64 protein-coding genes and 1 other annotated feature (2 of these 65 cut by a window edge) are annotated in these 56802 nt (G+C 44.8%); of the genes, 46 read left to right on the top strand and 18 right to left on the bottom strand.

The window, feature by feature from the left end; genetic code table 11:
• From CHX35_RS08515 to CHX35_RS08555, 9 genes are all read left to right on the top strand, one after another.
• Positions 1-170, top strand: the 3' portion of a protein-coding gene (locus tag CHX35_RS08515) for a DUF421 domain-containing protein (RefSeq protein ID WP_091836560.1). It extends 514 nt beyond the left edge of the window; the window shows 170 of its 684 coding nt (coding positions 515-684); its start codon lies beyond the left edge, outside the window; its stop codon occupies positions 168-170.
• An 86-nt stretch (positions 171-256) separates the two neighbouring features.
• Positions 257-700 (top strand): CBS domain-containing protein, encoded by a 444-nt coding sequence (locus CHX35_RS08520; protein ID WP_091836562.1) that lies wholly within the window; start codon positions 257-259, stop codon positions 698-700.
• 123 nt (positions 701-823) lie between these two features.
• The gene (locus CHX35_RS08525) at positions 824-1036 is read left to right on the top strand and encodes a hypothetical protein (protein ID WP_091836564.1); all 213 of its coding nucleotides are present in this window, start codon (positions 824-826) and stop codon (positions 1034-1036) included.
• Between the two features lie 136 nt (positions 1037-1172).
• Positions 1173-1667 (top strand): stage V sporulation protein AC, encoded by a 495-nt coding sequence (spoVAC, locus tag CHX35_RS08530; RefSeq protein ID WP_425435317.1) that lies wholly within the window; start codon positions 1173-1175, stop codon positions 1665-1667.
• 13 nt (positions 1668-1680) lie between these two features.
• A complete protein-coding gene (spoVAD, locus tag CHX35_RS08535) occupies positions 1681-2691 on the top strand; it encodes a stage V sporulation protein AD (RefSeq protein ID WP_091836565.1) in 1011 nt (336 codons plus the stop codon).
• A 23-nt stretch (positions 2692-2714) separates the two neighbouring features.
• Entirely contained in the window at positions 2715-3389 is a 675-nt protein-coding gene (locus CHX35_RS08540; RefSeq protein WP_176391983.1) for a GDSL-type esterase/lipase family protein, read from the top strand.
• Positions 3390-3459: 70 nt separating this feature from the next.
• Positions 3460-3732, top strand: a complete 273-nt coding sequence (locus CHX35_RS08545; protein WP_091836569.1) for a hypothetical protein — start codon at positions 3460-3462, stop codon at positions 3730-3732.
• A 67-nt stretch (positions 3733-3799) separates the two neighbouring features.
• Positions 3800-4041: a binding site (T-box leader), on the top strand.
• A gap of 66 nt (positions 4042-4107) precedes the next feature.
• Positions 4108-5121: a 3-deoxy-7-phosphoheptulonate synthase gene (aroF, locus tag CHX35_RS08550; RefSeq protein WP_091836570.1), complete on the top strand. Its 1014-nt coding sequence runs from the start codon at positions 4108-4110 to the stop codon at positions 5119-5121.
• Positions 5122-5195: 74 nt separating this feature from the next.
• Complete coding sequence (locus CHX35_RS08555; protein ID WP_091836572.1) at positions 5196-5912, top strand: DUF2642 domain-containing protein; 717 nt, start codon at positions 5196-5198, stop codon at positions 5910-5912.
• A gap of 53 nt (positions 5913-5965) precedes the next feature.
• Here CHX35_RS08555 and CHX35_RS08560 read toward each other — a convergent pair whose 3' ends face one another.
• The 3 genes from CHX35_RS08560 to CHX35_RS08570 form a co-directional block, all read right to left on the bottom strand.
• Positions 5966-6880, bottom strand: a complete 915-nt coding sequence (locus CHX35_RS08560) for a dTDP-4-dehydrorhamnose reductase family protein (protein ID WP_091836573.1) — start codon at positions 6878-6880, stop codon at positions 5966-5968.
• Positions 6880-7869: an SDR family NAD(P)-dependent oxidoreductase gene (locus CHX35_RS08565; RefSeq protein WP_091836575.1), complete on the bottom strand. Its 990-nt coding sequence runs from the start codon at positions 7867-7869 to the stop codon at positions 6880-6882. Before CHX35_RS08565 ends, CHX35_RS08560 begins: the two co-directional genes overlap by 1 nt.
• A gap of 287 nt (positions 7870-8156) precedes the next feature.
• On the bottom strand, positions 8157-9077 hold the full coding sequence (locus CHX35_RS08570) for a sulfotransferase family protein (RefSeq protein WP_091836576.1): 921 nt from the start codon (positions 9075-9077) through the stop codon (positions 8157-8159).
• A 237-nt stretch (positions 9078-9314) separates the two neighbouring features.
• Here CHX35_RS08570 and CHX35_RS08575 point away from each other — a divergent pair, with 237 nt between their 5' ends.
• The 4 genes from CHX35_RS08575 to CHX35_RS08590 are packed head-to-tail and all read left to right on the top strand — an operon-like array spanning position 9315 to position 13450.
• Positions 9315-10253 (top strand): CgeB family protein, encoded by a 939-nt coding sequence (locus CHX35_RS08575; protein ID WP_176391984.1) that lies wholly within the window; start codon positions 9315-9317, stop codon positions 10251-10253.
• Positions 10254-10285: 32 nt separating this feature from the next.
• Entirely contained in the window at positions 10286-11290 is a 1005-nt protein-coding gene (locus CHX35_RS08580) for a CgeB family protein (protein WP_091836579.1), read from the top strand.
• A 30-nt stretch (positions 11291-11320) separates the two neighbouring features.
• Positions 11321-12358, top strand: coding sequence for a CgeB family protein (locus tag CHX35_RS08585; protein WP_176391985.1), 1038 nt, complete (start codon positions 11321-11323; stop codon positions 12356-12358).
• Positions 12359-12373: 15 nt separating this feature from the next.
• Positions 12374-13450 carry a CgeB family protein gene (locus tag CHX35_RS08590; RefSeq protein ID WP_091836583.1) on the top strand — a complete coding sequence of 359 codons (1077 nt, stop codon included), beginning with the start codon at positions 12374-12376 and terminating at the stop codon, positions 13448-13450.
• 39 nt (positions 13451-13489) lie between these two features.
• Here the strand turns inward: CHX35_RS08590 and CHX35_RS08595 are convergent, their stop codons facing one another.
• From CHX35_RS08595 to wecB, 4 genes are all read right to left on the bottom strand, one after another.
• Positions 13490-14281 carry a PHP domain-containing protein gene (locus tag CHX35_RS08595; protein ID WP_091836585.1) on the bottom strand — a complete coding sequence of 264 codons (792 nt, stop codon included), beginning with the start codon at positions 14279-14281 and terminating at the stop codon, positions 13490-13492.
• Between the two features lie 97 nt (positions 14282-14378).
• Positions 14379-15191, bottom strand: coding sequence for a glycosyltransferase family 2 protein (locus tag CHX35_RS08600; protein ID WP_091836587.1), 813 nt, complete (start codon positions 15189-15191; stop codon positions 14379-14381).
• Positions 15192-15198: 7 nt separating this feature from the next.
• Positions 15199-16554, bottom strand: a complete 1356-nt coding sequence (locus tag CHX35_RS08605) for a glycosyltransferase family 4 protein (RefSeq protein WP_091836589.1) — start codon at positions 16552-16554, stop codon at positions 15199-15201.
• Positions 16547-17632: a non-hydrolyzing UDP-N-acetylglucosamine 2-epimerase gene (gene wecB, locus CHX35_RS08610; RefSeq protein WP_342743128.1), complete on the bottom strand. Its 1086-nt coding sequence runs from the start codon at positions 17630-17632 to the stop codon at positions 16547-16549. Before wecB ends, CHX35_RS08605 begins: the two co-directional genes overlap by 8 nt.
• 183 nt (positions 17633-17815) lie before the next feature.
• Between wecB and CHX35_RS08615 the strand changes: the two genes are divergently transcribed.
• The gene (locus tag CHX35_RS08615) at positions 17816-18838 is read left to right on the top strand and encodes a glycosyltransferase family 4 protein (RefSeq protein WP_091836593.1); all 1023 of its coding nucleotides are present in this window, start codon (positions 17816-17818) and stop codon (positions 18836-18838) included.
• A gap of 69 nt (positions 18839-18907) precedes the next feature.
• On the opposite strand, the gene CHX35_RS08620 is transcribed toward CHX35_RS08615, so the two are convergent.
• A complete protein-coding gene (locus tag CHX35_RS08620) occupies positions 18908-19519 on the bottom strand; it encodes a class I SAM-dependent methyltransferase (RefSeq protein WP_091836595.1) in 612 nt (203 codons plus the stop codon).
• 221 nt (positions 19520-19740) lie between these two features.
• Between CHX35_RS08620 and CHX35_RS08625 the strand changes: the two genes are divergently transcribed.
• From CHX35_RS08625 to CHX35_RS08675, 11 genes are all read left to right on the top strand, one after another.
• Entirely contained in the window at positions 19741-20193 is a 453-nt protein-coding gene (locus CHX35_RS08625) for a hypothetical protein (protein ID WP_091836597.1), read from the top strand.
• A 232-nt stretch (positions 20194-20425) separates the two neighbouring features.
• Positions 20426-20896 carry a hypothetical protein gene (locus CHX35_RS08630; protein WP_091836599.1) on the top strand — a complete coding sequence of 157 codons (471 nt, stop codon included), beginning with the start codon at positions 20426-20428 and terminating at the stop codon, positions 20894-20896.
• Between the two features lie 181 nt (positions 20897-21077).
• Positions 21078-21545 carry a hypothetical protein gene (locus CHX35_RS08635; RefSeq protein ID WP_091836602.1) on the top strand — a complete coding sequence of 156 codons (468 nt, stop codon included), beginning with the start codon at positions 21078-21080 and terminating at the stop codon, positions 21543-21545.
• Between the two features lie 317 nt (positions 21546-21862).
• Positions 21863-22333 carry a hypothetical protein gene (locus CHX35_RS08640; protein ID WP_091836603.1) on the top strand — a complete coding sequence of 157 codons (471 nt, stop codon included), beginning with the start codon at positions 21863-21865 and terminating at the stop codon, positions 22331-22333.
• 220 nt (positions 22334-22553) lie between these two features.
• Positions 22554-23024 carry a hypothetical protein gene (locus CHX35_RS08645; protein ID WP_091836605.1) on the top strand — a complete coding sequence of 157 codons (471 nt, stop codon included), beginning with the start codon at positions 22554-22556 and terminating at the stop codon, positions 23022-23024.
• A 214-nt stretch (positions 23025-23238) separates the two neighbouring features.
• A complete protein-coding gene (locus CHX35_RS08650) occupies positions 23239-23706 on the top strand; it encodes a hypothetical protein (protein ID WP_091836607.1) in 468 nt (155 codons plus the stop codon).
• A 220-nt stretch (positions 23707-23926) separates the two neighbouring features.
• Positions 23927-24394 carry a hypothetical protein gene (locus tag CHX35_RS08655; protein WP_091836609.1) on the top strand — a complete coding sequence of 156 codons (468 nt, stop codon included), beginning with the start codon at positions 23927-23929 and terminating at the stop codon, positions 24392-24394.
• Positions 24395-24612: 218 nt separating this feature from the next.
• Positions 24613-25086: a hypothetical protein gene (locus CHX35_RS08660; RefSeq protein ID WP_091836610.1), complete on the top strand. Its 474-nt coding sequence runs from the start codon at positions 24613-24615 to the stop codon at positions 25084-25086.
• 168 nt (positions 25087-25254) lie between these two features.
• On the top strand, positions 25255-26370 hold the full coding sequence (locus tag CHX35_RS08665; protein WP_091836612.1) for a glycosyltransferase family 2 protein: 1116 nt from the start codon (positions 25255-25257) through the stop codon (positions 26368-26370).
• Entirely contained in the window at positions 26367-28121 is a 1755-nt protein-coding gene (locus CHX35_RS08670; protein ID WP_091836614.1) for a glycosyltransferase, read from the top strand. The genes CHX35_RS08665 and CHX35_RS08670 overlap by 4 nt, the downstream gene beginning before the upstream one ends.
• Positions 28108-28779, top strand: a complete 672-nt coding sequence (locus CHX35_RS08675) for a glycosyltransferase family protein (RefSeq protein WP_091836616.1) — start codon at positions 28108-28110, stop codon at positions 28777-28779. The genes CHX35_RS08670 and CHX35_RS08675 overlap by 14 nt, the downstream gene beginning before the upstream one ends.
• 86 nt (positions 28780-28865) lie before the next feature.
• Here CHX35_RS08675 and CHX35_RS08680 read toward each other — a convergent pair whose 3' ends face one another.
• The 3 genes from CHX35_RS08680 to CHX35_RS17515 all read right to left on the bottom strand — a co-directional run bounded on the left by CHX35_RS08680 (position 28866) and on the right by CHX35_RS17515 (position 32640).
• Positions 28866-30254 (bottom strand): hemolysin family protein, encoded by a 1389-nt coding sequence (locus CHX35_RS08680; RefSeq protein WP_091836617.1) that lies wholly within the window; start codon positions 30252-30254, stop codon positions 28866-28868.
• Between the two features lie 195 nt (positions 30255-30449).
• Positions 30450-31823 (bottom strand): magnesium transporter, encoded by a 1374-nt coding sequence (gene mgtE / locus CHX35_RS08685; protein ID WP_091836619.1) that lies wholly within the window; start codon positions 31821-31823, stop codon positions 30450-30452.
• 346 nt (positions 31824-32169) lie between these two features.
• Entirely contained in the window at positions 32170-32640 is a 471-nt protein-coding gene (locus tag CHX35_RS17515) for a hypothetical protein (RefSeq protein WP_176391986.1), read from the bottom strand.
• Between the two features lie 194 nt (positions 32641-32834).
• On the opposite strand from CHX35_RS17515, the gene CHX35_RS17520 reads away from it, so the two are divergent.
• Entirely contained in the window at positions 32835-32984 is a 150-nt protein-coding gene (locus CHX35_RS17520; protein ID WP_176391987.1) for a hypothetical protein, read from the top strand.
• Between the two features lie 98 nt (positions 32985-33082).
• Here the strand turns inward: CHX35_RS17520 and CHX35_RS08695 are convergent, their stop codons facing one another.
• The gene (locus tag CHX35_RS08695) at positions 33083-33982 is read right to left on the bottom strand and encodes a protease complex subunit PrcB family protein (protein WP_091836623.1); all 900 of its coding nucleotides are present in this window, start codon (positions 33980-33982) and stop codon (positions 33083-33085) included.
• Between the two features lie 164 nt (positions 33983-34146).
• Between CHX35_RS08695 and CHX35_RS08700 the strand changes: the two genes are divergently transcribed.
• From CHX35_RS08700 to CHX35_RS08745, 10 genes are all read left to right on the top strand, one after another.
• Positions 34147-35829, top strand: coding sequence for a DNA repair helicase XPB (locus CHX35_RS08700; protein WP_245838709.1), 1683 nt, complete (start codon positions 34147-34149; stop codon positions 35827-35829).
• The gene (locus tag CHX35_RS08705) at positions 35817-37673 is read left to right on the top strand and encodes a helicase-associated domain-containing protein (RefSeq protein ID WP_091836625.1); all 1857 of its coding nucleotides are present in this window, start codon (positions 35817-35819) and stop codon (positions 37671-37673) included. Before CHX35_RS08700 ends, CHX35_RS08705 begins: the two co-directional genes overlap by 13 nt.
• Before the next feature lie 79 nt (positions 37674-37752).
• The gene (locus CHX35_RS08710) at positions 37753-38178 is read left to right on the top strand and encodes a YlbF/YmcA family competence regulator (protein ID WP_091836627.1); all 426 of its coding nucleotides are present in this window, start codon (positions 37753-37755) and stop codon (positions 38176-38178) included.
• 145 nt (positions 38179-38323) lie between these two features.
• Positions 38324-38584 carry a YlbG family protein gene (locus CHX35_RS08715; RefSeq protein ID WP_091836629.1) on the top strand — a complete coding sequence of 87 codons (261 nt, stop codon included), beginning with the start codon at positions 38324-38326 and terminating at the stop codon, positions 38582-38584.
• A gap of 132 nt (positions 38585-38716) precedes the next feature.
• Positions 38717-39943, top strand: a complete 1227-nt coding sequence (locus tag CHX35_RS08720) for an MFS transporter (RefSeq protein ID WP_091836631.1) — start codon at positions 38717-38719, stop codon at positions 39941-39943.
• Between the two features lie 147 nt (positions 39944-40090).
• Complete coding sequence (locus CHX35_RS17525) at positions 40091-40435, top strand: hypothetical protein (protein ID WP_176391988.1); 345 nt, start codon at positions 40091-40093, stop codon at positions 40433-40435.
• A 213-nt stretch (positions 40436-40648) separates the two neighbouring features.
• Complete coding sequence (locus CHX35_RS08730) at positions 40649-41299, top strand: zinc ribbon domain-containing protein (protein ID WP_091836632.1); 651 nt, start codon at positions 40649-40651, stop codon at positions 41297-41299.
• 29 nt (positions 41300-41328) lie between these two features.
• Positions 41329-41733, top strand: coding sequence for a YkvA family protein (locus CHX35_RS08735; protein WP_091836634.1), 405 nt, complete (start codon positions 41329-41331; stop codon positions 41731-41733).
• A gap of 317 nt (positions 41734-42050) precedes the next feature.
• Positions 42051-42851 (top strand): septum site-determining protein MinD, encoded by an 801-nt coding sequence (gene minD, locus CHX35_RS08740; RefSeq protein ID WP_091836636.1) that lies wholly within the window; start codon positions 42051-42053, stop codon positions 42849-42851.
• 22 nt (positions 42852-42873) lie between these two features.
• Positions 42874-43164: a cell division topological specificity factor MinE gene (locus CHX35_RS08745; protein WP_091836637.1), complete on the top strand. Its 291-nt coding sequence runs from the start codon at positions 42874-42876 to the stop codon at positions 43162-43164.
• Between the two features lie 22 nt (positions 43165-43186).
• Here the strand turns inward: CHX35_RS08745 and CHX35_RS08750 are convergent, their stop codons facing one another.
• Positions 43187-44005 carry a hypothetical protein gene (locus CHX35_RS08750; protein WP_091836639.1) on the bottom strand — a complete coding sequence of 273 codons (819 nt, stop codon included), beginning with the start codon at positions 44003-44005 and terminating at the stop codon, positions 43187-43189.
• Between the two features lie 367 nt (positions 44006-44372).
• Here CHX35_RS08750 and CHX35_RS08755 point away from each other — a divergent pair, with 367 nt between their 5' ends.
• The gene (locus CHX35_RS08755) at positions 44373-44816 is read left to right on the top strand and encodes a hypothetical protein (protein ID WP_091836641.1); all 444 of its coding nucleotides are present in this window, start codon (positions 44373-44375) and stop codon (positions 44814-44816) included.
• A gap of 78 nt (positions 44817-44894) precedes the next feature.
• On the opposite strand, the gene CHX35_RS08760 is transcribed toward CHX35_RS08755, so the two are convergent.
• Both CHX35_RS08760 and CHX35_RS17530 read right to left on the bottom strand, forming a co-directional pair.
• Positions 44895-45122, bottom strand: coding sequence for a hypothetical protein (locus CHX35_RS08760; protein WP_091836642.1), 228 nt, complete (start codon positions 45120-45122; stop codon positions 44895-44897).
• A 10-nt stretch (positions 45123-45132) separates the two neighbouring features.
• On the bottom strand, positions 45133-45288 hold the full coding sequence (locus CHX35_RS17530; protein ID WP_176391989.1) for a hypothetical protein: 156 nt from the start codon (positions 45286-45288) through the stop codon (positions 45133-45135).
• Positions 45289-45575: 287 nt separating this feature from the next.
• On the opposite strand from CHX35_RS17530, the gene CHX35_RS08765 reads away from it, so the two are divergent.
• The 7 genes from CHX35_RS08765 to CHX35_RS08795 all read left to right on the top strand — a co-directional run bounded on the left by CHX35_RS08765 (position 45576) and on the right by CHX35_RS08795 (position 51390).
• Positions 45576-45761, top strand: a complete 186-nt coding sequence (locus CHX35_RS08765; RefSeq protein WP_140413581.1) for a hypothetical protein — start codon at positions 45576-45578, stop codon at positions 45759-45761.
• A 143-nt stretch (positions 45762-45904) separates the two neighbouring features.
• Complete coding sequence (locus tag CHX35_RS08770) at positions 45905-46111, top strand: alpha/beta-type small acid-soluble spore protein (protein ID WP_091836645.1); 207 nt, start codon at positions 45905-45907, stop codon at positions 46109-46111.
• Positions 46112-46246: 135 nt separating this feature from the next.
• Complete coding sequence (locus CHX35_RS08775) at positions 46247-47836, top strand: acetate--CoA ligase (protein WP_091836647.1); 1590 nt, start codon at positions 46247-46249, stop codon at positions 47834-47836.
• Positions 47837-47919: 83 nt separating this feature from the next.
• Positions 47920-48441 (top strand): hypothetical protein, encoded by a 522-nt coding sequence (locus tag CHX35_RS08780; RefSeq protein ID WP_091836649.1) that lies wholly within the window; start codon positions 47920-47922, stop codon positions 48439-48441.
• A gap of 160 nt (positions 48442-48601) precedes the next feature.
• Positions 48602-50146, top strand: a complete 1545-nt coding sequence (gene zwf, locus CHX35_RS08785; RefSeq protein ID WP_091836651.1) for a glucose-6-phosphate dehydrogenase — start codon at positions 48602-48604, stop codon at positions 50144-50146.
• 30 nt (positions 50147-50176) lie between these two features.
• Positions 50177-50806, top strand: coding sequence for a cyclase family protein (locus tag CHX35_RS08790; protein WP_091836733.1), 630 nt, complete (start codon positions 50177-50179; stop codon positions 50804-50806).
• A gap of 212 nt (positions 50807-51018) precedes the next feature.
• The gene (locus tag CHX35_RS08795; RefSeq protein ID WP_091836653.1) at positions 51019-51390 is read left to right on the top strand and encodes a hypothetical protein; all 372 of its coding nucleotides are present in this window, start codon (positions 51019-51021) and stop codon (positions 51388-51390) included.
• A gap of 34 nt (positions 51391-51424) precedes the next feature.
• Here CHX35_RS08795 and CHX35_RS08800 read toward each other — a convergent pair whose 3' ends face one another.
• On the bottom strand, positions 51425-51919 hold the full coding sequence (locus tag CHX35_RS08800; protein ID WP_091836655.1) for a hypothetical protein: 495 nt from the start codon (positions 51917-51919) through the stop codon (positions 51425-51427).
• Positions 51920-52006: 87 nt separating this feature from the next.
• Here CHX35_RS08800 and CHX35_RS08805 point away from each other — a divergent pair, with 87 nt between their 5' ends.
• Positions 52007-53137 (top strand): S8 family peptidase, encoded by a 1131-nt coding sequence (locus CHX35_RS08805; protein ID WP_091836657.1) that lies wholly within the window; start codon positions 52007-52009, stop codon positions 53135-53137.
• Between the two features lie 57 nt (positions 53138-53194).
• Here CHX35_RS08805 and CHX35_RS08810 read toward each other — a convergent pair whose 3' ends face one another.
• Positions 53195-54490, bottom strand: a complete 1296-nt coding sequence (locus CHX35_RS08810; RefSeq protein WP_091836658.1) for a S8 family peptidase — start codon at positions 54488-54490, stop codon at positions 53195-53197.
• A 165-nt stretch (positions 54491-54655) separates the two neighbouring features.
• Between CHX35_RS08810 and CHX35_RS08815 the strand changes: the two genes are divergently transcribed.
• The gene (locus tag CHX35_RS08815) at positions 54656-56632 is read left to right on the top strand and encodes a peptidoglycan D,D-transpeptidase FtsI family protein (protein ID WP_091836660.1); all 1977 of its coding nucleotides are present in this window, start codon (positions 54656-54658) and stop codon (positions 56630-56632) included.
• A 75-nt stretch (positions 56633-56707) separates the two neighbouring features.
• On the opposite strand, the gene CHX35_RS17840 is transcribed toward CHX35_RS08815, so the two are convergent.
• Positions 56708-56802 carry the 3' portion of a hypothetical protein gene (locus tag CHX35_RS17840; protein ID WP_091836662.1) on the bottom strand. It continues 490 nt past the right edge of the window, so the window shows 95 of its 585 coding nt (coding positions 491-585); its start codon lies off the right edge, out of view; it ends in the stop codon at positions 56708-56710.

Genomic DNA, 56802 nt, shown 5'->3' on the forward strand with positions numbered 1-56802 from the left:
TTGTTGTGGATGGGCAAGTCATCTATGAAAATTTGCGACACCTTGGAAAGGACGGTAAATGGTTGATGAAGGAGTTGCGTAAAAATGCCTCGGTCGGTTCTTTACGCAATGTGTTTTATGCGGCGATGGAAACCAATGGGGAGCTTTATGTAGATAAGCGAGAGGATTGAGGGGGTCTTCATTTAAGTTTTTTCCAGAAGGCGTATAAAAAGTGAGGGAGATAAAAATCATAGAACGTGAAAAGGAGGGAGTATGTATGAGCCAATTACGTGATATCATGACCAGTCAAGTAGCATCTGTAACACCACAGGATTCGGTTCAGCAGGCAGCTAATTTGATGAGTCAACTTAATGTTGGTGTGATCCCTGTAGTAGAGAACGGAATGCTTAGAGGCGTGGTAACGGATCGGGATGTTGTTCTCCGTTCGGTAGCGAATAATAATGCTGCCGCGATGGTTGCTGACGTAATGACAGCCAATGTGATTACGGGTACCCCGGATATGTCCGTTGATGATGCTTCACGCCTCATGGCAGAGAACCAAGTTCGTCGACTGCCGGTTGTCGAAAACAATCAACTTGTAGGGATTGTAGCCCTTGGCGATTTAGCTGCCCGAGAAACGTTTTCAGGGCACGCTGGTGTCGCTCTCAGTAACATTTCAAGTAATATACCAGATCCTGAGCCTGGGGAACAACTTACTTAAAACCCTGTTTGAAAATACGGTTATGAAGCGTCTACCGCTTCATGACCGTATTTTTTGTGGGTAAAAGTTCCATTCAACAAAGGGAGATTAACCGGTCATAGTAAGAGCACAAGGAGGGATACGATGAGGAAAGGAAAAAAAATTGTGCTCTTAGGAGCAATCATGGCACTTATGGGAATGTGTCGTTTGTTTGTAGAAGAAAGGGCGATGGCAAAACATCGCTGTAAACAAGGAATGGGCTGGACAGTCTTTGGTTTTGGAATGGCATTTTTGTGGATGAGTGGATGGATGTTTTGCCGTAGAAAGTGGATGAAGATGGATCTAGAAGTCGATTAATACACGAAGGACCGGAGGGATGGAGGTCCTCCGGTTTTTTTTGCGGACGGGACGGTAGTATCCGGTTTTGGATGATTGAATAATCGACAAGGCAACTTCGAATTCTAAGAAAGGCGATGAATGATGGGAGGCAATCATGAAGATGACGGATACGGATCACAAGCAGAAAACCAACTCACAACAAGAGAAAGAACAGAAAGATTATCAAGAGTTTGCGGGCAAGTATCGCCCAAAGCCAAAGGTATTGATTAATTGCCTCAAAGCATTCCTTATCGGTGGGCTTATTTGTGATCTGGGTCAATTGGTGCAAATCATGTATATTAAATGGTTTGATTTTGCTCCGGACAGGGCTGGGGATCCTACTGTAGCTACATTAATTTTTTTATCCTGTCTCCTGACAGGCTTAGGTATTTACGACGAAATTGGTCAGTGGGCAGGCGCAGGATCAGCGGTTCCTGTTACAGGATTTGCAAATTCCATTTCTTCGGCGGCGTTAGAACACTACACCGAAGGATATGTACTCGGTGTAGGCGGCAATATGTTTAAGTTAGCCGGTTCGGTGATTGTATGGGGAACGGTTTCCGCTTTTGTTGTTGGCGTTATACGGACCTTAATCACCATGATGACCTAAGGAGGGAGAAGTTATGGCAAAAAAGCGTATTGGTCAGCAAACCTTCTCCTTCGAGAGTGGAGTGAGGGTGATTTCCTCCGCTGCGGTCGGGGGTCCAAAGGAAGGAGAGGGGATTTTACATTCTGAGTTGGACCGTATCTATCCAGATAACTATGCAGGACAAGAATCCTGGGAAAAAGCTGAACAGAAAATGATGGAAGATGCTGTGGAGATGGCCATCAAAAAGATTTCGTTATCCAATGATCAGATTGATATCTTTTTAGCGGGGGACCTTCTTAATCAAAATATTAGTGCCTCCTTCACCGCACGTACGCATCAAATTCCCTTAATGGGCATGTTTGGTGCTTGCTCTGCATCCATGTTGACCTTGACCACAGGAGCCATGATGGTAGAGGCAGGCTTTTGTGATATTGCCGTTGTGGCTGCAAGTAGCCATAATAGCACAGCAGAAAGGCAGTATCGGTATCCAACTGAATATGGAGGGCAAAAGCCAGATACAGCGCAATGGACGGTAACAGGTTCAGGAGCGGGTGTGTTAGGGACAAAAGGCTCAGGTCCCAGGGTGCGTTTTGCTACGATCGGTAAAGTTGTAGACATGGGTTTAAAAAATCCCTTTGATATGGGGTCTGCAATGGCACCTGCTGCGGTTGACACGATTGAGGCGCACTTAAACGATACAGGAAACCAACCCCATGATTATGATTTGATCGTCACTGGAGATTTAGCCAGTGTGGGTCACCCCATCGCAACGGATCTTCTCGCTGATCGAGGGTATAACATGGGGAAGAATTTTAGGGATTGTGGATTGATGATTTATCGAGAGGATCAACAAAGTTTTGCTGGGGGAAGCGGTTGTGCAAGTAGTGCGCTAGTGGTTTACAGTCACCTCATTGACGAAATGAAGCGAGGAAAACTTTCTCGTGTGATGGTTGTGGCGACAGGCGCATTAATGAACCCGGTTACGTATCAACAAGGGGAATCGATCCCCTGTGTGGCCCATGCTGTAACACTGGAGATGGATTGATCATCAGGAGAGGAGGAATGGCAATGAGTGAATCAAATAAGTCGATCACATACCTTGCGGTTGGTGATTCACTGACGGAGGGAGTTGGCGCGGAACGACCGGATCGTCATTTGGTAGCTCAGTTATTTAGCAATATACGAAAAACGGATCACTGTCGGGTGCAGAATATGGGGATTTCCGGTCTTACATCGAAGGATTTATATGAATTACTACGAACGGCGGCTCTTCTAAAAGCGATTCCTAGGGCTTCACATATCACCATTACAACGGGTGGATGTGATTTTATTGACTGGTTTGAACAAGGAGCAGGGTTGACAAGTTTAATTCATACCATTCGCGGTGTTCGGAGCCATGCAGAAAAAATACTAACACTAGTTCGGCGCCTTAATCCGGAAGCTTCGATGCACATGATGGGCTTTTATGTACCCGTACCCGCTTATGAACTAGGTTTTGCAGTGGCATCAAAGGCGCTTCAATCAATGAATGTTAGTTATACACAATTATGCCGTAAGTTTGATGTACACATGGTAAATCCCTTCGAAGCATTTTTACACCGTCATGATTATTTTGCAGATGAGGTTCACCCTAATCAGCTAGGCTATGATGCGTTAGCTCACTTATTTTTACAACCGTTGACCAGCCAGGAGATGGTAGAGGTTGTACCCGTGGATCCCTCTCCAGAAGGTTCAATGTGTTAATCCTTATGATTAATCACCTTTTAGGCATTCAAACCATACCTTGAAGTACGTTCAAAGGCAGGGGATGGTTATGCAGGGAAACCTTCGAGAGGGAGGGGCACCTTTTTTTCGTCCGGAGCCCCTACAAGAACGAATGGAAACCCATCAAATGATTACTAAAAAAGAGCAGGAGCTATACTCTGAAAATGTGCGACATCAATTATTGTTAGCCCAAGTTCAAACCGCACAAAAGTTATTATCTTGGCTAGATCAGAGTCATGGTGAAAAGGATTTTCGAGTAGAAAAAGGTCTGATGATTTGGGAAGGATTACAAGAAAGCATACGCATCGAAGGCACTTCATAAAAAAAGTATATTGACACATTCTCGAAATGTATGGTACGTTATCGTCAATACTTTCTCACTTATACGCTTAAACGCGTTGAAGGGGATCAGTAAGAAGGGTGGAACTTTCCGATACCAGAGAGTCGGTGTAGCTGGGAGCCGATATCGGTCCCTCTTCTGAAATACAACCTCGGAGCTGAGGGGTCTCTTCGGAACTCCCTCCGGCCGTCCACCGTTAACAGGATGTTGTATGCCCATATGGGGTATGCAACCCTAAGTGGAACCGTGAGGTTCAAAAAGGGTGGTACCGCGAGACTCCTCGTCCCTTATGGGCGGGGATTTTTTGTTTGGATTTTAACTATCATAATAAATGGCTTTGAAAGGAGGATGTGCAGGATGATCATTGTTTTAGAGCAAAATGCTACCAAAGAACAAACGGATCATATTGTAGAGGCATTGGAAGCGAAGGGGGTACAGGTCCACTATTCTAAAGGAGTCGACAAAACCATCCTTGGCTTGATTGGAAATAAACAAACGTTATTGCAGATACCTGTCCAGCGGTTTGCTGGAGTGGAAAAGGTGGTTCATGTGAGCGAGCCTTTTAAGCTGGCAAGTAGAAGCTTTCATCCTGAACCGAGTCGGATTTCTGTTCGAGGGATTGAGATTGGTAATGGGAGTCCGGTGATGATGGCTGGACCATGTTCTGTAGAAAGTCGGGAGCAAATTCTACAAAGTGCCCATGCTGTCAAAAAAGCGGGAGGTCATATCCTGCGTGGAGGAGCTTTTAAACCACGTTCCTCACCATACTCCTTTCAAGGATTAGGTGAAGAAGGATTAAAACTGTTAGCAGAAGCAAGGGAAGAGACAGGATTGCCAATTATTTCGGAAGTGATGGATCCTGAAAACCTGGATCTTGTTGCGGAATATGTGGATATTTTGCAGTTAGGTGCACGGAACATGCAAAATTTCCATTTATTAAAAAAGATTGGTCGGACAAATAAACCGGTGATGCTAAAACGCGGATTATCAGCGACGATTGAAGAGTGGCTAATGTCAGCTGAATATATTTTATCAGAAGGAAATCCCAATGTAATTTTATGTGAACGAGGGATACGGACATTTGAAACCCACACCCGAAACACCTTGGACTTATCCGCGGTTCCAATCATTAAACATTTATCCCACCTGCCAATTATTGTTGATCCAAGTCATGGAACGGGTGTGTGCCGATATGTGGCTCCCATGTCACGGGCGGCGATTGCAGCTGGAGCGGATGGATTAATGGTAGAGATTCATCCTAAACCGGAAGAGGCACTTTCAGATGGACCGCAGTCCCTTACTTTAGAAAACTTCCACGGGTTAATGGATGATTTAGCCTCCCTGCAAGTGATGGGATTCAGTAACCGATAATCGTCCCCAAAGTGGTTCCTAATGGTGGGCACCTGCATAGGCTAGAAGAGAGCCTACCAAATGGGGTGACAAATGTGACGACGAATGAATCGGATGTTGAGCAATCACAATTGCCAGCATCGTCCATTTCCTCCTCTTATCCAGGAGGAGGAAATGGACAGCTGAATGCTCCCGTGTTTCCTTATCAGGGATATCAACCTAAATTGCCTTGGACACAACCTGGGATGCAACCCAGAATACCATGGACACAACCTGGGATGATGCCTGGAATGCAGCCAGGGATGATGCCTGGAATGCAACCTGGGATGATGCCTGGAATGCAACCTGGGATGATGCCTGGAATGCAACCTGGGATGATGCCTGGAATGCAACCTGGGATGATGCCTGGAATGCAGCCTGGGATGATGCCCGGAATGCAGCCAGGGATGATGCCCGGAATGCAACCTGGGATGATGCCCGGAATGATGCCCATGGGATTCATGGATGAAATGCCTCCTATGGGTCCTGGATTGATGCCTCCATTTCCCCCTGAAGCAGGAAAAGAAGAGGGTGGACTTAAATCGCCCCTTGCTCGAATGTTTCGTGGACGTGGACGAAGGGGAAGAGGATTCCTCGCTCAGCACATGTCCCAAGTGATTGGTCAAGATGTACAAATAGAGACTTACGTTGGGAGCTTAGAAGGAGAAGTAATCTCTATCCATCCTGACCATATGATTGTAGAAAAAGATGATCGCAAAATTCATGTTCGCTGGGATGCGATTGTGTACGTCTCACCCATGGAAAAGAAATAAAACAAGCGGCTATAAAAGCTGCTTGTTTTTTTATGCTGGGCATAAGAGATGATCTATGGGTCAAGCTTCTTTTTAGGCGTGGGTATCGAAGGATGAGAAGGGGAGGTTCGCACCCAATCATATTGAGCGTAACGCGATGGAGGAGCCAGTTCCATCCATTCTCTCAAGTTGACTAACATGGTTTGATAATCAGGGGGCACATATGGAAAATCACAACGGGTATTTACGAGACTTTTGTTTGAGCATGGCGCATTATTCGGTTGAATAGGTGCTCGATTACCAGGAAAGATGTCTTGGATGGTGAGGAGAAGATCGTGCTTCGATATTTTTTTGCGCACACAAAGATGAACAAGACCGGATAATGGATGTTCAATTGCCCAATGAATACATTTGGCAAGTTCTAAGGTAGTGACACCATTCCACCATACATTGCGAAAACCCTGTACTGGCTTTCTCTGATTCATATACCAGTGAAAAAGGCCGATTCCTTTTCGTAATTCGGGACCAATAATCGAGGTGCGGATAAGGAGATGTCTGGGATCAATATTTTCTCCACGCTTTTTACTTTCTGGATAGACACCGCTAGCATCGCGTGTATCAGATTCTCGATAGTCACCAGAAGCGCCTGAAAAAACGCAATCGGTGCTAATATGGATCAGTTTAAAACCAAGGGCGATACCGTAGTTAGAGAGCAGTTGTGGTAGCTCTCCATTAATTTGGTCTGCCCATTGAGGGTGATTTTCAGCATCTTGATTGAGTAAACCGATTGCATTGATGACCAGGTCGGGTTTAAGTGTGAGTAGCAGTCCACTGAGCCGGTTGGTATCCAAGGCATCTAAAAAGAGCCGGCGGTGTGTTGATTTTTCAGATCGAGAAGTGGCCCAGATTTCATAGGAGGTGTGTTGGATCAAATAATCCTGGATCATGTGACCGGCCATACCATTTGCTCCGATCACCAGGATTTTCATTACATCAAACCACCCTTCTTTAAGAGTTTTTCAATTCCTTTATCATCCATCAAGTATTGATCCGAAGAGTAGCTACTAAATGTGGCTGCGGAAAAGTGGCTATATTGTTGACGCACTAGGGGAGAGGAGTGAGGCGAAAGAATAACATAATATTGCTCATTATATTGATAGGTGGATTGGCTTTCATAAGCAGAAACTAGGACTTCATGAATTTTTTCACCCGGTCGAATTCCAATCTCACGAATGGTGGGCTTGGGAACACCAAAATGCTTACCCATGACTCGGATAAGATCCAGAATGCGACAAGATTTCATCCGCATCACAAAAATTTCTCCACCTTTGGCAGCTTGAGCAGCTTCAATTAATAGGTCGATGGCTTCATTGACGGTGAGAAAAAAGCGCGTCATCTTTGCAGAAGTGAGTGGAATTTCTTGTCTGCGTTGTAGCAAGTCTTTAAAGAGAGGAACTACACTGCCATTGGTGCCAAAAACGTTACCTCCACGGATACAAACGAAGCGAGTATGAGGACTCCAATCGTTGGCACGGATGATTAATTTTTCACCAATGGCCTTGGTCATGCCATAAAAATTGACTGGATCACATGCTTTATCAGTGGAAACATCAACGACTTTTTTTACTTTGTGACGAATGGCTGCACGGATAATATTTTCTGTACCGACTACATTGGTCTTCAATGCTTCATCAGGTTGATCTTCGCAGATGGGAACATGTTTTAGTGCTGCTAAATGAAAAATGATATCGACACCTTTACAGGCTTCATATATTGCATCTTCATCTCTGACGTCGCCAATAATAAACTTCACTCGGTTTTCATTAACAGGTAATGAACGTTGCATTTTAACTTGTGAGAATTCATTCCGGGAAAATACACGGATTTCTTTGGCCGCTGTGTGAAGAAGTCGTTTGACAAGATGTTCTCCCCAGGAACCCGTACCTCCTGTGATTAACATGATTTGATTTGTATACATCGATAATCCTCCTATGCTAAAGGTTGTTCAAATGAGGGTTCCTAATGCTGTAAGCGTGAGAAGAATTGGTTAGACATATATGACGCATAAGTTGGTACAGTACATACAGCCAACCTTTTGGATTTCAGGGTAGTATTAAAGCTTCTATACTATATTCACAGGGTTGGAAAAAGACTAGGTAGGTAACGGGTGGAAGATAAAGAAAAGGCATCTGTCCTTTGAAGAATGGAGTAGTGTAGATAGCAAAGAGACGCCTGAAAGGATACAGACGTCAATAGAGGCGAAGATCATTTTCTCCTTTTTATTCTCTTTCTTTTGATTCTTCTTCGGACTGGAGATGGATAGCCCTTAATAAGCGGTTTCCCGCCGTAGTAGGCATCACAAAGACGTTTTACATTTTTGGCCATCCATGGGGAGTTCATTCGTTCGGGAAAGCGATTGATGATCAAGCACATTCGATAGAGTGTGAGTAATAGAGGCGCTACGTTTCCTTTTTTAATGAGATCATCGACAGAAGAGAAGGAGTGGCGTAGATCAGGTTGAATCAAACGACCCATGGTTTGTTTTAAGTGGAGGTCACTAGCGGGCCAAGGTAAGTCAAGTTTTTTCGCAATATGGTATAGAGTGCCATGTCCATTTGCGAGGAAACGATCATAGTGGATAAGCACACGACGAGTGCCTTGGGAATATTGTAAAGAATTGAGAGTGTGTAAAGCCCACATGTGTAGGGACTTCTTTACTGAAATATGATCCCTTTTTAAGAGAGAGGATGCTACATCGATCGGATTGCGTACGACCAGGACACAATGTAGATCAATGCCAAGCTCCTTAAGAATGGATTTCCATAGGGGAAGGAGAAGGCAGGTTCGAGGATCTTTCCACATCCAAAGGGTTTTACCAGCAAAATCACGAACGATGATATTTTTTAGACGGGCTTTATAAGGAAGCATCTCTTTGGTAATCCACCAACGAGGGGGAAGTGGGCGAGTTGTATCCCAGGAACTTTTTAGTTTCTTCATAATTTGCTTGTGAATCTGTACAATTTCGAGATGTTCCCAAAAGCCTGTGGGGTTTGTTTCATGAGGGGGCATTAGGAGATTAGGTGTTCCTACATAGGGACCTAATAAGTTAACAGCACGAGTCAGTAATGAAGTGCCACTTCGGTGCATTCCGAGAATACAGATCGCACGGGGTTTTTGTGATACCAAGGCGAAGTCCGACCTCCTTCCAACATCCTTGTTTACCATATGATTGGACAAAGAGGACAGTGCTTGCGCAAAAGTTGATTTTTTACTTGATTACTAATTTCGGGCGAACAGGAAATCCCCTATGGAAATACCATAGGGTGATAACTGACTTTATGGAGAAAGTGGGAAGTGACTGGAATGCGGCTGTTATTCGTTTACTCCGGTCTGCAGACAATGTCCCGATTGGGAGAAAATGTTGTGAGTGCTTTCGAGAAACTGCAAAAAAATATGAGGAATTTTAGTTTTCAGCCTCATTATACAACTTCGCACTCTTTACCCTCCTTAGCAGAAAAAATAAAACGGTTTCGTCCTCATATTGCCTTGGTTTTTTGTAAAGATGCTCACCCAATCACGGCACATATACGCAAGTGGGCCCCAACAATTCCAATTGGACTTTGGGTGGTTAATGATCCTTATCATCTAAAGGATTATGAATGGATGGTTTCATCCTATGATTTTATGCTTACCCAGGATTCTGGGTGTGTCCCCTACTATCGGAGGGTGAAGAAGAGGCCTTCCTTTCATGTTCCTCTGGCAGTGAATCCCGCCGATTATCGACCGATGAATGTACCCTTATCGTATCAGTCAGACATCTGTTTCATTGGCAGTGCATGGCCAGGAAGATTGCCCGTCATTGACCGTTTGCACCCGTTTTTACTGCAGAAGAAATTTATTATCATCGGTGATGGATGGGAGAAACTAAAGCATTATCAACAATTGAAGCGAGGAATCATCAGTAAAAAGATTCCTCCGGATGAAGTTGCCCGCTATTATAATGGAGCGAAAATTGTTTTGAATATCCATCGTACATCCGATGATCTGGGTCGAAATCCACGCAAGTTACCTGCCCGAACGCCTAATAATCGGACCTTTGATATCGCAGCTTGCGGCTCCTTTCAATTGGCTACCAAACGGGCTGATCTTGGCCGATTTTATCAAATGAACAAAGAGATGGTAGATTACTTGGGGATTGAGGATCTGAAACGGAAGATGATCTATTATCTTCAGCATGAACATCAACGAAAAGCCATTGCAAGAGGTGCGTATCGCCGCACCCTGAAGGAGCATACGTATGTTGCCCGTATGCGCAAGTTAGTGGGGATTTTACACGGATACTTGCAGAAGAGGAAAAGATAAATCCAACCTGATCACAAAGCAGGTGGTATCGATTGCGTTTATTATATATCGCTTCAGGGATCCCCTCCCTTGCTGATTTGGATCCGAATCTGATTAATGGTTTTCAGATGCTTACAAAACAACGTCCTGATTTTCAGGCTACGGTCTTCCAACCTAAAAAACAACCCATTCAACGGTTATTTCATCTCGTACGGAAGTTTCGACCGGATAGTCTTTTTTCTCTAAGGGGTCAACTACCTACTGCTGCCGTTTGGCGTTTACGTAATATGGGATACCCGATTGCGCTATATATTGTGGATGACCCTTATTCATATACCAATCATCTTAAAATGGCGAAACCTTACAGTTGCATTATCACCCAGGACGCAGGTGCCGTTCCTTATTATCAACGCCGTGGGATCCCTAGTCTTCATCTTCCGTTGGCGGTAAATCCTTCTAAATATCGACCCCAACTGATTAATGATCGTTACCGATCTGATATTTGTTTTGTAGGAAGTGCGACGGATGCACGAGTGGCCATGATTGATCGGATGGCGGGTCTCTTAGAACAACACCGTTTTCGCCTTATTGGTCGCTGGTGGGACCGTTTACGTCATTATAAAGATTGGAAGGATCGGATTATTAATCATCCGCTTCCTGCTGATGAAGTGGCCCGGTATTATAGTGGCGCCAAAATTGTTTGGAATTTTCACCGTGCTTCCGATGATGTAAATCGTAATCCACAGAAGATTCCCGCATGTACACCCAATAATAAAACCTTTGAAATTGCGGCATGTGGCGCTTTTCAGTTAATCTCTCATCGAAGAGACTTAGGGAAATACTACCGAATCAATCAGGAGATTGTCTCTTTTCGAGGTTTGGCAGAGCTGGAACGAAAAACTCGTTACTATCTTCAACATGACGCGATTCGGGAAGGAATGGCCCGTAAGGCGCGGATGAGAACGATGAAGGATCATACCTATCGTGTTCGTCTCACTGAATTTTTACGCGATTGGAAAGCAATTCAGCCACGTCTGCGACGCAGAGCTGCGCGATAGATCTTTTCATTAATGGAGAGGGAAGTGCTTATGCGCCTACTCTTTATTTCACGAGGGATTGGTTCTTTGGCCAATCTTAACCCCAATATGATTACAGCCCTCCGTCGGTTGGAGCGGGAGCTGCCTAGCTTTCAGCTCGTATCGCTTCCTACATTTGATAAAAAACAGTTGGATCGGGTGGTTCGTCGCCAACGACCGGATATCGCCTTAGTCATGCGAGGTTTTGCAGTGCCGTCTTCCCTCATTCATTATCTACGTGAGAAGAGAATCCCAGTTGGCGTTTGGTTGGCGGATGATCCCTATCATCTAACGGATAGTTTTCATATTGTCCGCCCATACCACTTTGCAATTACGCAAGAGGCAAGTTGCGCACCCGTTTATCGATCACGAGGAAAACCGTGTTATTTTCTACCCTTAGGGGTGAATCCCTCCATCTATCGCCCCATGACAGTGGAAAAGAAGTATGAAAGTGATATCTGCTTAATTGCGAATGCCTTTCCCGCCCGAATTCAGATTGTCGACCAATTAGCTCCTTATTTAAAAACGAAACGTCTTGTTCTCATCGGCAAGTGGTGGGATCGTTTAAGAAACTACGGATCGTTGCAACGGTTTGTCCAGCATACAGAGGTTCCACCAGCAGAGGTCGTTCGCTATTATAATGGAGCAAAGATTGTCCTAAATATCCATCGTTCATGCAATGATATTAAGAAGAATCCTAAAAATATCCCCGCGTATTCCCCCAATAACCGGACCTTTGATATCGCAGCTTGTCGTTCATTTCAATTGGTGAGTCACCGACGTGATCTCAATCAATTTTACCATGTTGGATCGGATATAATTTCATATCATACGCCTGTGGACTTGGTGAAGAAGCTAGATTTTTATCTTGACCATCCTGAAAAAAGAAGAGTCATGGCAGAAAGAGCCTTTCGGCATACGCTTCGAGAGCATACCTACGATGTAAGGGTCCGTCGCCTATATCGGATTCTACATCACTATCTCACCACGTATAAGCGTAAACCAAAGAGACGAGTGAAATACCGGTTAAAGAAGAAACGAAAAAAATGAAGGGGTGTAACCACCATGCGTTTTCTTTATATCGCTTCAGGGGGACACTCCTATTCCGATCTCGATCCAAATTTTATCCAGACCTTTCGCAAACTTGCAAGTGAGCTGGATTGGTTTCATTTTCAAGTGTATCAGCCCAATCAAGAGAGTCGCAGCCAATTGACACACTTGATCCGCTCCTTTCGCCCAGAGGTTATTATATCGCTACGGGGGGCATTAACCCCCCAGGAAGTGATGCATTTTCGCAAGATGGGGATCTATATGGGTCTGTGGATCGTCGATGATCCCTATCTTCTTAAATTGCATCAACGTCAAGTGGTACCCTATCATTTTATGGTGACCCAAGAGGCGAGTTGTGTCTCTTTCTATCGAAAGCGAAAAAAAGCATGCTTTTATTTGCCGTTAGGTGTAAATGAAAAAACCTATCGTCCGCTCCAAGTGGCTCCGCACTATCGCTCGGATATTTGCTTTGTAGGAAGTGCTTTACCCGCACGGATCAAAACGATCGATACAATCGCTAGTTTTCTGCAAGGGAAGAAATTCATTTTAGTAGGTCGCTGGTGGGAGCGTCTAAAAAACTATCATCGACTAAAACATGGCATTATTAATCAGACCATTCCCCCAACGGAAACCGCCAAGTATTATAATGGAGCCAATATTGTATTAAACATTCACCGTACCAAAAATGATGTGCGTGGGAATCCTTATGGAATGCCAGCAAATACACCCAATAATCGGACCTTTGATATTGCAGCTTGTCGTTCATTTCAGTTGGTGAGCCATCGTCGGGACTTACACCGATTTTTAAAAGTGGGCCACGAGGTTGTCTCGTATAAAGGGCTTGTGGAATTAAAACAAAAGGTTCACTACTATTTAAAGCATCCTGCCAAACGGGAACAAATTGCAATACGTGCCTATCGTCGAACCTTGCGTGATCATACCTACACCCGAAAAATGCGGGGCTTTCTGCATCAGTTAAGGATCCACATGCAAAAGGTTCGTACCACATCGGAGGAAGATGGCTTATTTGAAGATATAGAAAGTCCACAAGATGGAGATTTCCTCAATGAGGGGGAACCACTAAATCAATAAAAAAGGGAGCTGCCTGACGCAGCTCCCTTTTTTATTGATTTACGGGTGCATCTTTCCAAGTTGGTGTGGAGGGGCATGAAAATCGGAGCCACCTGTGACGAGAAGATTAAACTCCTTTGCTAGCGCTTGATAACGACCGGCATCATCAGAGGTATGAGACCGGTGCCATACCTCAATTCCATCAAAGGAATGGGACTGCAATAAAGTGTGTACAAGGGGATCGTCTCGAATGAGTCCAGGATGTGCGATGACTGCTTGACCGCCTGCTTGATGAATGAGTTGGATTGCTTCTTTGGGATGAAGCGTTCGCTTCGGTACAGCTGCGGGTCGATCATCGGCTAAGTAGCGGTCAAAGGCATCACGAAGATCATTCACGTATCCATGATGAACTAGGGCACGGCCAATATGCGGTCGACCAATGTTTCCTCCTTCTGCGAAGACAAGTATGTCGGACATGGTTAAATGGATATCCATTTCTTTAAGACGGTCGAGAATCGCCTGTGCTCGATTTTTTCGGCTGTTGCGGAAATGTAGGAGTGTTTTTTCAAGGTCATCACATTGATCAAGGTTATATCCAAGGATATCGATGGCCTGCCCTTCATAGCGCGTACTTAATTCCACACCAGGGATAATCGTTATCCCATGGAGTACTCCCGCTGCGGAAGCTTCTTTGATACCCAGCAGTGTATCATGATCCGTAATGGCGATGGTGGATAGTCCTGTTGTTTTCGCCAGTGCGACGATCTCTGCTGGGGGTAAGGTGCCATCGGAGGCAGTGGTATGAATATGCAGATCAAAGGTACCAGGAGATAGATTGTTTAAGATTTGCATGACGATCCTCCTTATCACTTTTTGTATGTTCTAGCATATCGAAAAGGTTGGATGGGTGCTAGTCTTTTAAAAGGCTGATGATCGCATGAAAGTCGGTTTACATGGTCTTATTGTCTTCCGAAGGAAGGGTAGCTTCTACTTGCATTTCGCCCTGGGAGATTTCATGGTGAGCGATCCCTCGTCGATTCCTTGCTTCCCGCAAGGCTCGTTGAAGTGCCCTTTGAAATCGAATTTTGCCTTCGGGAGATTCTAACTCGGTGGATACACTTTGAGGGGAGCGGTGACGATAGGCCATTAAGACAGGGGACAGGTATCGAATATCACAAATCTCGGACATGCGTAACCAATAATCATAGTCTTCTACAGGTGTTAAGCGATATTTTCCTACCTTTTGTGCAACGGCTTTGCGATAGAGGAAGGAGGCGCCGATAAAACAATGTTGTAGAAGGTGCCTTTTGTGTAATCGTTGCCGTTGACGAAGTTGTTGATAAAAGGCAGGGGAGTACATGGGTTTTCCCTTCGCATCGATGTAACGATAAGAACTATATACGAGGCCGACTTTGGCAGGCGCTTTGATCATTCCCTGTCGCAAAGTGCGAAGAAAGCTTGGATAGTAGATATTGTCACTAGAGACCCATGTTAGGTAACGGATTGATGGCATTTTGTTAAGGAAGGTAAACCCATCATTGAGCGCGCTAGCAATTCCTTGATTTTTCGCTTTGCGCAATATGGAAACACGTGGGTCTCTTTTGGCGAAGTGCTGAGCGATCTGTTGGGTAGGTCGATTGGCGCCATCCAATACGATGATCAAGCGGAAGTGTCGATAATTTTGCGAGAGAATGGATTGGAGTGCAAGCCGCAAATATGCAGGAACTTGGTTATAAATAGGCATGACGATGCCGATATCCATCGGATTTTCAACCCTTTCTCATCGTGAGGAGTGTTTTTATCATCGAGAACAGGCGTTGACGATAGAGCTGCATACCATAAGCCCTTTGAATCGTATGACGATTTCGTAATCCAACATGCGAGCGAAGGTTTGTACGTTGTAATAGAATCGTTGCTTTCTGAGAAAGGGAAGCGATATCTCCACGCTCAGCTAAAAAGCGTCCATTGTTTGTTTTTCGAAAAATTTCTTCTAGCCCACCGGAACGATAAGCGATGACAGGCTTACCAAATGCCATCCCTTCTAATGCAGTCAGACCAAATCCCTCATTGATTAGACTGGGAACGATGAGAAGGTCTAAGGCTGGATAGATTTGCCGAAGATCTTCAATGGGTGGAAGAAGGTGAAAACGAGAAACAAGGGGGGGTTTTACGATTTGACGACATTGTTTTTTAAACTGGGCGAGTCCCCCAGGCAGATTGGTACGAACGATGATATGAATAGGTAGCTGTTCCAAGGGGAGCTGAGAAGCGATCCGCATAAATTCGGAATAGCCTTTATTATGGGAGGCACGTAGGGAGACAAATCCGACGGCAAGGTCTTTCTCTGTCAGCCCTAAACGGGATCGTATCTGCCTGCGAAAGCGAGGCCATGTTTTGACCGCCTGTTCAGCTTTGTCATTCCATGCTGGAGGGATAAGGTAGGTGGGGAGTTTACGCTTTAGGTAGGGTCGAAATCCAAGGGTGTTGTCTGATATTCCTAGAACTGCTGTTGCATGATTCGCCATAAAACCAAGAAAGTTAGGGAGTGATTTGGAATGGGGGATGACTTCTTGTAACCACCATAATACAGGAATTCCTGCATGATGAGCAGCGAGTACAGGGACGGTGTTTACTGAAGTATTCACGATGGCTAATCGAGGGTTAATGGTACGAATCAGTTGGATGAGCTGTTTGACGGGTTGATGGCGGTGAAATTGTTCAAGGGCTCCATCAGGGTAGCCTTGTTTGGACAATACCTTACTGAAGGATTGATAACGGAGAAGCGTGACTTTACAACCAAGTGTGTGGGCGACTTTCGTTAGAGGGGAAGCACCTGGTGCGATTAAATGACATTCATAACGGGGAGCAAGTTCTTGCATCATCGTAAGTAAGGTCTTTTCTGAGCCGGATAAGGGGCCACCCTTCGCAAGATGTGCAAAAAAAAGGATGCTGGGTCGTTGAGCGTTGTGGGTAACACTTAATTTTTTGGGAACAAAGATACGTGGGTTTTTACCTTTTCGTAGGTGAGGGTCATGGATTGTTGGATGTGAAAATTCCTTTGAAACAGGGAAACCAGGGAGGATTTCAGGAAGACGAATCCAAGGGGGGGATATTCCATCAGACATGAGAGCAGCCTCCTAGAACCATGTTGACTACAATCTCCGATACATGATCGCTTGTGTATTCCACAGGAGGGGACCAATTTCGTTGACCTTCGGTCATCATCGTTACACTAAAATGAATTTGTTCAGGAGATAAGCCTGAAACAACGGCACCGCCACAGGTAATGGTTTCCGGGCGTTCAGTGCTGTTTCGAATGATGACTGCAGGAACCTTTAAGATACAGCTTTCTTCCTGTACGGTTCCACTATCGGTGATGACACAACGAGCATGCTTTTGCAAATGAATAAAGTCAAAAAAACCAAAGGGCGGTGAGAGGAGAATGCCAGGGTGTGTGGGGAGAATGCCAAATTGATTAATTTTATCCCGTGTCCGTGGATGTACACTGACAACTACAGGGATGTCCTCACTTTGAGCGACTCGTTGAAGCGCGTCCATTAAATGGGTTAGGCGTTCTTTTTGGTCTACATTTTCCGCACGGTGGGCAGTTACAAGAATATACTTTTTGCTTGTTAATCCAAGTGATTTTAAAATCGAACTTTGATTAATCTCCTGTGTATGGTGCTTAATCACTTCATAAATGGGATTCCCTGTCACCCATACACGTTGCGATGGGTATCCTTCTTTAAGAAGGGTTTCTCGACTTTGAGCAGTGTATGGCAAATTAAAGGTAGAGACGGAGTCGATGAGGCGCCGATTGATTTCTTCAGGCACACGGGGATCAAAGCATCGGTTACCTGCTTCCATATGATAAATGGGGATTCCCATACGTGCGGCTGGGATGGCACAAAGTGCACTATTGGTATCCCCTAGAACGAGGATACTATTGGGCTGTTCCCTCAAAAAAACCTTCTCTACTTCTTTAAACATCACCCCTACTTGGGCACCAAATGTTTGTCCGCCTGATGTAAAGTGATAATCAGGCGAGCGTAAACGTAATTGTTTGAAAAAAATATCACTCAGTGTGGGTGCATCGTTTTGTCCTGTGTGCACCAATACGTGCTGGGTAGCTAAGCGATCCAACTTCGGGATAATGCGACTTAGGCGAATGATCTCGGGACGTGTGCCAAGAATGGTAACCACTTTCAAAGAGGATCCCCCCTTTCTGCATCGATAAATACACTTATTCTATTGTATGGAAGGGTTTGCAGACAGGTTCAGGGTGTTATCCCGTGTGGAGAAAGATGGTTATTTGTTGATTTTAATCAGGTGATGGTAAATGAGGAGATCAAATGAGTTCCTTGGTGTTTATGATGAAGGAAATGGATGGAGAGGAATATGCAGATGAAAGTGATCATTCCAGCGATTGCCTTGGGATTGACGGGAGGATCCAAATCTCTAGCAAATATTGCGAATGCATTAGTGTCTCGAGGCCATCAGGTCGAGGTCGTGGTGGTTAAGGGGATGCCTGTCCATTACCCATTACATGGTTGTAAGGTGACGGTTGTTCCTCAATTTAAGAAGGAATGGATACCCAAGGGCGATCTTATTCTTACTAACTTTTATAAGACGTTTAAACCCTGTTTCGAGGCATGGCCACGCCAATGCGTTCGATTATGTCAAGGATTTGAACCGGATTGGGTGCAGGATCGGAATTTTGCCTTGTGGACGTATCGTCGTGGGGTACCGACCATCAGCATTTCAAAGTGGCTAGATAATAAGCTGTTTCAGGCGACTCGGAAAAGAGGATTAGTGGTTCCTCTCGGAGTGAATCGTACGATATTTCATCCTCGACCGGGTGGTCAAAAAAAATCGGCCATCAAACGCATTTTGTATATTGCCCGGGAACCAAAAGGCTACCATATGAAAGGGTTTGGCGACTTTGCGCGGGCGATTCAGCTATTTTCACGCATGTACAAAGGCGAGTTTATTGTTGATCTCATTTGCCCAGAGCGACCGCTGCAAATCCGAGGTGTAAGATCCCATGTAATTGGTCCGCAAAGTCCTGCTCAAATGGCAAATTTATATCGTAGATCCGATTTATATGTTTCAAGTTCAAAAAGTGAAGGATTTGGGTTACCCGTGTTAGAAGCCATGGCTTGTGGTGTTCCTGTGGTAACGACCAATTCAGGGGGAGTCATGCAGTTTTGCCGTGCCAATCATAATGCGATCGTAACGCCACCTGAGCATGCCCGTGCCCTTGCAAAGGGGATGTTGACGGTGATGACTCGCCCCCAAAAAGCCTTCCAATTATCCAAAGCAGGATTAAAAACAGCATCCAAATATAGTGATGCACATTTTCGTCAGCGGATTGTTACTGTGTTGGAGCGGTTAGCAAAACGGTTATAAGAAACTACATTAATGCAAGACAGGAAAAGAGCAGATCCCATACGGGTTCTGCTCTTTTATCGATGAAGATCATGAAAGATTAGCTAGCTTCCATAAGCCCAGAGATTTGTCAATAAACCTTCCGTGCCCTTCGGTACACCTCTCATTAATCAGGGCCAGGGGTGGAGGGAAGTGGAAAGGGGCGAGTTGGAGATTAATAGGACGCCAATGATGTCCTGTGGCTTGATCGGAATTTTGTTTGCGTTGGGGGAAGGTTGTGGTTAGGAGATAACGAGCGTTGCTTTTCTTAAAATTGGTAAGGGCACGCTTGATATGGACAAAGGAGAAATGAACGAAGCAGTCACGGCAAAAAATGAGGTCGACACGGGGGATGCGATTTCGCGTGATATCAAGAAGACGAAAGGAGCAATCTCGTGTGGTATAGCGTTGCTGATTTTGTCGAATCAGGCCTGGGACGATGTCTCCACCGATATAGTGGGGAACGTGAGAGGCGACTTCTTTCATCCAGTGAAAATCACCACAAGGGGCATCTAGCATGGAGTGAATATGGTACTGGCGGAGTATGCGCGGTAATAATCGAATAATGACACGTGTCTGGGCCAGGCTTGAACCGGTTCCCGATACGGAGTCGGGACCATTCCACCGATTCTTTTGGTAAATATCTGTAAAAATATCTTTCATGAGGGTAGGCACCTCTTTCATGAGGTCGAGCATGAGAGAAATTCAAGTTGTAATTATTCTATGGAAAGGTAGCGAATTGGTGTAGGGAACAGACTATCGGATACGACAAAAAAGAGACTATTAATCTATAATTCCACACTGGTTGATAATGTTTGCCCAATCATTTGGTAATATAATCCATATGATATAGTATCGCTAGATTGAAGGAGGTGAAAAAGTCCATGGGCAAATTTTTGGACATGCGAACCTCCCAAAATGCTAGTTTGACGGGGGGAATTACTGCCTCCCTTAGTACCCTCTCAACGTCTCCCAGCTTAATTGGTGTCATTGGTTTGCAAACGGGAAGTGTATCGCAACCTGTTGTTAAACTCGATGGGACCATGGGGGTTGCGGTAAATACTGTCAGTCCCTATACGGTAACGATCCTCTTCGCTCGGGGATCGACCTTCCCGACCAGTGGGACACGAATATATACAGCAGTCTATGGCATTCCAACCAGCGTAGCTATAACGAGTAATACGATCCTCAATCTCACAGCCGCAGACTTGTTAGCGCCGGCGGCTACGCAAACGGTATACACCATGCTTGCGTATGCATCAACGACGGCAACACGTAATGGCCCCGAATCCTTCCAAGGGATCGCGCAAAATGGTAGCTTACCAGCTGGTTCCTAACATTGAAAGAGTAGATAACACACAACATTTTTGTTGTGTGTTTTTTGTTGCTATGAAAATATGTGAAACTCCTATGAGATTGGTCCAAGCAAGGACAGCAAAATAGCATATCGTAAGATCAACCCTAGTCTCTAAAATGGGATTAGTTGTAACACGCATGTCAAAGATTGTTTCAAATGTTTGAGAGAGCATTCATATTAACGTGTTTAATAAAAGAGAAGGTGAAGAAAACATGGGTAAATTTTTAGATATGCGAACCTCACAAAATGCAAGTTTTACTGGGGGGATCAATGCGAGTCTGAGTACCTTATCGACATCCCCCAGCTTAATTGGAGTCATTGGTTTACAGACGGGAAGTGTATCCCAGCCCATTGTCAAACTGGATGGGACGATGGGGGTTGGGGTAAATATTCTCACTCCTTATACGGTAACCATCCTCTTCGCCCGGGGATCCACTTTTCCGACGAGTGGAACGCGAATTTATACAGCGGTATACGGAATACCGACAACCGTTGTAAACAATGTGGGTAACCCCTCAATCGGTGATATGATCCTGAATCTAACAGCGGCAGACTTATTAGCACCAGCGGCCACGCAAACGGTATACACGATGCTGGCTTATGCTTCAACGACAGCTACGCGTGTTGGACCCGAGTCCTTCCAAGGGATTGCACAAAATGGTAGCTTACCAGCAGGCTCCTAATGGACTACAAACACACAACGAGGTCGTTGTATAAAAAACTTCCCTTTCTATGAGATGGGTCCAAGCAAAGATCAGAGAATGACATATGGTAAAAGTAGATCGCTTCTCCAACAATGAGAGTGAGTTATTAATAATGTAGGATTGTTAATTCGATATAGATAGGGAGGTGAAGAAAGAAACCATGGGCAAATTTTTGGACATGCGAACCTCACAAAATGCAAGTTTTACCGGGGGAATCAGTGCTAGCTTAAGCACTTTTCCAACGTCCCCCAGCTTGATCGGTGTTATCGGTTTGCAAACGGGAAGTGTGTCGCAACCTGTTGTTAAACTCGATGGGACGATGGGGATTCAGGTAAATACCACCACGCCCTTTACCGTAACCATCCTCTTAGCAAGGGGATCCACCTTCCCGACGAGTGGTACGCGAATTTATACAGCGGCATATGGAATTCCCACTTTTGTCTCCATTGCACCAGGAGCCGTATTTAGTGATACAGTCCTGAATCTGACAGCCGCAGACTTGTTAGCGCCTGCAGCCACAGAAACGGTATATACGATGTTAGCCTATGCTTCAACGACAGCCACGCGGGTTGGACCCGAATCCTTTCAAGGCATCGCGCAAAATGGTAGTCTACCAGCCGGTTCCTAGTCGTTGTAGAAGAGATCACACACAACGGGACGTTGTGTGTTTTTTGTTGTGATGAACCTATGTGTCTTGTCATAGCCAGTAGTCCATAAGGATCGCAGAGTGACATACGATAAGGTGTACCTTGGTTGTATGATACACACGACCCACTGTTGTTTGGTTTTTACTCTATGAGAATATTCAATTTTTAATGAGAGTCGTCCAAGCCAAAGATCGAAAATTGACATAATATATGATCACAACATTTTCAAAAATAGAATGATCGTATCTCAATAAATAAGAATGATTACCCATATGTAGATAAGGAGGTGAAAAAGTCCATGGGCAAGTTTTTGGACATGCGCACCTCGCAAAATGCAAGTTTGACTGGGGGTATCAATGCGAGCCTCAGTACCTCTTCCACCTCCCCCAGCTTAATTGGTGTCATTGGTTTACAGACGGGTAGTGTATCGCAACCCGTTGTCAAACTCGATGGAACTATGGGGGTTGGGCTCAATGTCAACACTCCCTATACGGTAACCATCCTCTTCGCCCGGGGATCCACGTTCCCGACAAGTGGAACGCGAATTTATACAGCGGTATATGGTATTCCAACTACCACCGGTGATCAGGATGTTCAACCCTTAATCGGTGATATGATTCTGAATCTCACAGCCGCAGACTTGTTAGCGCCAGCAGCCACGCAAACGGTATACACGATGCTGGCTTATGCCTCAACGACAGCCACACGGGTTGGGCCCGAGTCCTTCCAAGGGATCGCGCAAAATGGAAGTCTACCAGCAGGCTCCTAATCGTTATTGAAGGGAACGCACACAACGAAGGGTTGTGTGTTTTTTGTTGATGAACATATGTAGCTGTCATAGCGGGTAGGCCACAACGATCAAAGAGTTAAGAGTGATATACGATAAGGTGAAACCTTGGTTGTAGGCCAAACTTGGTAAGGGTTTGTCCAAGCAATTAGCGGATGATTTCATATCATATTGTATAACTAGAAAAGGAGGTGAAGAAAATATGGGCAAATTTTTGGACATGCGGACCTCGCAAAATGCAAGTTTGACCGGGGGTATCACGGCAAGTCTGAGTACCTTCTCGACATCCCCTAGCTTAATTGGTGTCATTGGTTTACAAACAGGGAGTGTATCGCAACCCGTTGTTAAACTGGATGGAACCATGGGGGTTGGGGTCAATACCCTCACTCCCTATACGGTAACGATTCTTTTCGCCAGGGGATCCACTTTCCCGACAAGTGGAACGCGGATTTATACAGCGGTATATGGTATCCCAACTACTACCACCTTAATTAATGGTGCAGCCGCAATCGGCGATATGATTCTGAATCTCACAGCCGCAGACTTGTTAGCGCCAGCAGCCACGCAAACGGTATACACGATGCTGGCCTATGCCTCAACGACAGCTACGCGTGTCGGACCCGAGTCCTTTCAAGGGATCGCACAAAATGGTAGTCTACCAGCAGGCTCTTAAATTACACAAAGAAAACATACAACCCACAACCCATCGTTGTGTGGTTTTTGTTATGGGAACATTTTACTTTATTATCAGGGTCGTCCAAGCCAAAGATCGAAAAATGACATATTATATGATACTACGTCTTCAAAAATAGAGAGTGAGTCTTTAATCCACTTGAATAGTTGGATTTCAATAAAGGTGATATGTAGAAAAGGAGGTGAAAAAGTCCATGGGCAAGTTTTTGGACATGCGCACCTCGCAAAATGCAAGTTTGACTGGGGGTATCAATGCGAGCCTCAGTACCTTCTCGACCTCCCCCAGCTTAATCGGCGTCATTGGTTTGCAAACCGGAAGTGTATCCCAACCCGTTGTTAAACTGGATGGAACGATGGGGGTTGGGGTCAATACCCTCACTCCCTATACGGTAACGATTCTTTTCGCTCGGGGATCCACGTTCCCGACGAGTGGAACGCGGATTTATACAGCGGTATATGGCATCCCAACTACCACCTTAATTAATGGTGCAGCCGCAATCGGCGATATGATTCTGAATCTGACAGCCGCAGACTTGTTAGCGCCAGCAGCCACGCAAACGGTATACACGATGCTGGCTTATGCCTCAACGACAGCCACACGGGTTGGGCCCGAGTCCTTTCAAGGGATCGCGCAAAATGGAAGTCTACCAGCAGGCTCCTAATCGTTATTGAAGGGAACGCACACAACGAAGGGTTGTGTGTTTTTTGTTGATGAACATATGTAGCTGTCATAGCGGGTAGTCCACAACGATCGAAGAGTTATGAGTGATATACGATAAGGTGTACCTTGGTTGTATGCCAAACATGGTAAGGGTTTGTCCAAGCAATTAGCGGATGATTTCATATCATATTGTATGACTAGAAAAGGAGGTGAAGAAGTCCATGGGCAAATTTTTGGACATGCGAACCTCGCAAAATGCAAGTTTGACTGGAGGTATCAATGCGAGCCTCAGTACCTTCTCGACCTCCCCCAGCTTAATCGGCGTCATTGGTTTGCAAACCGGAAGTGTATCGCAACCCGTTGTTAAACTGGATGGAACCATGGGGGTTGGGGTCAATACCCTCACTCCCTATACGGTAACGATTCTCTTCGCTCGGGGATCCACGTTCCCGACGAGTGGAACGCGGATTTATACAGCGGTATATGGCATCCCAACTACCTTTCTTGGAGTCGATGGTCCCCAGATCGGCGATATGATTCTGAATCTCACAGCCGCAGACTTGTTAGCACCAGCGGCTACGCAAACGATATACACGATGCTGGCCTATGCTTCAACGACAGCCACACGGGTTGGACCTGAGTCCTTTCAAGGGATCGCACAAAATGGTAGTCTACCAGCCGGTTCCTAATCGTTGTAGAAGAGATCACACACAACAGGACGTTGTGTGTATTTTTGTTGGGATGAACACATGTATCTTGTCATAGCCAGTAATCCGCAACGATCGCAGAGTGACATACGATAAGGTGCACCATGGGTGTATACCGAAATTGGTAAGGGTTTGTCCAAGCGAATTAGCAAATTAATCCATATCGTATTGTATGACTAGAAAAGGAGGTGAAGAAGTTCGTGGGCAAATTTTTGGACATGCGCACCTCGCAAAATGCAAGTTTGACTGGGGGTATCACGGCAAGTCTGAGTACCTTCTCGACATCCCCTAGCTTAATCGGAGTCATCGGCTTGCAAACGGGAAGTGTATCGCAACCCGTTGTCAAGCTAGATGGAACGATGGAGGTTGGGGTCAATACCCTCACTCCCTATACGGTAACGATTCTCTTCGCTCGGGGATCCACTTTCCCGACGAGTGGAACGCGGATTTATACAGCGGTATATGGCATCCCAACTTCCACCATTGGCCCCGATGGTGTTTCCCCCACGATCGGTGATATGATTCTGAATCTCACAGCGGCAGACTTATTAGCACCGGCAGCCACGCAAACGATATACACGATGCTGGCCTATGCCTCAACAACCGCCACTCGGGTTGGGCCGGAGTCCTTTCAAGGGATCGCGCAAAATGGTAGCTTACCAGCCGGTTCTTAAATTTACAGAATGAAAAGCACACACCGATTGGTTGTGTGTTTTTTGGTGCTATGAAAATATGCGGCTTTCCTATGTGAGAGGTCCAGGCAAAGGTAAAGGATGGACATACCGTATGATAACACCACTCTTTGAAATTGAAAGATTGGTTTGATGTAAAGGAGGTACACTATGATTTCCATTAGTTTATGTATGATTGTGAAAAACGAAGAAAAAACCCTAGACCGATGCCTCGCTTCTATTTTCGATATCGTGGATGAAATTAATATCATTGATACAGGATCGACGGATGCCACGAAGGAAATTGCTCGTCGATATACAACACGTATCTTTGATTTTACATGGATTGATCATTTTGCTGCAGCACGCAATTTCTCCTTTAGTAAAGCGACGAAGGAATACATCCTATGGCTGGATGCAGATGATTTCTTTAAAGAGAAGGATCGTGAGAAATTTCGCGAGTTGAAGAAAACCTTGGATTCATCCGTTGATCAAGTGTCGATGTATTATCATTTGCACTATGATGACGAGGGAAATGTATTTAGCCGTATTCGACGGGAGCGATTGGTAAAGCGTGCCCGTAATTATCGTTGGCATGACCCTGTTCACGAGTATTTAGAGATTCATGGAAAGATCATGGATAGTGACATTGCCGTCCATCACGGTAAATTGCAGTTTAATAAGGCACGCAACCTCGCCATCTATGAACATCGGTTGGCTAAGGGAGAAACTTTCTCGCCACGGGATCTATATAATTATGGGAATGAATTGATGGAAAATAATCGGCTAGAAGAAGCGTTGGTACAGTATGAAAAATATTTTGCTGCGGATAGCCCCTATACAGAGGATAATGTTTCGGCATGTGGCTATGCGGCACACTGTTGTCATTTGTTGGGGAGAGGCGAGGAGGAACGACAATATCTATTAAAATCCTTTGATTACGATGCCCCACGAGTGGAGTTTTGTTGTCGGCTAGGCTTTTGGTATCATGCCCACAACAAATTGGAAAAGGCAATCAGTTGGTATAATCATGCCACGCAAATCAAACACCTTCATGATTGGGGGATGATTAATGAAGCGGCTCATACCTGGTTACCCCATCTTCAATTAACTGTGATCTATGGGGCACTGGGTCAGATCGAAAAGGCATATCATCACAATGAGATTGTTCGCTCCTATAAACCTAACGATCACGAAGTATTAAACAATAAGAAAAAGTTAGAATTTTATTTGGAAAAGGGGATTACTGTGGCTACCCGCCCGGAAACGGGAGGGGGGAAGGTGTGACCATTACTAGCATTATCATTCCTGTACAAAATCAACTATCCTATACCAAACAGTGCATTGAGAGTATCCGAGCCTATACAAAAGAGGGTACTTATGAATTGATCGTGATCGATAATGGATCAGAGGATGTTACGATGCAGTGGTTGCAGGCACAACAGGATCTGATCCTTATTCGAAATCATGAGAACAAAGGATTTCCCAAGGCATGCAATCAAGGGATTCATGCGGCGAAGGGGGAGCGTATCCTCTTTCTTAACAACGATACAGTGGTGACCTCTCGATGGTTGGAGCAATTAGTCTGTTCCCTTGAAAGTGCCCCAAATATTGGAGCAGTTGGTCCTGTCACCAATCATGCTTCCTACGGAACGGCCATATCGGTTCCCTATAACGATATAAAGGGGTTACCTGCCTTTGCTGATCAGTATAATCGCTCGGATCCAACCCGATGGGAAGAGCGTGCAAAATTGATCGGCTATTGTCTCCTCACCCGCCGTGAGGTCCTTAAGGAAGTGGGAGAATTCGATGAGCGATTCACCCCAGGCAATTTTGAAGATGATGATTGGTGTTTCCGGGCACGCCTTCTGGGTTATCGATTGATCCTATGTCAGGATACGTTTATCCATCATCATGGAAGTGTCTCATTTGGTAGGGAAGAACAGCGATTTGCCGAGTTATTGGAAAAGAATCGTCAGGTTTTTGAGCAGAAATGGGGAGTGGATCCTTCTATCCTCTTTCATGTAAAAACAGAGTCGCTGGATTGGTTGAACTTGACTGGTAAAGGCGAACAACGGGTGTTGGATCTGAGGTGTGGCTCTGGTGCTACCCTTTTAACCATCAAACACCATCTTCCATCAGTTAGCTGTTTCGGGGTTGAACCTCATCGTGACGCAGCCAAAGCGGCGACTCATGTGGGAAATGTGATGAACCAGGAAGTTGATGCGCCCATTCCTTGGCCGAAGGAATATTTTGATACGATTCTCCTTGGGGATTCCCTTGGTCATGTGGAAAATCCAGCAGAATGGCTACAACGGATGAAGCATCACTTAAAAAGAGGAGGGATTATGGCAGCGACGCTACCTAATCTATGTCATTATGGCGTGCTATCTCAGTTGCTTCAAGGGTTGTGGGTAGAGGGGCCTCGTCATCGATTTACGCTACAATCTCTTCATACGCTTTTTCAATCCCAAGGTCTTGAGAAAGTAATGATTCGGGGACTTACTCTACCGCAGTCCTCTGAAGAAGAGGAGCAATGGATAGATAGGCTGGCTACTTTAACCTCACCGGCGATGAAGGAGCAATACCTTTGTTTTCAGTATCAAGTACGTGCAGTACGAGAAGAGGCAGCTTATGTGCGGCATTTGAAATTTCTCATTCGACGAATAGAAAACCATTTGGATGAAGAGGCGAGCCTTCAAGAAGTCCTTCGCCAAGTAACTAGTCAAGGAATTTCAATCCAAGAAGTGATTGCGATCATCCATATGGACATGATTGATAAAGTTGAAATGTTGCATCGAATTGCTCAAGGTTGCTATGAACAAGGGATGATGGATGAAGCGATTTCCTTAATGGAAAACGCCGAAAGCCTAGCCCCCGATCATTCGGACACACTCTATAACTTAGCGCTGCTATGGCAACAACGTCATCAACCAACGAAAGCACTTGCTTACCTAGAGAGAATCAAGAAGATGGATGAATCGACACAACAGTTGATGGCTCGTGTACGAAAGGCGGTCACTGATGAATCCCTATAAGGTTTGTTTTATTTGGTGTGTGAATGATGAAGATTGGTTTCGTGAGTCGGAACGTTACGTGGATGCCCTCACTGTTCCTGAGGGGTATCGTATTGAAAAACAGTGGATAAAGGGAGCAAAGGGGTTAGCATCGGGTTACAATCAAGGGATGATGAAATCGGATGCGAAGTACAAGGTGTATCTGCATCAAGATGTCCTTATTATTCATCGCAATTTTTTGGTGGATATGGTTTCCCTCTTTCAAAAGAATCAAGAAGTCGGCATGCTTGGGATGGTGGGCGTTACTCGTCTTCCTTGTAATGGTATATGGTGGGAGGGGGAGCGCCCTGTGGGTAAAGTTTATGATAGCCATACAGGACGAATGGAGCTTCTTTCCTTTGGAGGGGACACCGAGGTTCATACTAAGGTAGAAGCAGTGGATGGTTTGTTGATGGCAACGCAATATGATCGGCCTTGGAGGGAGGATTTATTTTCTGGTTGGCATTTCTATGATCTTTCCCAAGGAAAAGAATTTATTCGAGCGGGGTATGAGGTGATGGTTCCCTATCAGCAAAAACCCTGGTGTATCCATGACTGTGGTGTTGTGAATGTACAAAATGGATTTGAGGAAGCGAGGCAACAATTTGTAAATACGTATTTGGATAAGGGATATGAATAGCTCTAGCACTTTTAATATGAGCATAGTAAAGAAGGATCCCTATCCTGTTTTCAGGGATAGGGATCCTTCTCATTATCACGTGTGACTCACCGGTTGTTTTGAAAATGTTTATGTTCTCCATTTTCATTTTCTTCAACTGTCTCTTCTTCATCAAGGGTTTCTTCCGTTTCGATTGACTGGCTCACCAATAAACGGCTGACACTGCGCTGTTCGATTTCTTGTACTTTAAAGGTAAATTGTTTATAAGGAACAATGTTACCCACCTCAGGGACCTCGTTTAATTGGGAGAAGACCCATCCCCCAATCGTATCATTATCAGGATCTTCAATTGTACAGCCAAAGTAATCATTTACTTCTTCAATTAACAAGCGCGCATCAATGGATGTTTCATTGCCTTGCTTTTGGAAAAAGGGGCGCTCATCATCAAATTCATCTTGAATCTCGCCAAAAATTTCTTCAATGATATCCTCAGTCGTCACCAGTCCAGCAGTTCCTCCGTATTCATCGACAACAATTGCGACTTCGGAGCGGTTTTGTTGTAGTACACGTAGGACGTCTTTTAATTCCATTGTTTCAGGAACCATGACGGAGGGACGGGTTAATTCTTTTAAATCAGGCGTTTCCCCGCTGAGTAATTTTTCATAAACATGACGAATGTGTACGATTCCTACAATATCATCTTTGTCCTCACGACAGAGAGGAAATCGGGTATGGCGTGCTTCCCGAATGGTTGTAAGGTTTTCTTCCAGTGAATCATCTGCATATAAGCAAACCATGTCCACACGAGGAACCATGACTTCACGAGCGACGCGATCCGCAAATTCAAAGATGTTATCAAACAAGGAAAGTTCCGTTTCATCGATGTGTCCACTTTTTTGACTTTGAGCCATCAACATCCGAATTTCTTCTTCGGTATGTCCTTGTATATGATCCGGGTCTAATTCAACGCCCGCCCATTTCAAGGCCTTATTCGCTGAGCTATTCAACACAAAAATGAATGGGTAAAAAATCTGGTAAAACCAGTTCAATGGAGCAGCTACCCACAAGGTGGTTTTTTCAGCTTGCCGTATGGCTAAGGACTTTGGAGCCATTTCTCCCAAAACAATATGAAGAAATGTAATAAGGACGAAAGCAATTGTTAATGACAAGGTAGAGACGAGCAAGTCGGGTATATTAGGCGATATTAAATGAAGCGTTGGGATGACAATCATATGGGCAATGGCAGGTTCCCCTACCCACCCGAGGCCAAGGGAGGCTAGGGTTATTCCTAACTGTGTTGCGGAAAGGTAGGCATCCATCTTGTTAATGAGCTTTTCAGCTATTTTGGCTCGACGATGTCCTTCTTCGCGCAGTTGTGCGATCCGAGTCGCACGGACCTTGACGATGGCAAACTCCGACGCAACGAAGAAGCCATTAAGAAAAACGAGGAAGAACACAAGGAATAGATTCCATGCGATCTCGATAATACTTCCCAAGCGAACAACGACCTCCTGAAGTCAGTTTACTTCGTGCGATTAGCCTGCACGAAACTAGGCGAAATTAATTACAGATACTCACAAGCTTATCAGAAAGCCTATAAACTGTATAGATGAGCATAGGTGATGCCATACACCCTTTATACTATTCCCTGATTCACTTAACCAAAAAACCTCTTCTGAAAAAAGAAGAGGTTACTGGATATAGTGAAGGAATGTGGTGGCTAATCCGAAATAGATCGATAATGAGATCACATCATTGATGGTGGTGATGAGAGGTCCTGATGCGACGGTCGGATCCACATTCAGTCCATGCAATAAGATAGGAATGAATGTACCGCCCAGCGTACCAAGGATTAAGGTAATGAGTAGTGACCCTGCGACAATTAAACCGAGAATCCAATCACCTTCTAAAACGGTGACCAATCCAAAGATAAAGATGCTACAAACCATTCCAATAATAATGCCGACGATTCCTTCTTGGCGAAGGATCTGAAAGTATCGATCCCGGGTCAACTGACCAGTGGAGAATCCACGGATGACCAGGGCGAGGGATTGCGTGCCGGTGTTTCCAGTCATACCGGAAATTAAGGGCATGAAGGTAGCCAGGACAGCGACTTTTTTTATAGTTCCTTGAAAAAAACCAAGGAGGTTGGCTGTCAACATCCCAATACAAAGAAGGAGAAGCAGCCATGGAATTCGACGCCGTGCAGAAGAAAAGGGGTTAGTTAATACATCCATTTCAGTTTGTCCTACGGCGGAAAGTTTTGCGATATCTTCTTGTGCTTCTTCAATTAAAACATCAACAACGTCATCAATCGTGATAATCCCGAGCAGTCGGCCTTCATCATCCACTACGGGAATCGCTAGAAAGTCGTATCGTTCCATAATTTTTGCAACTTCTTCTTGGTCCATATCTGCGGGAACTGAAATAATCCGTTCATACATAATATCCGTAATGGCTGTTTGGGGTTGTGCAATCAGTAGTTCGCGGAGAGAGACGACACCAATTACCCGGTCATCCGCATCGATCACATAAATATAATAGACGGTTTCGGCAGTGGGTGCTTCTCTGCGTAAGTAGAGGATGGTCTCTTCGACCGTGTAGTAATCGTAGACACTGACATACTCCAAGGTCATCTTTCCGCCAGCGGTATCATCGGGATAATGAAGCAAAGCGCGAACTTTGTCCGCCTCATCCCGCTCCATTCCACGGAGTAGATCTTGTACATTGGACTCGTCCATCTCACCCATCAGGTCGGCAACTTCATCGGAGGACATCCGATTAAGGACTTTGGATGTTTTTTCTGCGCCTACATTCGCTAATACTTCTTGCTGTTCATCGGCTTCAAGTTCTTCAAGCAACTCTGCGATTTCCTCGGCATTCAACAATTGAAGGAAATGATGACGGTAGATCCCCTTCAGTTTGAAAAAGATTTGGCCGAGATCGTAGGGTTGTAGCTCTTCGATCAAGGGGCGAAGATAACGACGTTCACGCTTTTGAAGGGCTAACTTGATGGTATCTAAATCAATTGCGTGTTCATGTTGCCGTTCATCCATATCAGTCATCGCGTGTTTCCTCCTCTCTACAGGGGTTCGAAATCTTCATCATCATAACAGATCAAAAGGGCTTTGCAAACGGAGAAGCTGGTGAATGAATGCGTTACTGTCCCTTTTTATTAAGGATCTGATCAAGGCCTTTGTGTGGACAATTAATTACCTGCTCTTCTTGCCCATATACTTGAAGAAGGATACAAAATGGGAGGGATAATCATGGTTTATTATTCCCCAGGTTTTGGCCAACCAACAAGTCATTGGTCATTTCCAAGCCAACCCGGGATGGGTGTGGTGTCACCTGAAGGAGATGGGTCGTATTTGCCAACCACTTCTTCAAAGACCCCTGATCAACGCTCCCTCAAAGGAGGCTGGCCCCCTCCCATGGTCTCGGGGGGGAAAGTCTCCTACACAAATGCGTACCCTGATTCATACCCCTACTCCTATGCTCCTGGGTGGCTTCCCCCTGACTGGAATCCGTGGGCAGGACGCAAGCCGACTCAGGAGCCAAAACACCCAAGACAAACATTCGCACCCGGGTTTCCCAGGCAATCCCCCAAGTATTCTCAACCCGTTCAAATGCCGCAGTTTCCAACTCATTGGCCGGTAGGAGCTCCTTCGTATTTTGGCCCAGCACCCATACCAAATCCAGGGCTTCCTTATCATCCTCATCCACTCCCTTTTTCACCTCAGCAAATGTATCCACTCCAACGCCCCCTATTTGCACCTGATCCATTGCCTGGCCCAGGCCCTGCTCCAGCACCCGGCCCAGGACCTGCTCCTGGGTTGCCTTCTCAACCGAGACCGACCCCGACTCCGAGACCGGGCTCATCGAGAACGGTTCAAATACCCATTAAAAAAGCAGAACCCATTTGGGAATCACCTGAGTCACCCGAATCTCCCTGGTTTTTTGTACCTGAGGAGGAAGAGTCTTCAGCAACTAAACCGTAGGGAATTGAGACTCATCATATCCAGTGTTCTGGGAAAGCTATCAGATGCCAAATGGCATGGAAAGGGGTGAGGTGGATGCGAATCGAAGAAGAGACCCGTCGTGACCCAGAGATTACGACGCCTCGTGAACCCCTAACGACAGCTCCGGAACAACCGGAACGTGGGGCAGATCCCAATGAGCGTCGGCGAAGAGAGAAGGATGATGAACGAAGGCATCTAGCGTAATGCGCAGGGCTCAGTCAAATTGACTCTTTGAAATAAAAAGGTCCCGTGAAGCGCTAGGCTTCGCGGGACCTTTTTATGTGAACGACAACCTACCCGCCTTAAAAATTGGGTTGGCCTTTCGATGACTGCTTTTTGATGTGATATTCAATATCCATGTCATCATCGATTCGCGGGACAGCAATGACTTGGGTTGGGTGGGTAATTACTTGAGTGACCATCCCATCTGAGCTGGGTGTAATCTCTTGGGCGTAGACATGAACTTTGCCGTCTTTCTCAATGACATTATCAATGTTAATTCGATAACCGCTTGTGCGGCGTTCACCCAGGCCGATAATCAGATAGGTTTGATCGTGATAATTGACTCGCACTTCTCCTCCCTTTTTGGAGGAGCGCATATCGGTTAATTTGGCTTTCACATTTTCGGGAAGGGATTTCCCGGCTTCAACTTGCTTTGTTAACACTTTCCCTTGTACATCATCATCTCTAGGGGGCATGCCATCTTTTTTTGAAGGTGCTTCAGCCATCGCGCCTTTGTCAATATGTGCGGTGTATTCAAGGTCATCTTTAGCGGTCTTCACGGAGATGACAGTCATCGGGGATGTAATGGCTTGGGTGTTTAAGGAACCTTTCTTTGGGGGAACTTCCTCGGCATTTACACGGATGTGATCCCCTGATTGTGTGACTTCCTTCACTTTAATCGTCCATCCACCCGTATTTTTTTTACCAGCGGTGAGAAAGAGATAGGTTCGACCTTCATCCATGACTTTTGCTTGGATCCCTTTTTCTTCTTTCGATGTCTTGGCTTTCGCCCATTGGTCTTTTACCTTATCGGGCAACTTATCAAGAGACTCTTGTTGAAAGGGGACAGTGTGTTCGTCCTTCGCGTGATGAGCTTCTCCTGCTTTACTTTCTGGAGAAAGATAGGAACCTCCGCAACCCATTGTACCGAATAATAATGTGCAGCCTAACATCACTGAAATCACCTTCCGTTTTCGCATCCTTATTGCCTCCTGTCTGATTCTTTGTCTTTTAGACGGGAGATCTTGCTGAAAAGTTGCAAAAAATTTTCGGGGTAGATTTTTTGCAACAGACAGGTGCTAGTGGATCTTCGTTATGTTTTCCCTCATTTTTAGAAAAGCTAACCGAAAAGGAGGGAATTTGGGTGGAGATTGATCCGCATCGACCTTTAATTGTACAGAATGATCGGACGGTATGGGTAGAGGTTGACCATCCGGACTATGATCAAGTACGAGAAGGGTTGTCTTTCTTTGCAGAGTTAGTAAAGAGCCCAGAGTATCTTCATACGTATCGGATCACGCCACTTTCGCTATGGAATGTGGCGGCAGTGGGTTGGCAAGTAGATGAGATTCTTTCCTTTTTGCAGAAGTATAGCAAGTTTCCTTTATCCCCTGCCTTTTGTAAGGAGATTGAAGCTTGTTTTTCACGGTTTGGACGGATTCGAATCATCCAAAAGGATCATCGATTGTTGTTAAAAGGTGACCAACAGGACATTTTAACCCTGACACAGTCGAAAAAATTGACAAGCTATCTTCAATGTGATTCGGATGGTCAATGGGTTGTTGCACCAGAAGCACGTGGTATGTTGAAAAAAGAGTTGATTCATTTAGGGTGGCCCGTTTGGGATCAAGCTGGTTTTAGTGAAGGAGAGGCCCTTTCCCTTCGTTTGTGTACGAAAACGCGGTCGGGTGAATCCTTTGCTTTACGAGACTATCAACAAAAAGCAATTGAGGCCTATTGTATGGGAGATCAAGATGGGCATGGCGTTCTTGTTTTACCTTGTGGTGCAGGGAAAACTGTTATTGGCTTGGGTGTGATGGAGAGGGTAGGGCGGGCTACGTTAATTCTTACTCCCCATACTACGTCGGTTCGACAATGGGTGCGTGAGCTTTTGGACAAGACGACCCTACGGAAAGACCAGATTGGAGAATACTCTGGGGAGAAGAAAGTGGTAAAGACTGTGACAGTAGCTACCTATCAGATTCTCACCCACCGAGACAAACAGGGCGAATTTATTCACATGGATTTATTTAATCGCCGGGATTGGGGGCTTATTGTCTATGATGAAGTCCACCTATTACCTGCTCCTGTGTTTCGGGCGACAGCGGATCTACAAGCGAAGCGGCGTCTTGGTTTAACTGCAACGTTGATTAGAGAAGATGGACGAGAGAAAGAAGTTTTTAGCTTAATTGGCCCAAAACGAGTCGATATTCCATGGAAAGAACTAGAGGAAAAGGACTTTTTAGCAGAGGCCAATTGTACTGAAATTCGAACCCCATTATCCCATGAGGATCGAATGATTTATGCGGATGCAGCCAAAAAACATAAATATCGGATCGCTGCTGAAAATCCTGCTAAAGAGGCCCTTGTACAAAGAATTCTTATTCACCATCAAGGAGAGCGAGTGCTGGTGATTGGTCAATATTTGCGGCAGTTAAAAAGCTTGGCTACACGATTACAGCTTCCATTGATAACCGGACAGACGTGTCAGGAGGAACGAGAAACGTTCTTTCAAGCATTTCGACAGGGTGAAATTCCTGTGCTGATTGTATCCAAAATCGCTAATTTTGGCATTGACCTTCCTGATGCAAATGTCGCCATCCAACTATCGGGTACTTTTGGTTCGAGGCAGGAAGAAGCACAACGTTTGGGACGCATCTTGCGACCGAAAAATGGAAACAATCAAGCCTATTTTTATCATCTGGTTAGCTCCGATACCGTGGATCAAGAATATGCTCTTCATCGACAACGATTTCTGGTGGAGCAAGGCTATCCTTATCAAGTGATTGAGGAAGAACAGTGGAGGCGGATATCATGGAACGTTTAATGGGATGTTTAACTTCCTTATCTCCTCAAGTACGTGCTTGCATTGCAAAAGAACATGGATGGAAAGAGGAAGAAACCCAGGACCCAACAACCATGGCAGCGCGGATCGTAGAAGCAATCACCGATGTCGCCAAAGGGAATCGGGTAGAGGCGAGAATGTTACGGCGGGTGATTTTTCGCGGTGGCAATCGCCTATTTTCGATAAGGGATGAGATGATTACAGGAGAAGATTCTTCTCTTCAGATGAGTATGGGGTGGATCGGTCTTCAAAGAAAAGGGTTTCTGTATTCTTTTCGTAAGCCATGGGGAGAGGTACTACTTTGGTGTCCACATGAGATTCGTGAGGCTTGTTTATCAGTATGGTTCCCTCATCTTCCCTCAGCTCGACAAGGAGTGTCCTTGAATGAGGTATATCCGATTGGTGGTTTTTGGAATGATGTCTTTCAATGTTTATGTATGGTAGATCGGGAGCCCGTTCCCCTCACAGCCAATGGAAAAATGAAGCAGTCATTTCTTCGGAAGGTGATTGCCGAAATGGATTTAGATGATAGTGGTCTCGAAGAATCTCCATGGGGATCGGATAAGTTTCCTCGGCTTTCTCTCCTTCTCTCCTATGCAAAGAAGGAAGGGTGGTTAACCGATTCCGATGGACGACTTCGATTAATAGAAGATAAGGCAAGAGAATGGATCGGTTATTCCTGGGAGGAGCGGTTACAGAGGATGTATTCCTTTGTACAGCAAGAACTTCTCCATAACCGTCCAGAGTGGGATAGTTTATGGTACTGGATGGAGCGTCATGGTCAAGGTGCAACGCTCCTTAAAGATACTTTTTTAGCATGGAAATCCGTGTCAGGGTCGACCTCACGGTTAGAGGAGTGGGAGAGCAAATGGCTCCGGCCTTTACAATCATTAGGTTGGATAGAGATGGGGCAAGAGGGAGGCGAAGATTGGTGGAAATGGGCTGACTGGTCACCTTCCGTATCGAGAGGACTTCCACAACTATCCGCTTATGTAAAACCTGACTTTGAAGTGTTGGTTCCCGTGTTTTCTGCAGCCACTGAACGCAGGGCATTGGCACAATTTGCAGATTATATGGGGGGAGAACAATTCTATGCCCATTATGAATTAACTCCTTTTTCCATTCGTAGAGGATTGGAGAGGGGACTTTCTATAAATGAAATGGAACAAGTACTCTTCAAGATATCTGCATTTCCTCCCCCTGAAAATATCCTACATAGTTTACGGCTATGGAGAGAGCAACACTCCCGCGTACGTATTGGAACAGAGGTCATTCTCCAAGTTGCAAGCTCCCAATTCGCTGATGAATTGATGCAAGATTCGATGCTGTCCAATCATATACGTGAGAGGGTAGGACCTATGGCGTTCTTGCTCCATCCTGATGATTTGTCTGTGATCCGAGAACGCTTGGAGGCGCGAGGAACGCCAGCGCTAGAAATCGGTGAAAGGCCTAGAGATGGCACTGATATCAAAGGGAGTGAGCATGACGCTCTGGAGGGTTATGGGGAGCTGACGATCGAAAATCGCATTCCAGCGTGGAAAGAAGCCGTTCCAGGTGTTGAACAACTTCCTCGCATGTGGACGTCGGCCCCACGCAATTATCATCCGACGATGCGTCGGGAGTTACTGGAGAAGTCAGCACAGATGGGGTTGCCTATAAAATGGTTGGATAAGGAGAAGCAAACACATCAGTTTGTCACGAAACGTTTGTACCATACCAAGGGAGGGTGGTTGGCTGAAGGGAAAGATGAGCAGAGGCAAGTTAGCCAATCGATTCCATTGGAGGCGATGGAACAAATTCAAGTGATTTTGCCCTGGGAAGAATAAAATCCGTTAGAAGGATGGCGGAAAAGGGTGTTTAACTCCATGGAGTGAATTGTGTTAACATGGAAGAGGAGGGATCGTTATGAATTCGTTGGATATGACAGAACTATTGTCTGAAGCATATAGATTGGCTGATCGAATCAACGAATCGGAGGAAGTACACCGATTTATCGAAGTAAAACGGGCCTTATCCGAAGATGGGGATGCGCGGAAGCTCATCAAGCAATTTCAAACAAAGAAAGAACTCTTTGCTGAAGCACAACGTTTTGGCCATTTTCACCCTGATTATCATCGTGCAAAAGATGAAGCGAAAGCTTTTCTGACGGAGATGAAGAAGTATCCCTTAATTAAGGAGTACTTAGAATTAGAGGAGACAGTGGATCGAATCCTTTATGAAGTGAGCCAACGCATTGCCCATTCTGTATCAACTGAAATTAAAGTTCCCGTTAATGATGAGATTCAGGCGTTGCGTGAAGCGAACCAGAAACGGCGAAAAAGTTGTGGGTAAGCATGAGATTGAGAAAGTCTAGTAGGTGGTTTACTTTATTGGGTGTAGCGTGTTACCATAAAGTAGGATCCTTGTTTAAGGATGACTGATATAGCAACCATTCTCCTAACAATGGAAGAAGTATTAATAAAGGAGACACGACCCCATGTCGATGATTATCGCGGAACGGCTTGGTTTGGCCGTATGGGTGAAGGATCTTAAGGCAGCCCGCTCGTTGGGGCGCATGGGTAATATCCACTACGTGTCGAAGCGGCTAAAATATGTGTTTTTGTATATTGATGGTCAGAAAGCCGAGCAGACGATTCGCAAAATCGAGCGATTATATTATGTTGAACGTGTACAACGTTCCCTTCGCCGAGAGTTGTCAACGGAATTTCATAAACTGAATCAATCCCCGACCCAATAGGCGGGGATTGATTCATTCCAAGGGATGTGGTGGGCTTCTACACGTGAGAGGGCTACTTTTTTTCATGGATATGTTTCGTGTATCGTAATTTTGGTAAACAGATTCTTTAAAGGGAAGAAAGCGGGTCGTAATATGAACACATGGAAACGAAATTTGTACATTTTGATGGTGGCTCAATTCCTGGTAATGGGTGCCATGAGTATGATTATTCCCTTTCTCCCACTATATCTCAGGGAATTAGGTATGAAAGATCCTGGTCAAACGCAGCTATGGGCGGGATTAATCTTTGGGATCAACTTTTTATCTGCTTTTTTGGTGGCTCCCATATGGGGAAGTTTAGCGGATAAAGTAGGACGTAAGATTATGGTGCTCCGATCTGGTTTTGGTATGTCCATTGTGATATTGCTGACAGGGCTTGCTACAAGCCCGTTACAGCTTCTTTTATTACGTCTACTAAATGGTACGGTATCCGGTTTTATACCCGCTTCGATTTCTTTGACTGCAACGAACACCCCGAAAGAAAAATCTGGCTATGCACTTGGCTTACTTCAGTCAGGTGGAGTAGCGGGTAGCATTATGGGACCCTTTATTGGTGGGGTATTGGCAGAAATTATTGGGTTTCGCTCGATTTTCTTTCTCACCAGTATGGTTGTTTTTATAGCAACGGTTGTTGTCCTTCTCTTTGTAAAGGAAGAAGTAAAACCTGATCCCTCAGCTCCCCGACAAGGGTTCTTTTCAGAGGGCTCCTTTGTTCTACATCAAAAGCCCCTTGTGTTCTTGTTTAGCGTGGGCTTCTTATTGCAATTTGCGATGTTAGCACCCATGCCACAAATGTCTTTATTTGTATCGGAACTCGGGGCTCCAGGGGGATATATCGCATTTTTTGCTGGCCTAGTGACCGCAGTTACGGGGATAGCCAATATGATGGCTTCTCCCTTTTTAGGCAGGTTTGGTGATCGGTATGGGCCTGAGCGCATCCTTTTTTACTCCATGATAGGAGCAGGGGTTGTCTTTATTCCCCATGCCTTTGTTACTGGGGTATGGCAGTTGCTTGGGCTCCGCTTTATATTGGGTTTATGTGTAGGTGGGCTTCTTCCTTCATTAAATACGTTGATTCGTCGATATGCTCCCGCTGGAAAAGAGAGTACAGCCTATGGATATAGTACGAGTGCGACATTTCTTGGTAATATGCTTGGGCCCATCACTGGAGGATTTATGACAGGGGTTATTGGCATTCGCGGTCTATTTATTTTGACGGCGGTTATGCTTTTACTAGGATCTTGGTGGTTAAAGATAGGATTGAATCATAACCGGCAGACATCAAAACAGAGGGTATCACGTCATGTTTCCTCAGCCTGATCGCATAACAGCGATCAGGTTTTTTTGGTAATCACAGAATTAGGCGAAGGATGTCCAACCCTATGACACCTAGTTGACATAGAAATATAAAAGAAAGACATTGTTGGGATTCGCCTGACAGTGGAAATTATTAAAGGAGTGTTTGGTATGAAAGGTGTAAGAAAAGCAGGTTATCGTCAGGGTCGCCCTGGTCGTGCTGGCATCAATAGTTTTGGCTATGGTGCTGGTTTTGGCGGCCCTGGTGGCGGTTATGGTTTTGGCTACGGCGGCGATGGCTGTTGGGGAGGGTGTGACGGCGGCTGGGGCGCAGGCTGGGGCGGCGGCTGTGGTGGCGGCGGTTTTGGCGGTGGCTGTGGTGGCGGCGGTTTTGGCGGTGGCTGGGGCGGCGGCGGTTTTGGCGGTGGCTGGGGCGGCGGCTTTGGTGGCGGCTGGGGTGGCGGCTTTGGTGGCGGCGGCTTTGGTGGTGGCTGGGGGGGGCCTGGAATCTGGTAAAAGGGACTCATCCAAGCAAAAGAATAGGATAAATCTTCCTTTGTTTTACCTATTAATGGATAAACGGCCTGTCTGGCCGTTTTTTTCATGAAGGAGGTGTGTGCTTTTTTGAAAACAATGAAGAATTCTTGCGCTATCTTGCTGGAAGAACCGTCATAAATCCCTTACAATGTAAGGGAAGAGATGGTACGGAGAAAAAGGAGCGGAGTCGTTGTGGGTATTTTTGACGATTTAAAGAGTAAATTGGGAAAAGGTTATGAGGCGACCAGTCAAAAATCAAAAAAGTTATTAGATATCAGTCGATTAACCTTGCAAGTACGGGGAAAAAAAGAGTATGAGAATGAGTTGCACATGAGACTTGGGCAATCCCTCTATGACCGTTGGGATTCCCATGGGAATTTAGAGATGACAGATCGTACTCGTTCCTTACTTTATAATATCAAGGATTTGCGAGAAGTTATTCAATCGATGGAGGACCAATTAACTGAGTTGAGAAAAGAAGAAGAGCAGACGATTTCTTCACATCCTACCTTAAATCGGACGGCTACACCTTCTCCACAAACTTCCCAGACAATTTCTTACTCTGAAAGGCACACCATTCCTTTACCAGAAAACGACGAGAAACTCCAAGATAGCAGAAGAACCAATGATACAGAGGAAGTCACCGCGATTCAATCCCACTTACATGGGGTACAGAATGAGAATGTTCCTGCTCAAACGAATAAGGCATGGAATCAAGAGCCGTCCTCAACTTCTTGGGAATCTTGGGAAGGACAAGGTATATTCCTGTGTCCGCATTGCGGAAAAGAGGTAAAGGATACAGAGCAACGTTGTCTACATTGCCAAGGTGAAATCTATAGTTAGCGTGTAGCCTTTTAAAGGGGTGAGAGCAAATGGCTTCAAGAAAACTGGAGCAAAAAGTAAAGTGGGTTCTAGGTTCCTTGACAAAAAAAGCAGACACTCCAGAAGGATCGCGTCGAATCCTTGATAATTTTAATGCGAAAGTGGATCGTGTTGGAGGGATTCAAAAGATTATAGGGAAGTTAAAATTACTCTATGAATTCTTTCGACATCCAGCCACAAGTCGTACAAAAAAAGCATTGGCGGGTGCTGCGTTACTGTACTTTATTATTCCAAGTGATGTATTGCCAGATATTATCCCGATAGCGGGTTATGTCGATGATGTTGCGGCAGTTGGAATCGTATGGAAAATGCTTGCAGGTGAACTGGACCGCTTTGAAAGACGGCTTCAAAATAGTGAGGAGAAATGCGATGATGAAGATAGTGAGAGGAATTGAGGAAAAAGGTTTTCTTTTGCTTCTGTTATGGGGTGAAGTTTGATACAATAATAGGGAATCTTGTTGGGCTATGTCAATATAACAAAATCATTGAAATTATTACTGAATTATACATTCCCCAAATTCGTGGTAAAACCTGATCTGACAAGAGTCATCCTCAACGGATTTGGTTCACTCAATAAGTTGATTTTCATGGGTCGCTTACATAGGGGCTAATCGAGGGAGTACAGACCAGAGAATCCCGATGAACGAGAAGAGGGCAATGGTTTCCTAAGGTCGAAGATAGACAGTAGGACATGGGAAAGGGGCAACGAGTGATGAAGCAGAAGTCCGTGGCGATTACCGTGACAAGCGGAAAAGGTGGTGTGGGAAAGTCTACCACTGTTGCATCCGTTGGCCTTGCATTGGCACAGTTGGGTCGCCAGGTTTGCGTGATGGATACAGATATTGGTCTTCGTAAGTTGGATTTAATGTTGGGCTTGGAAAATCGCATTGTTTATGATTTGGTAGATGTCATTGAGGGAACAAGTAAATTGCGTCAATCCTTAGTAAGGCATAAAGAATTTCCAAATCTTGCACTCTTGCCAGCTGCGCAGACAAGGTATAAAGAAGAGGTGACACCGGCTCAGGTTAAAGAGTTGGTCGATGATTTAAAGAAAGAATTTGAATTTATATTGATTGATTCGCCAGCAGGGATTGAAGGTGGGTTTCGTAATGCGATTGCTCCTGCGGATCGTGCGATTTTAGTCGTCAATCCTGAGATTCCATCGGTTAGGGATTCTGATCGTGTTATTGGGTTACTTGAGTCTGCAGATCTCGAAAAAATTGATTTGGTTGTGAATCGAGTACAACCAAGTATGGTAAAAGATGGCGATATGCTAAGTGTAGAACGCGTTCAAAATCATTTAGCAATCAATTTGTTGGGAATTGTACCCGAAGATCGACGAATAATTCGTTCCTCCAATACAGGTGAACCCGTCGTATTAGATGAGAAGTCCCTGGCTGGTCGGGCTTTTAATAATATTGCTCGGCGGATTAATGGTGAAGAAGTTCCCTACCTGGAATTAGAGGAAGGCAGCCTCATCCATCGCATCAAGCGTATATTTCACATCGCCTGATTAAAGTTACGAGGTGAATGTCGTGGTCTTTTTAAATATGTTTGGCAAGGATAAAGAGCGCCCTACAGCGGCGACGGCGGATGACCGCCTCTCCCTCGTGCTCAGTTATCAGCGATCCGATATTGATGAACGAAAGTTGAAGCAATTCCAGGCACGATTAATCGACCTTTGTGATGATTTTGGCTATGATGTGGTTGGACAAGTTGAAATTCGGCCGCAATCCAGACAACGAGATAATACGACCGTATTAAATGCCAGTATCCCGGTTCGCTTGAGGGAAAATCAGGAAGACGAAAAAAGCGCAGGTCTCTAGGAGACCTGCGCTTTTTCTTTATTCATAAGGTTTTATTTTTGTTGAGACATTCTTCCAAAAAACGGGTAATGACAACGGGAAATTCTTTATTATCCTGGAGGGTAAAGAGGGCAAAGGATACACGGGTGTGACCATATTCTTTCATTAATTCCATCAGTTTGTTACGAATGACTGTATTGGGACGGCCATATCGATTTTCAAAGGCCTTGATCACCATATCTTCTTCGGAAATGGTACTGGTAGCGTCTATGTTTTCAAGTAGGGACTCGGATTGTTGGTGAACTCTTTCCAGAGCGGCTGCGGCTTCTTCAGTATTGTCTTCGATAAAGGGTCGAAAGACAGGCGCACTTCCATCAAGATCACGAATAATGGGTCGTTGGATTTGCCAACCTTCTAACTTACGACGGCGGCGGGGGCGTGGTTCAGGCATCCGGTTAAATCGTTCTGGGAATTTTCGCCGTAAAGTATAAATTCGTTGATAGATGGCCCCTTGGGTACGGTTCAGTTCTTTTTCGAGTTTTGAAATCGCCGAGGATAAGGACTGACCCTGATCCATACAACGATTAACCCATTCAATCACCATATCTTCTTCATGATCTGACCAACTATTGAGTCGATTTTCTCCATCGCCTGATGGATTATCGTTATGGAATCGTTCAGGATATTGACTTCGTAGTTTGCGAACATGGGACATAATTCCAGCAAATCCACGATTTAAATCATTGGAAATTTCTCGAAGGATTTCCCGTTCGCGTAGCCCCTCGGCTAATCCCTCATTGATCTTTCCGATAATTTGTTCATTTTCTTCTTCAGTATATTTCCCTTTTTTGGTATCAAACATGTCATCCCTCTCCCCTACTGGTCTAGTTATATTGTTTAATATAACAGAAAAGAAATCCTGATTTCCACTAAAATATTAGATAAAGTAACTTTATGTAAGTGAAAGAAGTCCAGTTAGATTCGATGAAGTCCTAAGATGATCCCGATGAAACCGGGGTAAAATCCATAAATAATAAAAAACATCAAGTTGAATTTCTTTACCAAGTGTCCCTCACTTCGTATAAAACTACCTTTCTATGGCGATAAAGGAAATATACTCTGATAGGAATTAGAATTACCATATAATGTAATAATATCAACCATTAAACTTACAAGGGTTTTATTTAAGGATGGTAATCCTGTTGAGCACAAGGAAGGAGGAAAGTGAAATGAACCGAGTTGCTAATGATATCAGCACACTATTGACTTCACGATCACCTTCACCTGCTAGAAAATATTCATATCCTTGGGAATCTGAGGGGCCTATTCATCGTGATTGGGATGCTGTGTCAAAAGCTTCTCTTGTCATTCTGTGGGGATTGTTAGTTTATCCTCGATTGGATCCTGATATGAAGAAAAATGATGAACCCCATGTTCGGATAGATGAAGTACGGGATATGTTTTCGGATCATTTGGGGGCGGATGAAGAGTGGAATAGCGTGATGAAACAGTTGACAAAAAATGACTATATTCGTTGTTCTGAGGGGATTGTGTCTGCTGGAACGCGTTTGTGGACAGCAGTAGACGCATCGCGGATGTACCATCTCTTTAGGACCTCGGTGTTGGTACGTAAGATGTCCACAAGGAATGGTGGCAACAAACATAACGGATAGGTACCTAAGCAATTGCTTAGGTACCTATCCGTTAGTCAATAATAAGGTAGTAATAAGTAGCTTTCTGGGAAAGAATGATTAGTGATCCTTCAGGGATTCAAGGAAGAGTTGCAATGTTTTTCGTTGGTCTGGAGAAAGGTGAAGGGCGATTTGAACCAACTGTTGAATATCCTCAGGAAGGTGAGAATCCGTAATGGTTTGGGTTTGGTGTTTACCTAAACGATTAATGGCCTCTTCAAGAAGAGCGCGCGCTTCATCAAGTTGTTTGTAACTTTGAATCAATAATTTTTCAGTGGGGGAGTTCATTCCGATCCTTTTACTCCTTTGTGGAGTCGAGTAGGTGATCGAGCTCCTGTTGGATACGAATCAGCTCATCCGTATTTAATTGTTTCAAGTCCCTAATCATCGAATTTAACTTCATGGAGCGAAATTCTTCCAGGAAGGAAGGTTTTATACGGGTTTCCACAGTCATGGGAACCCTCCTTTCCAAACAACAAATTCCTTGGCTTGATCATGTGAGTGACATTCATTTTATCAAAATTTAGGGAATCGTCAATGACGATTTGCCAGGTATTTTTCCTGAATGTGTCATATTTTCATGGTGTACGAGGCTGATCCCTTGCTTATCAGCTAATTGACCGATGGATCGTACTGTGGGGTGAAGCTTGTAGGTTTATGAGGATCGATCATAGGGAAAACAAAGGATGGTTCAGACATCACAAAAAATCGATCCATCTCTTTACAAATGAGGTGTTTTTCATGAAGGATCCAATACAAGAAATCAAGAATTTGCTTCTAGCGAAGAAAGAAGAATATAAGCAGGCAGTGGAACGCCATGAGTTTCTCGAGCTGCATGAAATTAAAGAAGATATAAAAGCTCTGCAGATTCAGTGGCAAGAACTAGCAACAGAGAAAGTACAGGAAAAACGGGTTGTAGGCGATTAAAAAAGAAGTGGACGTGGAGACGGAATCCACGTCCACTTCTTTTCTTTTTAATTGTAAAGAATCCATTCCCAGAAATTCACACGCATCGGGATCGGACTTGAATCACATGATATAGGTACCATCTACAAGGAGGTGAAACCGACATGCAACAACGTGAACGCAACTCCAATCAACTGCTAGTTCCTGGTGCTGCTCAGGCTCTTGATCAATTGAAATACGAAATTGCTTCTGAATTTGGTGTTCAACTTGGTCCTGACACCACATCTCGTGCCAACGGTTCTGTAGGTGGGGAAATTACTAAGCGTCTTGTCGCTCTAGCTGAACAACAACTTGGTGGCGGTGCTCGGTAATACAACTCTATAATCTGGTTTTGCCGAGACAGCGGGAATTCCCGCTGTCTTTTGCGTGGTGAAAGGATCGGATTAGAAAAGTGTCGAAGTTTTTTGAAGCATTGCCTAAATTCGTGTAAGGAGGAGAATTTGAAAATGAAAATGCCTGAATATTATAATATGACACACGATATTGATCGTCATGCCCATGATCCCATGCAAGTAGCTCTTCGTTGGGAAAATGAACAGGGTGTTACACGCATGATTACTTATCGTGAACTAAAACAACGCTCGGATCAATTGGCGCAAGGGTTTCTTGCGAGTGGATTAAAGAAAGGGGATCGAATATTCATTCTTCTTCCCCGCGTCCCTGAGGCAACGATGACCTATATGGGGGCCTTGAAAGCAGGGCTTACGATTATTCCAGGCTCAGAAATGTTGCGTCCTGACGATATTCGATATCGAATTGAGCATGGTGAAGTAAAAGCCGTTGTATTTGACGCATCCTTAGAAAATGAAGTCTTACAAGGACTCGAGGGCACGAGTACGGTAAAAATGGGTTATGTATTAGGGGAGACCCGAACTGATCAATTCCAATCCTTATTACGCATTGGCCATGGTGTAAAGGAGCAACCTTTACCGAAAACTCGCTGGGATGATGTCGCCTTTATTTCTTATACATCAGGAACAACAGGAGGGCCTAAAGGGGTGATCCATGTCCACGGTTGGGCGATTCCTCATCAACAGGTAGCTGCAAAGGAATGGATGGATATAAGAAAAAAGGATACCGTCTGGGCAACAGCGGGACCGGGTTGGGCAAAGTGGGTATGGAGTCCATTTATCTCTACCCTGGGATCGGGGGCAACCGCATTGGCTTATCAAGGAAGATTTTATCCAGAAAAAACCCTCTCCCTTATCGAAAAATATCATGTCAATGTTCTTTGTTGTACACCCACAGAATATCGTTTAATGGCAAAAGTCGATGGTTTGGAACGGTATAATTTATCGGATTTACGAAGTGCTGTTAGTGCAGGAGAACCTTTAAATGGGGAAGTCATTAATACCTTTCGCCGTTATTTTCAGGTCGATGTACGGGATGGATACGGTCAAACTGAAAACACTTTATTAGTGGCGACAATGAAGGGGATGAAGGTCAAAGCAGGTTCAATGGGGAAACCTACAACCTTGAATCAAGTGGAGATAATTGATGAAGAGGGAGAATGGGTTCCTGTGGGTCAAGTTGGTGATATTGCCATTCATGAAGCAGCGCCTGGATTATTCAAGGGATATTATAAGGATCCTGAACGGACGGCAAACGCCTTTCGAGGGGAATGGTATTTGACGGGAGACCGAGCACGTAAGGATGAAGATGGGTACTTTTGGTTTGAAGGTCGTGGAGATGATATCATTATTAGTGCAGGGTATACGATTGGTCCTTTTGAAGTTGAAGATGCGTTAGTGAAGCATCCTTTGGTTCAGGAATGCGCGGTTGTAGCCAGTCCGGATTCATTAAGGGGTTCGGTAGTTAAAGCCTTTATCGTGTTAAAGGATGGACAAGAACAAGAAGGGTCCGATTCTTTGATGAAAGAACTACAAACCCACGTAAAATCCTTAACCGCTCCCTATAAGTACCCACGAGTCATTGAATTTGTGACCACGTTACCAAAAACAAGTAGTGGTAAAATTCGACGTATTCAATTGCGCGAGCAAGAAATGGAAGGATTTAAACACATCCACGATCAATGATGATAAAAGAATGGGGTGTTCCTTGAACCCCCTTGTTACGTAGGGTATAATTTTTCTGAATTGCAAAGAAGGGACCGGGTACAATGCGCATATTTCCTCATGGTAATGTGGTTAACTTTACTGATTCGGTTCGAGAGATGACGGCTTCAGAGTTGGAGCAACTGCTTTCTACTCAGATTCATTCGCATTCCTCTGTCGTAACCGGTCATCTGGATATGAAAGCAGAGGCGGTTTATTTATATGGACAAGCGGAGCGGTTTCAAATTAATGAAGAGGCAGGAGAGGTTATAGTTACCTCCCGTTCCGTGGATGATCAGCCTTATGAAGCTCGATTTTCCTTCGATGATCTTCTTCTCAGTCACGAAATGCACTTTGATATTATTGTGGATAACGATCAGACGATTCGCTATCCTGTCTATTACGTAACCTTTGCAACGGAAGAAGGGGAAAAAACCCTCTTTTTTGCTCAACAAGAGGGTGTGGAAGAGCCTCTTCATTATGTAACCGAGTTTTGGATGCAAGCAGGTGAGACAGGACGGGATACTACCTTTGAGTCTGGAACATGTTCCATTCCGCCGGACTTCCCTTCTTCATTTAAAAAATGAAAAAGGCTACGGTGCTCCTTTTTCAAGGGTTTCAAAAAACTGTGGACAAGCTACTATTTGTCGACAGTTTTTTTCTTGAAATTAATTAAATAAGCGATTTTTCCTACGAAGAGCGGGAACCATTAGTAAAGAGAGGATCAAGAACAGGGGTGAAAGCAACATGACAAATGCTCAATCTAGCTCCATTGAACCGTTTGCTATGGTGATATTTGGTGGTGCCGGTGACTTGGCACAAAGGAAGCTATTTCCGGCCTTATATACATTACATCGAAGTGGTTTTTTACCTGAGAACTTTTCTGTGTTAGGTGTGGGTCGCTCCCCACGGGAGACAAAGGAATATCGACAATTCTTAAGGAAAGCCGTCATGCAGTATGCACGAATCAAGGTGGAGGATGAAAATGATTGGTCAGCCTTTGCTGAACGCTTTGATTATCTTCCTGTTGATGTGAATGATGCAAGTTCGTATAAAGAGCTGGCGATAACGGTTGCAAACCAAGAAAAGCAATTCTCTTTGCCAGGCAATCGACTTTTTTATTTAGCGGTGGCTCCCGAACTTTTTGGTACCGTTGCAGAAAACTTAAAAGCGGGTGGGTTAACAGAAAAGGAGAACGGTTGGAAGCGGTTAGTGATCGAAAAACCCTTTGGGCGTGATTATCAATCAGCAAAATCTTTGCAAGCACAAATTAATGGTTCATTCCCCGAGGATGAAGTTTATCGTATCGATCATTATTTAGGAAAAGAAATGGTGCAAAATATTGAAATGCTTCGTTTTGCCAATTCGTTGTTCGAAAATCTGTGGAATAATCGGTACATCAGTAACGTCCAAATTACTGCGGCAGAGACGGTTGGGGTCGAAAATCGCGCTTCCTACTACGACCATGCAGGAGCCCTTCGCGATATGGTGCAAAATCATATCTTGCAGTTATTGATGATGGTTGCCATGGAGCCTCCAAGTCGATTAAAACCAGAGGCGATCCATGATGAAAAAGTAAAGGTGTTACGTTCGTTGCGTCGCTATGATGAGGAAGATGTGGATCGTTACATCATACGGGGACAGTATACGGGAGGTCTGATGGATGGAAAAGAAGTTCCTTCTTATGTGGCGGAAGAAAATGTTCCAGCAGATTCGGTAAATGAAACCTTTGTAGCAGGTAAGCTTTATATTGATAATTTTCGCTGGTCAGGTGTTCCCTTTTATATCCGCACAGGGAAACGAATGGATGAAAAATCAACTGAAGTTGTCATTCAGTTCCGTGATGTTCCGAAAAACTTATACTTTAATAAAGACAATGACTTGGGTCCGAACCTTCTCGTCATCAAGATTAATCCTGAAGAGGGACTTGCCTTGCAAATCAATGCTAAGAAACCAGGAGTGGCGAATCAAGTCGTTCCCATTGTGATGGATTTTTGTAATAATTGTGGAGTGGATACCCCAGAGGCCTATGAAAGCCTTATTCGTGATGCCTTGGAAGGGGATCGTACTTTCTTTACCCATTGGGAAGAAGTTTCCCTAGCATGGAAGTTTATTGATCCGATTCGACGGGCATGGGATAAAGACGGAGGAGAAAATTTGGCGACTTATGAGGCAGGTTCACAAGGTCCGAAGGAGTCGGATGCATTGCTGAATCGAGATGGCTTTCAATGGTATTCACCATACCATCCCATGGATAAATCAGTCATCCATGGACAGGAGATCAATGAATGAAAAAGGCAAGATGAAGGGAGTTTTTCGATGATGAAACTATACGATATCTCGATGTCAATCCACGAAGGAATGGCAGTTTATAAAAATAAACCAGAAAAAAAACCCACAATTGAATGCATCCAAGACTTTGATACCAGTTCAGCTAGAGAGTCTCGTATTTCTCTTGATGTACATACGGGTACCCATGTAGATTCACCTCTTCATATGCTCCCAGAAGGAGGGACGATGGAGTCTCTTCCTTTAGAAACATTGACGGGTGAAGCAAAAGTGTTAGATCTATCGGGTATATCTGGAGGAATTGGTTCTGCTGACTTAGAACGATTTGAAGTGGAAGAAGGCGATTTTCTTTTGCTAAAGACAAAGAACTCCCAACGGGATGATTTTGATTTTGAGTTCGTTTTTCTTGCAGAAGATGGCGCTCGTTGGTTAGCAGAAAGAAAAATACGGGGAGTAGGAATTGATGCGCTGGGAATTGAGCGGAATCAACCGGGACACCCCACTCATAAGTCGCTATTCCATGCGGGTGTGGTAATCATTGAAGGGTTGCGTTTAAGCGAAGTACCGGAAGGGATTTATTTTATGGTCGCTGCCCCCATCAAATTGATTGATACAGAAGCTGCCCCTGCACGCGTTTTATTATTCGATGGTATTCCGGTATAAATGATAAAAACATTTAGGGATCAATCAAATAAAAAACCTCTTGCCGCTCTGGTTGAGAGGTTTTTTATTTTATATTAAATAAAATAAAAAAAATACAGTAGGTTAAAGCCCTTTTTTAAATAGAGTGGGTGTCTGACGTGTGCATTACCCCAAGAATGACATACAAGTAGGGTGTAAAGGTCAGAGAGGCCCATTAAAGGAGGAGGGATCCCATGTCTGGTTCAGAATTAACAAAAAAACACTTCGCAGATTGGATCAATCAGACCGTTGGGAGTAATGTAGCCAACGAAAAAATAATGGATCAACTATTACACGATGCTAAAGCCAGCTATGCTCGTCAAGGGTTGGATGGATTTTTTGAATATCTTCGTCAACTCACCCAAGCTCCGTTATCGAATACGCAATTAAAACAAATGATGGATACGGTAATGGGGGCAGGAAATGCACCAGAAGCGTTCCGACAACTTTCTGGTCATACAGATATGCCTGAGGAATCGGTACGATTGGTTGAAGAAACCCAAGGAAAAGCGGTCAAAGCGAATCGCCGCCAGAGAAGAAAAGGGACAAAGGGGATTCGCGGCTAAAAAATGGGCTGCTATAGCAGCCCATTCAAAAATGTCATCGTCGATTCTTTTTGTTTGACATCACCTTGTCAACTAATGCAGGCAGACTGGGTGAATTGAGAAGGTCATAAAGGCTATCACCACTTTTGGAAAAGGGCTTTGGTGGCGCAGGAAGTTGATTCTTCGCAACTGGATTCGATTCATTTTTGGAATCTGGATCGGAATCATTTGATGAATTGGCTTTCTTTACAGGTTTAATCTCTGAGAGGGCTTTTAGGACATTTTGCAATGCATCCTTGTCGCGAATGGCTTCAGTTAGGTTGGAGACGACACTAAGCCATTGGTCCATCTTTGAGGCGTAAGTGCGAATCTGTTGTGAAAGAGAGTGGATATCATCCATCCGTTGGGAGAGGCGAGGAGACTTTGCAACCTCTCGTGAAGCAGAGATGGCAGGAGAGTTGACAGTCTTACGATGTGGAGATGATTTTTTTCTCTGGGCTCTTTTCCGAGTAGGTCGTGAGGGTGAGGTGTACAGTTTTGGCGGTTTCAATGGCACCACCTTCCTATCATTTAGATCTGGATCGGTCTCAATATATTCAAGCCAGGGTTTAACAGTGAGTGAAGGAGATGAGTCGACATGACGAAGCCCGATTGGTTGCCGGGCACGTTACCGATGTTCAACCGTAGACCACGGGTGAGAAAAATCTTTCATTTAAAAGGCTACAGGAGTCCTAATTTTTGCCTTCGAGAGATGAATCGATGCGGTGGACGCCCGGTGCGTGTACTTCCTCAGTTAGGGGTAGTGATCGGAGAATTTTATGGGGAAGATGGTCTATATAGTCTTGAAGGTCATCCTGATGTTGCCTACTGGGAACCAGATTCCCGTGTGACGATTACTGACCCTTATATTGGAGAGGTCTCGGAGAATACTGATCGGCTTCCCTGGGGTGTCAAGCGGATCGATGCCCATAAGGTATGGCGTTATACCAAAGGACGCAATGTGAACGTAGCAGTGATTGATACAGGAATTGCTAGCGATCACCCGGCTGTACGTGATAATTACAAGGGCGGAATCAATATCCTCTCTCCGATGTTTACGCCCCACGATTACAATGGTCATGGTACCCACGTTGCGGGAACGATTGCAGGTCGCGCTGAAGATTTATTAGGAGTGGCTCCACGGGTTAATTTGTATGCGGTTAAAGCATTTAACCGGAAGGGAAGTGCCAATCTTTCGGACTTGTTATCCGCAATTAATTGGTGTATCGAGAATAAAATGAATGTTGTGAATATGAGTTTTGGGATGGCAAGGGTATCCGATACCTTAGGGCAAGCCATACGAACCGCTTACCAAAAAGGACTTGTAATGGTTGCAGCCGCAGGGAATCAGGGAACCTCTGGGGAGATTGATTATCCGGCTCGCTTCTCTGAGACGATTGGCGTGACAGCCACCGACCGAGGGGGAGAGATTGCAAGTTTTAGTAATACAGGTCCTGGTGTGGACATTGCAGCGCCAGGGGATAAAGTAAGCTCCGCATGGCTAAATCGAGGCACACGAGAAATGAGTGGCACGTCGATGGCTGTCCCTCATGTTGCAGGAACCGCTGCACTTCTCCTTTATCTTCGTTCCGAACTCACACCGGATCAGATACGAAAGATTTTAATGGATTCAACCGTTTCGATTTCACATAATTCAGATGTTGGATTATTAAATGCACATCGATCGGTTCAATTATTGGCAAGGTATATGGGGCGGTATGTACCATGAGGAACCAAATAAACAGAGGTCAGAGCCCCTTTTGGGACGCTCTGACCTCTGTTTTAATTAATGGATAAGGGATGAGTCTAAGTGAGCACTTCCTGCACCTTGGGAATTTTTATCCTCTTGAATATCGCTTGCGTGCTTTATTAATGCTTCTTTGATCTGATCCGGTGACCAATCAGGGTGACGAGTGATGAGTAGGGCAACGAGTCCAGCCACGATGGGGGTTGCCATGGAAGTACCAGATAATGTGCAATAATGCTCGCCGACACGCGTTTCTGGAGACATCTTATCAATGTAACATCGTTTCACGCGTAAGGAGACAATATCGGTTCCAGGTGCTACGATATCCGGTTTAGAGATTCCATCAAGGGTAGGGCCACGGCTGGAAAAAGAGGCAATCGTTTGTTTAGTACCATTGGGTTCTCCATGGTCATCAGTCGCTCCCACGGTGATAATTCGCGGATGATTACCAGGGCTTGATATCGTACCCGAGTCGGGACCATCATTTCCTGCAGCAGCGACAACAACGATGCCATGCTCCCAAGCTCTTTCAACAATTTGCGAGACGGGATCATCTTCGTAATTGGTCATACTTCGACTTCCAAGCGAGAGGGAAATCACTCGTATCTGATACTGTGCACGATGATCAATACACCATTGAATGCCTGCAATCACCGTGGACAAATTACCTGAACCTTCACGGGCGAGAACTTTGACACCAATCAACTTTGCTTCAGGTGCAGGACCGCGATAGTTTCCCTGAGAAGAAAAACCATTCCCTGCAGCATCTCCTGCACAATGGGTACCATGACCATTGTCATCGTAGGGTTTCGTTTTATTTTTAACAAAGTCCTTAAAGGCGATGATACGGGATTGAGGTTTTGTTAAATCCGGATGAGGATGAATACCTGTATCCACAATCGCGATCGTTGCCCCATCCCCTTCATTGTCATGCTCCCAGGCGATGGGGGCGTTCGTTGCTTTGGTCGCTACATCAAGTAGGGTGTAGACTTTTCGATCCAGGTAAATTCGTCGTACTTCTGGGCATGTGACGGTTTCTTGTAACTGTTTTAGGGTGAGATGTACGCGATAAGTTTGAATGCTGGAATAATAGGTGGAGTGTGAAGCATGGGAACTTTGGAGGTTCTTTTGCAGAGCACTGCTGGTGATCGTCTCTTCATTGAGCTGGACTAAAACAGGAAGGCGACGAAAGCGTTGAAGTGCTGGTAAGAACGCGCGGTGCATGATACAAGGCACCCAGCGGAGAATGGATAAACGACGAATCAAAGAGGTTCTTAAATCTGAATCCATTCGTTTTCCATGTTGGCGGATCCATTGGAATTCAGCTAGGGCCATCTTCTATCGATCTCCTATCTATGAATTTCATCTCATAGCAGGATATGTCGTAAGCCCCTGTGAGGTAACCACGTTTGCCTAGTGAGGTGTTTCTTGCTTAAGTAAATTTTATGTTAAACTAATGGGGTAAATTGCAGAGATTGAGAGAGGTTGAAGCGACTACCTATGTTGAATTCTCAGCGCCGCCGAGATGAAAAAGAATTTACTTTTCAACGGCTCCATATTTTGTGGTTGACAGTATTTCTATTATTCGTAGCCTTACTTCTGCGATTGAGTTGGGTACAGTTGAGTAGTGGGGAAACCTATCACCAATTAGCAGCAGAAAATAATTTTAAACAAATCCCCATTGTTGCGCCTCGGGGAAACATCGTTGATCATGAAGGGAAACTTCTCGTAGGGAGCCAACCGCTATATACTGCCATTTATCTAGAAACGGATCAGACCACAGAACAAAAACGAATGACCGCTAAAAAGTTGGCTGCATCCCTGGGGATGTCCCTAAAGGAAGTATTAAAAAACATGGATGTAGGATTGGATACGAAGGGCAAGCAAGTGGCACGGAAACAACCCCCGTACTATCCAAAAAAGATTAAAGATCGATTAACAGAGAAGGAGGTGGCTCGATTATCTGAACATCCTTCGGAATTTAAAGGGGTGAACGTGATTCTTGAGCCACTGAGGGAGTATCGCAAGGATTCCTTTGCTGTTCAGACGCTTGGCTATGTTCGCCCTTTCCAAGGAGCTAAAAATTCCCTTGAAAAGTATAAAAAGGCATCCAAAAAGTCAGATAGTGACGATTATCTCGATTGGGAACAAGTAGGGATGGATGGTCTGGAATATAGCTATCAAGATCAATTGCGAGGAAAAAACGGGTACCGTATTGTTCGGGTTAATTCAGCAGGAAAAGTACAGGAAGTTATTAAAAAAGTGAATCCGCGTTCTGGAAATAAGTTGTACACCACATTGGATGAGAAGATGCAACTAGAGGCAGAAAAGAAAGTTGAACAACATCTTTCATATTTACGAAATCAAGCACCTGGTAGAGATCGGTCTCCCTATGCTCGGAATGCCTATGCGGTGGCAATGGAAGTAAAGAGTGGACGAATTCGTTCGATGATTAGCTATCCCGACTATGATCCGAACATATGGAACGGTTCTGTCACATCGCAAGATTATAATAAATTGGCATATACCATTCGCAATGGAACCATTTCGGAAGCTCCCTATGATGCTAGGTATGCAGATGACCCCGATAAGGAATACCGTCGTCATCCACTGTCTGTACTTCCACTCGGATCGACATTTAAACCGATGATGGCACTAATGGGGTTGGATAAGGGGTTAATTACAGCGTATACTCCCTTTAAAGATCCAGGTGCATTCTATTATGCACCATCGACTGCACCGATTCGAAATTCAAGTAACCATAATTATGGCATGTTAAATGTGAAAAAAGCATTAGCCAAATCAGCCAATACTTTTTTTTCTTGGGTCGGTAGTCGGTGGTATCATAAAGATGGGAAAAAGAGTGTAAAAGAGTTTCAACAATTGACACATCAGTTTGGACTCGGTTCCATGTCCGAAGTTCCGTTAAAAGGAGAATCAGATGGGACAGAGGATTATCTGTCGATTGCGGATCGATATTCTGGTTTGAGTGGAATGGTGTTAGCTTCCTTTGGACAGGCCCAACGTTATACAGCCATGCAATTGGCTCAATATACAGCGACTGTAGCAAATAACGGGAAACGAATGAAGCCTCAATTGGTCGAAAAGATTGATAAAAAAGGAAAAATCGAGGAAATTAAGCCTGAACTGCTGAACACCTCAGAAATTGATGCGAGTCACTTCAAAACGGTAAAATATGGAATGGTTGCTGTTACCCAACCAGGAGGGACTGCGTCTCACTTGTTTCGGGGTCTTCCGTTTAAGGTTGCTGCGAAAACGGGGACGTCTGAACAGGATATTCCTGGGCGTGGGCGCGTGGAAAATTCGGTTTTTATTGCGTTTGCACCAGCAGATGATCCCCAGATAGCCGTAGCAGTAATTGTTCCAGAAGGAGGCTATGGAGGCCGTGGTGCAGGTCCGATAGCAGAGAGTTTAATTACCAATTATTACAAACGCTTTATGAAAGAAAAGAAATAGCTAGCCGACAAAAAAGGACCGTTATTATGAAAGATCCCACCCCACAAAAGTGGGGTGGGATCCAATATCATGAGGTTACTTCTGTTGATTCCCTTTGTTTGCTTGAGACTGCTTGTTTTGCTTCCGAACTTGTTGAGCGTTCGTTGTAGCAGAAGAAGCAAATTCGTTCT

Origin of the sequence: Marininema halotolerans, from assembly GCF_900116235.1 — a bacterium.
Taxonomy (GTDB): Bacteria; Bacillota; Bacilli; order Thermoactinomycetales; family DSM-45169; genus Marininema; species Marininema halotolerans.

Excerpts from the sequence above, each read along its gene's own strand:
- CHX35_RS08520 (WP_091836562.1), top strand. The coding sequence starts at position 257 with ATGAGCCAATTACGTGATATCATGACCAGTCAAGTAGCATCTGTAACA.
- CHX35_RS08525 (WP_091836564.1), top strand. The coding sequence starts at position 824 with ATGAGGAAAGGAAAAAAAATTGTGCTCTTAGGAGCAATCATGGCACTT.
- spoVAC (WP_425435317.1), top strand. The coding sequence starts at position 1,173 with ATGAAGATGACGGATACGGATCACAAGCAGAAAACCAACTCACAACAA.
- spoVAD (WP_091836565.1), top strand. The coding sequence starts at position 1,681 with ATGGCAAAAAAGCGTATTGGTCAGCAAACCTTCTCCTTCGAGAGTGGA.
- CHX35_RS08540 (WP_176391983.1), top strand. The coding sequence starts at position 2,715 with ATGAGTGAATCAAATAAGTCGATCACATACCTTGCGGTTGGTGATTCA.
- CHX35_RS08545 (WP_091836569.1), top strand. The coding sequence starts at position 3,460 with ATGCAGGGAAACCTTCGAGAGGGAGGGGCACCTTTTTTTCGTCCGGAG.
- aroF (WP_091836570.1), top strand. The coding sequence starts at position 4,108 with ATGATCATTGTTTTAGAGCAAAATGCTACCAAAGAACAAACGGATCAT.
- CHX35_RS08560 (WP_091836573.1), bottom strand. The coding sequence starts at position 6,880 with ATGAAAATCCTGGTGATCGGAGCAAATGGTATGGCCGGTCACATGATC.
- CHX35_RS08565 (WP_091836575.1), bottom strand. The coding sequence starts at position 7,869 with ATGTATACAAATCAAATCATGTTAATCACAGGAGGTACGGGTTCCTGG.
- CHX35_RS08585 (WP_176391985.1), top strand. The coding sequence starts at position 11,321 with ATGCGCCTACTCTTTATTTCACGAGGGATTGGTTCTTTGGCCAATCTT.
- CHX35_RS08590 (WP_091836583.1), top strand. The coding sequence starts at position 12,374 with ATGCGTTTTCTTTATATCGCTTCAGGGGGACACTCCTATTCCGATCTC.
- CHX35_RS08595 (WP_091836585.1), bottom strand. The coding sequence starts at position 14,281 with ATGCAAATCTTAAACAATCTATCTCCTGGTACCTTTGATCTGCATATT.
- CHX35_RS08600 (WP_091836587.1), bottom strand. The coding sequence starts at position 15,191 with ATGGATATCGGCATCGTCATGCCTATTTATAACCAAGTTCCTGCATAT.
- CHX35_RS08605 (WP_091836589.1), bottom strand. The coding sequence starts at position 16,554 with ATGTCTGATGGAATATCCCCCCCTTGGATTCGTCTTCCTGAAATCCTC.
- CHX35_RS08615 (WP_091836593.1), top strand. The coding sequence starts at position 17,816 with ATGGAGAGGAATATGCAGATGAAAGTGATCATTCCAGCGATTGCCTTG.
- CHX35_RS08620 (WP_091836595.1), bottom strand. The coding sequence starts at position 19,519 with ATGAAAGATATTTTTACAGATATTTACCAAAAGAATCGGTGGAATGGT.
- CHX35_RS08625 (WP_091836597.1), top strand. The coding sequence starts at position 19,741 with ATGGGCAAATTTTTGGACATGCGAACCTCCCAAAATGCTAGTTTGACG.
- CHX35_RS08630 (WP_091836599.1), top strand. The coding sequence starts at position 20,426 with ATGGGTAAATTTTTAGATATGCGAACCTCACAAAATGCAAGTTTTACT.
- CHX35_RS08635 (WP_091836602.1), top strand. The coding sequence starts at position 21,078 with ATGGGCAAATTTTTGGACATGCGAACCTCACAAAATGCAAGTTTTACC.
- CHX35_RS08640 (WP_091836603.1), top strand. The coding sequence starts at position 21,863 with ATGGGCAAGTTTTTGGACATGCGCACCTCGCAAAATGCAAGTTTGACT.
- CHX35_RS08645 (WP_091836605.1), top strand. The coding sequence starts at position 22,554 with ATGGGCAAATTTTTGGACATGCGGACCTCGCAAAATGCAAGTTTGACC.
- CHX35_RS08650 (WP_091836607.1), top strand. The coding sequence starts at position 23,239 with ATGGGCAAGTTTTTGGACATGCGCACCTCGCAAAATGCAAGTTTGACT.
- CHX35_RS08655 (WP_091836609.1), top strand. The coding sequence starts at position 23,927 with ATGGGCAAATTTTTGGACATGCGAACCTCGCAAAATGCAAGTTTGACT.
- CHX35_RS08665 (WP_091836612.1), top strand. The coding sequence starts at position 25,255 with ATGATTTCCATTAGTTTATGTATGATTGTGAAAAACGAAGAAAAAACC.
- CHX35_RS08675 (WP_091836616.1), top strand. The coding sequence starts at position 28,108 with ATGAATCCCTATAAGGTTTGTTTTATTTGGTGTGTGAATGATGAAGAT.
- mgtE (WP_091836619.1), bottom strand. The coding sequence starts at position 31,823 with ATGACTGATATGGATGAACGGCAACATGAACACGCAATTGATTTAGAT.
- CHX35_RS17515 (WP_176391986.1), bottom strand. The coding sequence starts at position 32,640 with ATGAGCCCGGTCTCGGAGTCGGGGTCGGTCTCGGTTGAGAAGGCAACC.
- CHX35_RS17520 (WP_176391987.1), top strand. The coding sequence starts at position 32,835 with ATGCGAATCGAAGAAGAGACCCGTCGTGACCCAGAGATTACGACGCCT.
- CHX35_RS08695 (WP_091836623.1), bottom strand. The coding sequence starts at position 33,982 with ATGCGAAAACGGAAGGTGATTTCAGTGATGTTAGGCTGCACATTATTA.
- CHX35_RS08705 (WP_091836625.1), top strand. The coding sequence starts at position 35,817 with ATGGAACGTTTAATGGGATGTTTAACTTCCTTATCTCCTCAAGTACGT.
- CHX35_RS08710 (WP_091836627.1), top strand. The coding sequence starts at position 37,753 with ATGAATTCGTTGGATATGACAGAACTATTGTCTGAAGCATATAGATTG.
- CHX35_RS08715 (WP_091836629.1), top strand. The coding sequence starts at position 38,324 with ATGTCGATGATTATCGCGGAACGGCTTGGTTTGGCCGTATGGGTGAAG.
- CHX35_RS08720 (WP_091836631.1), top strand. The coding sequence starts at position 38,717 with ATGAACACATGGAAACGAAATTTGTACATTTTGATGGTGGCTCAATTC.
- CHX35_RS17525 (WP_176391988.1), top strand. The coding sequence starts at position 40,091 with ATGAAAGGTGTAAGAAAAGCAGGTTATCGTCAGGGTCGCCCTGGTCGT.
- CHX35_RS08735 (WP_091836634.1), top strand. The coding sequence starts at position 41,329 with ATGGCTTCAAGAAAACTGGAGCAAAAAGTAAAGTGGGTTCTAGGTTCC.
- minD (WP_091836636.1), top strand. The coding sequence starts at position 42,051 with ATGAAGCAGAAGTCCGTGGCGATTACCGTGACAAGCGGAAAAGGTGGT.
- CHX35_RS08750 (WP_091836639.1), bottom strand. The coding sequence starts at position 44,005 with ATGTTTGATACCAAAAAAGGGAAATATACTGAAGAAGAAAATGAACAA.
- CHX35_RS08755 (WP_091836641.1), top strand. The coding sequence starts at position 44,373 with ATGAACCGAGTTGCTAATGATATCAGCACACTATTGACTTCACGATCA.
- CHX35_RS08760 (WP_091836642.1), bottom strand. The coding sequence starts at position 45,122 with ATGAACTCCCCCACTGAAAAATTATTGATTCAAAGTTACAAACAACTT.
- CHX35_RS17530 (WP_176391989.1), bottom strand. The coding sequence starts at position 45,288 with ATGACTGTGGAAACCCGTATAAAACCTTCCTTCCTGGAAGAATTTCGC.
- CHX35_RS08765 (WP_140413581.1), top strand. The coding sequence starts at position 45,576 with ATGAAGGATCCAATACAAGAAATCAAGAATTTGCTTCTAGCGAAGAAA.
- CHX35_RS08770 (WP_091836645.1), top strand. The coding sequence starts at position 45,905 with ATGCAACAACGTGAACGCAACTCCAATCAACTGCTAGTTCCTGGTGCT.
- CHX35_RS08775 (WP_091836647.1), top strand. The coding sequence starts at position 46,247 with ATGAAAATGCCTGAATATTATAATATGACACACGATATTGATCGTCAT.
- CHX35_RS08780 (WP_091836649.1), top strand. The coding sequence starts at position 47,920 with ATGCGCATATTTCCTCATGGTAATGTGGTTAACTTTACTGATTCGGTT.
- zwf (WP_091836651.1), top strand. The coding sequence starts at position 48,602 with ATGACAAATGCTCAATCTAGCTCCATTGAACCGTTTGCTATGGTGATA.
- CHX35_RS08790 (WP_091836733.1), top strand. The coding sequence starts at position 50,177 with ATGAAACTATACGATATCTCGATGTCAATCCACGAAGGAATGGCAGTT.
- CHX35_RS08795 (WP_091836653.1), top strand. The coding sequence starts at position 51,019 with ATGTCTGGTTCAGAATTAACAAAAAAACACTTCGCAGATTGGATCAAT.
- CHX35_RS08805 (WP_091836657.1), top strand. The coding sequence starts at position 52,007 with ATGACGAAGCCCGATTGGTTGCCGGGCACGTTACCGATGTTCAACCGT.
- CHX35_RS08810 (WP_091836658.1), bottom strand. The coding sequence starts at position 54,490 with ATGGCCCTAGCTGAATTCCAATGGATCCGCCAACATGGAAAACGAATG.
- CHX35_RS08815 (WP_091836660.1), top strand. The coding sequence starts at position 54,656 with ATGTTGAATTCTCAGCGCCGCCGAGATGAAAAAGAATTTACTTTTCAA.